We start from the raw sequence: 48162 nt of genomic DNA on the forward strand, positions 1-48162 counted from the left end.
AAAGTGGCCGGAGATCCTCATTGGCGGTGGTACTAAAAACCGGAGGGACTACAGAGCCATTGGGATGAACAAGCAAGTGCATACCAAAACCATCTGTAAGCTTGTATTCCTTATCCAGGGGCTTAGCATTCTTTACTTTGGTATCAGTGAGGGACATAGGTTCTCTTTCCTTTTTGTTGGTATAAGGAAAATCTAACCAGAGCTACCAACAAATCTACCATCAAAATAGGTGGATGTGGGTACTTTTCAGTGGACGTTAGTAGACAAGAAAAGAGGGGCAGATAATTGATATCAAAGGAAAATGCAGACGCCCGTAGACGTCTACATCCTTTAAAATGGCTCCTCTGACTGGGATCGCCTTTGCCAGTAACTGGCTAATAATTAAGCTAAACCTGAATTCTCTTTCTGTCAAGACCACCAGAATGACCACCAATTTAGCTCGGACTGAACATACAACGAGTTAGCTTTTTAATCTTTACTAACTACCCTATATATTTCTTTGCAAAACTAGCTAACTCTTTCGCTCTAACGGGTTCCCAGCCGTTATTGACTGCGAACTGTCTGATCTCTTCTTCTGTTGTTCTGAATCCTTGCTCTTTTAGTAAAGCTTTTACTGCTAGCTCGCCGAGAAATGTTGCAATATCAGAGTGAGAAAATGTTCCTTTTGCAGGGAACAACAATGTGATTCGCTGCAGTCCTGCATCTTTGCATAGATGATAGGTTTTGCTTATGGCGAGCTTTATATTGTTCTGATTTGAACCGTTGTTCTCTATCAAAATTCTGGATACTGACATAATAACTCCTTTTACTAAATGTTAAGGGAGATCACAACGTTTTGGGCTAGAGCGTAATATGCTTGCTTAATTGGCATGAATACTAGAAATGTGTCATCTTAAACATCGTCACCGTCTTTTTCTGGCTCATCTTCAATTACTGGTAGGGCCTCAAGTTGTGATTTGAGTTGTTCGTCTAACTGAGTGGCCAATGAAAGAAATGCGGCAAGATTTTTTTGTCGTTTTTCCAGAACTCGCCGTTGCGCCCTGCTGGGATGAGTTGTGTTTGCTGGGTTACCACGTAATTGAAAAATACGAAATTCAATTAGATCAATGTCGTCGTCTAATCCAGCTTTTTGTGCCAGTTCCACCCATTCTTGAGATTTATCAATAGAATTTTCTGCGGCTAAAGAAAGGCAATAATCAATCAGGATTTTTGAAGACGAATCGATATATTCGGCCACTTTTAACCATTTCTGAGTTTCCGTAGATTCCTTTTCTCTATTCGTGAGCCCTAGGTTGGGAAAAAAATATCTCGGCTGTTGGTTTTCAGGATCAAGACTTTCTAAAGCCCTTAGGATGGGTTCTAGCTCTTTAAATGGTTTATTGCCAAATGATAATTCGTAGCGCTTAGCCCAGAAGGCCCAAACAGAGTCCCTGATCTCCAGCTGTTTCGCGATGCGCATAGTTTCATTCTTGGTATTTTCTGCGTCGTAAATCAGTTCTGCAATATGGTGAGCCATCCAACGGCCTAACGTATCAACAGAATTGTTTAACTCAAGTTCTTCAACCAGCTTTTTCCCCAGTTGTATAATTGCCGTGTAGCGTTCGGAAGGTTCCGTCATGTTTAACGAGGAAGATTCTGGTACTTGAGGGGATATTCTCGAGCTCATTTTCATTACTCCGCCCATATCTGTCACTCCGCGAGTAGCGATTTACATCAACCTCTATAATGAGATCCATGTTTAATGTAGTTAGCACGTTTTTGATAAAATCTACAGAGGCGCAAAGTTTATGACCATTTGGTTTTTCGTCTTCATTTTTTTCTGCTAGGTTACCCCAGATACTGGAGATCATTTCTGGTTCGGTGCTATGAGTGGTATGCCATACTCGCTGGTCTTTATCCGTAGTTAATTTCATGGCTTCAACGATAAACGGCGCTGGCTTAGGTAACGGGAATGTCACATCACCAGCCCATGGGTCGTGTTTATCAATGCCTTTATATTCACTGATGTCTTTAATCCATCCCTTTAATTGATAGGACATATGATCAATTTCCATATCCTCACCAGCACTGGGAATTTTATAGTCATATACATTTTCGGCAGTTTGTAGTGCCCGGAGTAAAGAGAATGATCTTTCAGGTGAAACTAAGGCCGTATAAACGGAAACTGATTCTCTTCGATCAGTACGATTCTCTGACCAGTGCCCCCATACGGTCAGCAATCCAGCTGCGGGACTTAATGCTTTGTCAAAAATGTTTTCTGAAATAGATCCCAGCCATTCATTGAGATTACCAGAAGTATCATTAATCCAGCTTGGTCTGATCTCGGGTTGCGGATCTCGCCGATCAACGAGCCAACGGCCATCGCGGCGTGAAATATCATGTCTTTTGAGCCAGTCCTGAAAAACATCTTCTACTTCGTCGTAACGACTATCAACCAGAGGTTTGGTCGCTAGTAGCTTTCCAGCGCACATGAACATTGCATGATAGGAGAGATAAAAATGGTAATCATCAACACGTGGATAGGAACCATGGCTGTGATGATTATCTCTGTCTTGATAGTAGCGTCGTTTACTACGCTCATCTTCTTTCCAGTTACGGCTTCCTTTGAAACCAAAGTCATTGCGAATAATACGTAACATTTCAGGTTCAAGCTTTTTTTGAGATACTCCAAAACAGCGGCCTAAAGGTTCCAGCCAATATGGGCCAAAATCGATACCAAAAGTGTACGAATCTTCGCCTATTAGGCTTTCAGATTGGCCCACTGTAGAGTCATATGTTGACTGGTTTATGTTGCAAAGTTTGTCCCTTTCTTGATTGGTTATAGATATCAACTTGGCTTCACTAAGTGCGAGCAGGGTTCTGGCGGCAAAAAGACGTATTAATACATGTGGCTGTTCACTTTTGGCGTAGCGATAAAAATAATCGGTATAGGGTATCAATGCTTTTCCGTCATCTTGTGCGGCACGTGCAACAGCAATTAATAACCATAATTGAGCGTGAAGGGTATAGAAAGGAAGATTGCGATCGCAAAAAGGCTGCGTCGAGCAATTTTCTGCATGTTGAAATATTCCTTGAAGCACTTCGGAACGTTCTAGTCTACAAAGCATAAGAACTGCATGAGCGGCTTCCCAGCGAACGGTTGATTCTGGCGACGCTAGCCTGGCCCATATATACCCCGCAAGAGAATCCTCTATCTGAGTTGGGGGAATTAATGTAGGTCCCCATGGGCCATCACCATCTTCCTCTTTCAATACTTCATTGAATAAGTCCAGTCCATAAGACAGAACATTTAATGCTTCTTCTGGGGTCAATCTATCAACCAATAGCCCGACAAGGCCAAACAACTGTCGTGAATCTGATGGTTCTGGTGATTGAGATGTCGCATTTAGAACAATACTGATTAACTCTTCTTCATTGAGTCCGGATAGTTCGCTGGCAAGCTTGAAAGGGAATACTTCGTAGTAGCGATACTTTCTGATAAGCATACCGAACCGCTGGCAGTAACTCTTGGCTACTGAAGCAATAGCTGTTTTTATGCTTAACCGGGATGTCCATTCCATAGGGATGGATTCAAGAAAAGTAGTGAAACTATAAAGGCTGATCTCAGATAAGTTACCAAAAGCGATAATAAAGTCTTTTTCTTTGCCAAAATTAATACGAGTTATTGCCTCTTGAATGAACAACATCGTTGAATATAAGTCAGGTTCACAACTGAAATTCTGGTATGCGATAGAAATCCCTTGGGATGTAGATAAATCACACATACTGAAAACTCTATCCCATGCTGCTTTAGATTTTTCGTCAATTTCGGTGGCGTGGTCGCTTGTTGATTCCAAATCTGATCTGGACTGATCTTCAGCTGAAATGTATATGTTAAGAGCAGTAGGATCTATTCCGATGTATAAAGCAATGGTTTTAATTCGTGCTAATTTTTCTGAACGAGGTGAGGTGAATTTGATGTAATTATAAACCCATTGAAAAATCGTTTGTTTGTCCTGATTATTTTTACATAAAGGTAAAGCAGCTATCAACAACTTATCTTCGTCCCACGCTTCCCGGAAAGGGATTAATGCTGTTGCATCAAGTGGATTGATTTTATTTTTCTTTACTAGTTGTTCTATCGTTAGCGCCAGTATATTTCGGTGATCGCCAAACGTACGATCTCGCCAACGGCTAATGATGGTCAGAGTGGAAGATGGGCACAATTCAGACAACGCTTTGATCGTATCATTCCATGCAAAATGTTTATCACGATCAACATATTCTCGAGTTACTTCGGCACAGCGTGAAAATTTATAGGCAATTTCTGGTGATGCTATGTTTTTGTCGGCAATGTATTCCGCCAGATCAAGTAATGCTCCCCATCGTTCCAGATTTTCATCACCGAGTTTATTGGTGACCTCAATAGCGAGGTTAAAATATTCTTGAGCTTCGGACTTATCGAGTAAAATAAGCGATCTAGCTATATCGATATAGTTCTCAGCTTTGGTTTGTGCGTCAGTGTGGTTATCCTTCCACAAAGATAGTGCATGTTGCGCGAAGATAAATGAAAATTTTTCAAGCCCAGTTATCTGCGAGCAAAGACGGGAAAATCTGTGCAATGTCGGTGTAAAGACCCGATTGTCTTTATGTTGATACCATGCAATGATTTCTTCGATATCAGCACAGCTAATATCTCCGACTTCAGATAAAATATCGAACCAGATATTAGCTATTTCATCACTACTAGAGGAATGTTCCGAGTATGAATACCCTTTTATTTCCGCTGATAACTTTTTTGCATCAGCGAGTTGATTATCTAACTCAGCCTTGGATACTTTCCCTAAAAGAGCTTTAGCCCATAAGTTATACCAAGGAATTAACACACCACTATATTTCTTTAGTTCGCGAAGCCCCTGTGATTCACTATGCTTTCTTTGAGCGTTTATCTCTTCAATGACTTTTTCAGATGCAATATCACTCAAACTTAATGGTGAATTAGTTAATGTGGCGCGTAGCGCATACATTCGTATATATTGCACACGTTCTTTACTGTGTTCAGAGGACAGGGAATTCGGAGCGAATTGGGGTAAGTAGCGGTTTAAAAGTGTTATGGCTTCGTTGTCATTACAGACATTAAGCTGTAGCGCCATTTCAATGATGCTGGTTATTGCTGCTATTGTCTGATTATCAAATGAGTATCTGATTTTTATTTTCAGATGAGAGCTAGCTAATAAACGGTAGCCTCTCTTTATAGATTGTTCAGGTAATTGGTAATGGAATTTTCTGGAAATCAATATAATAGCCAAAATTAATCCAAGATCATTTCCTGCCGCAATAGCTAACTGGTTCAGCTCTGTATAACGGCCATGATCCAGTAGTTGTTTGGCAATGATTATGCCGGCATCGAAAGATAATTCCCGAGGTCGCCATTGGCGAAGGCTTCTTGCCGCTTCATCTGCACCATGAATATTGAGATAGGCGATAGCCATAACAGCTATATCCTGAGCGGTTACGTTTTCTCTGCTGCGTTCATCATCGTTTAATAAACTCCAGTTATCTAACCATTCCAGAGCAATACGCAGTCGGCTACGGGCGTCACCAGAGAGCTCAGGAAATTCCGATAAAAGTGCAGAGTTGTAGACGTTTTGTGATCCAACCCAACCAGTATCAGAAAAGGCACGACGTGAGATAAGCTCCTGGACACTGTGGTTGTCCATAAATTTTGCAGTCAGATCAAGATTATCCTGCAATAATTTTCGCTGTCTGCTGTCGCCAGCACTTTCTCCACCTGCTTTAAGCGCAAGTATTGCAGCATCCTGATACTTCTCAAGGCGTAAGGCTGCTTTCAGGGCAAATTGCAGTCTTTGAAATTCAACATCACGACGTTCGATAGGACTCGTTTCTGGCAACCCTTGTGATGTCATTGCCAGAGTGACGAGTTCCGAAAATTGCCCAGCCTCAAGCATTAACGGTGGTAATACTGACGCAGCGTAGGCACTGTTTTTTGTTAAGGGCGTCAGACGGGCAATAAACTGACGAAGCTCTTTTTCTTTAGGGCGATATCGTTCCTGAAACCAAGTTTCAGCGGGTTCATCAAAGAACTGGATAGTATCCCCATTGACGATTAACGGCCGCCCAAGATCCAACACAAAACTTTTTATTGCGGATTCATCAATTTCGGCGATGGCAGACAAAATAGCGATGGGAATGAGTGGGCGAAGTACAGCCAGTGCTGCACAAATAAAATCGATCTGCGTACGTTCTGTATGCCCAGTAGCATCTTTCAACTGGCCGATGGCGGCTTCGAGTACTTCTCCGATAGTATCTTCCACCGTTTTGGGATTAGGACCTAATAATCTCAATGTTTCTGGCAGTGATAAACGTCGCGAAAGTGACAATGCCTGAACTCTGGGGTTATGAGAGCTTAGCCTATGGAATTCATCCACATCCTGCTCATTTGCATCCGGGAATATTCCACGCAGGTGTGCGGCAGTTTCGTTACGGTCGAAAGGTTGTAACGTCAGGCTGGGTGTGCCGGGGCGTGGATCAAGCAGGCTCTGCCTATGTGGTCTGCATAGTGCAACAATACAAACTCCTGCGGGAATATTCTCTCTGAGTAAATCTCTTATAAATGAACGTGACTCGTTGATTTCGTCTGCAGCCATTTGTGCATTATCTGCGGCATCAACAATAATGCACAATATAGCCTCAGGGTGTGACGCTCGAAGCGTGGAAATTCCCTGAGAAATACGATGCATAAATGCACGCATATAGTGAGAAATGTCAGTATTGGTGTTCGGAATTAAAGGATGACATAGGCCATGTGAGGCTATCTCATTGGCAATCTGCACTAATGCGGTTCGGTGGTGATGACGATAGGCCGAAGCATTACGATATTGTCCATTACCAAAGCAGTCATACAGAATACTGACTGACCCCTCAGGCAAGTGTTGATGAATGCGGGTTGAGAAAATTGATTTGCCGACACCTGCGTCGGCATGAACGATGATAGGTGAGTCCATAGACTCAACAATATTTTTGACGAGTGAAATCTCTTGTATTCGAGGTATCACATTTTCAATTTTCTCTATCAGGCAAGGTGCGGGGAATAGATCTGTTTCGTCTACCCCTAACGCACGTAAAACATCCATTCTGGTAATCGCTGGATCTGATGCACTTTCTGATAACGCCTTCCGGGTAATAAGTTCTTTTAGATTCAGCGGGGCTTGGGTGTCAAGATCAGGGAGATATCCGTTAGATTCTCTCAGGAGAATATTTCGCTGTTCCCAGTAACCATCCTGTCGTTCTTCAATGCGAAGCATTTGGCAAAAGGACACCAACTCTTGATCTTCCAGACCTGTGAATTTTTTAAGTTTAGCAAGATCGTCTGGATGGCGAGGAAGGTGTTGATTTGCCATATCTGTAATCGCTTCACTGAAACTAGTACTGACTGGGCGGTTAGTGACAAACCATAATTCCAGCTTAGTATGAAAGGATTCAGTAGGAAATCGCTGCAAAAGTTCTTTATAGCGTTTAGCGAATCCTTCTATCGTTTTCTGTAATCCGCTAGGGGGCCATGCTGTTTCAGCATGTAATGTTGAATGCTTCAATTGCATATATCTGACAGTAGTCGCTTGCTCGAACTCATTACTGCCATAGTATTCGGCAATATCAATGATCTCTTCGCCTTCCTCCACCGACGGTTGTGATCCCATTTCCGCTGTCGAAGCGCCTTCAATGGTAATTGCAGTTAAAGACGCTTTAGGGTCTAACAATCGGAGGGCTCGGCGGGCAGCCCAAAGATAGTGAAATTGATCTCCATCCCTACTGGCTCGAACAAGCAAGCTGTCTGACATTGAAATTTATCCTTAGATTCAGATAGGCTTTTGGGATTATAACCCCTGACATTTTAAGTGACTATCTGCACGATGGAGTTGATGCGAAATAGACCTTAGCGGCGTAAACGCTCCCGTCTTAATCGGCACTGATGACCATTTATCTACGTTTATCACGAAGAACTAAAATCATTCGCCCAAACCCCAAACCCAAACCCAAACCCAAACCCATTTCACCGCTGTGGCCTAAGGGGCGCTACGCCCGACTATGCAGTGTCAGTTTTTTCTCCGTGTGACTTCCGTTCTCGTATCAGCTTCCGGCTAATCGTTTCCCAACACAACCCGTCCAGCAAGGGTAAATGGCACGCATTCTGCGCCCTTGCAGTACAGAACGATGCCGGGAAAGCGAACCGTCAGGCGATACGAAGACGAAAATCACACCACTGACGGAGAAAAAACCATGACCATTTCCCTGCATACCCAAACTAGCGCCCCTAACACCTCAGCGGCGACCAGCGTATCCCCGCTGGACCCGTCAGGCTCCTCAAAAACGAAATTTTCTAAAACCAAAACAGATATTTATCAGACAGTCACCGACAGCATCATCACCGCGCTGGAAGCTGGCGTGAAGCCCTGGACGTGTCCGTGGCAGCGAGTGCCGGGCATGTCTGGTTTACCTTCCAACTTTGCAACCGGTATTGCGTATAGCGGAATGAATATCATGCTGTTGTGGTGCAGTGCGTCAGAACAGGGCTTCGGTGATCCACGCTGGATGACCTACAAACAGGCGCAGGCAGTAGGCGGGCAGGTTCGCAAAGGCGAACACGGCACAACAGCCATTTTCTATACAACCTTAGAGAAGGAAAACAAAGACGGCGAAATCGACCAGATCCCGATGCTGAAAACTTTCAACGTGTTCAATGTTGAACAAATTGACGGCTTGTCTCTGACAACTGAAACAGTCAGCCCGGAAGCAACCTTTGACCCGTTGCCGGAGGCTGAAAATCTGTTCCAGAAGAGCGGCGCAAACATCATTGAGAAAGGACAAAACGCCTTTTTCCGCCCCTCAACTGATGAAGTCTGGCTACCGGAGCGCCATCTGTTTTCAGATGCAGCTAATTTCTACGCTACTGGCTTGCATGAGCTGGTTCACTGGAGCGGTGGTAAAAAACGACTTAACCGTGAAATGAAAGGGAAATTTGGCAGTGCAGATTATGCGGAGGAAGAATTAGTGGCTGAGCTGGGAAGTGCTTTTCTGATGGCGGATTTGGGGATTATTGGAGAGGTGCAGCATGAAAGCTATATTGCCTCATGGCTCCAGGCGCTGAAAAACGATAAGCGCTATGTTTTCAAAGCGGCCAGCGCTGCCTCAAAAGCGCATCGTTATCTGATGGATAAGATTTGAGTCGGAGATGATAAGCCGCAAAGGAGTGCGGCTTTAAGCTTATTGCGGGGCAGGGAAGGTGAGAGATGTTTAAATTTCCCTGCGAATTTTCTGGACATAATATGCCCGGAAAATTCGCAGGCTGCGGGTGCGGGCGGCAAAGAGTCCGCGCATCCCGTAAACGACGTTTGTACATCGGTGATTGCTGTAAACGACGGCTCAGGTATGACGACTGACTGTGAAGTTTGCAGGACTGCAACGGTAGCAGAACCTGTTTTTGGTGTTATGGTAAGTGTATTATGCCGTGTAATGTGCACGTATTTCATACGGAAGAGAAACCATGACCGCGAAACAGCGCAATACGCAGAGCGTGACCATGACGGTGGAGCGTGCCTTACTGGTCCGGGCGTGTGAAGCGGGGATTAACCTGAGTGCTACTCTGTCAACCGCCTTGGATGCGGAGCTTCGCCGTCATGAAGCGAAAAAATGGCAGGAAGAGAACAGGGAGGCTATCGACGCATTAAATCGTTTTCATGATGAAAACGGCTGTTTCAGTGATGAATACAGGACGTTTTAACCATGCAATTCACCGTATACGGTAATACTGGGAAAAGCGTCGTTTACCCGCTGTTGCTCGATGTCACGAGCGATATTATTGGGCAATTGAATCGTCGGATAGTGATCCCATTGCTCCCTATTGAAAAGTATCCGGCAGGCCGCCGACCGGATCGCCTTGTCCCCGTCGTCAGGCTGATGGACGGCAAAGAATACGCCGTAATGACCCACGAGCTGGCAAGTATCCCTGTCCAGGCCCTGGGGGCGGCGTTTTGTGATGCTTCGCAGTACCGTTCTCAGGTAAAGGCTGCATAGACTTCCTCATCGACGGGTTCTGACGTTTCTTTCTATGCTGTTAAACAGGCATGCCTTTAATCGTGGCTGACGGGAGCCTGTTCAAGTTCGTCGATAGTGCGGAACAGAAACATCTGGCCTTAAATGGAACCGGAATACCGTTCCTTGCCACCGTTCTGATTCTGTCAAACAGCCTAACCAGACCGTTGCTGTTAGCATTCAGAAAATTAGCCCACCATTGCAGCATCAGACGACGCTGTTCAAGGTGCTTGGTGGCTTTACTATCTGTCCGCTCCGTGCCAAGAGCGGACGTTGCTGACCTCAGCCTGTATTAATCAATTGATAACAGGTCCGTTACGCAGTGAACGAAATGGATTGATAGCCATCTATCTGCGGTTGTGATAATTATTAATACCATGATTCTTGCATGGGCATGGCGGAAACACGAAAGGCAGTTGCCTTTGTAAGCATGCCCAATACGGATGTGATAGTTTGGATGTTTTACCACTGTGAAACCAGCAGAAATGCCCTTGCCGTACCCTATGCGCTCTGAGCGTGAAAATTTCCCCTAGCTAGTGGAATGCGAATTATTGATCTCTGACAAATCCTTGCCCGGAAACATCCGTCACTTAAGTTCTTGGGGTTTGCACCTGATGGAGAAGAGGCCCGTTTTTAACGACGCCATCCAGTGTACGACCAATCTGGATGATGATTTAAGACTGATTCGGATCGGTCATATCGGTGCTCAGATGACATGCTATGACCTATAGATTAAAATGATGTTCCAGCCATCCTGAATGGCAACCCAACCGCATAAGTGCCGTGAATGTGGAGCACCAGTGAAATAATAATGAACAAAACACCTTCATACGAAGATTACCGGAACCATACTGGACTCCATTACCATAGACTATGGAAAGCAACGGGAGACGACTGGAGTTGCCCTGGGTGTGGACGAAGCAAATTTCAGATCATGAGATGGACCCTCAGATTCCCGAACACACAGGACGCTTTTATGGACTGGGTTGCAGCGTTACACAAACACCACGACCATTCTGTTGACTACATGAGTCTAGGAGTGCCTCGGTTTCCTGAGACACTCATCTGTGATCAGTGTAATTCCGCGGATGGCACAGTAAAGAGGATGCTTAAATTGCCGAAAAATTTCTCGTTTTCTCCACAGGAGATGCGGGAATTCATCGAGGCGACACCGCACGGAAAACATAAAATTGATTATGAACGAGCACTTGAGCTCTTCACGATACTAATGAACAGCAATGATCGTGGATCAAGATTATTTTTTAAAATATAAAATTTAATAACAGAGTTAACTGGCTGAAAATAAATGGCGCATATGGAAAACACTATTTTTTTTGGTAATGGAATAAACAGACTTTCTGAAAATAACGTCACTTGGAGTGATTTGCTGGATAATATAAAAGGTATCAACAAATTCGAGAGTGGGCAACTGCCAAACACTATGGTGTATGAACGAATATTTCTGGAAAAACATGCACCAGATACAAGCGAAAAAAATGATGAGTTTGAAATAAAAAATGTTATAGCTAACGGACTGCGCAAGCAGGGATCAAATGAGGTTCTTAAGGCGTTAGCATCATTGCCCATTGAGCATTATCTTACTACTAATTACGACTACTCCCTCGAAAAGGCGCTTAACATCTCACCAGTTAAACTTAGTTCTGAGGATATCTACAGCCTGCGAAGAAAGAGGATGTACGAGTCAGAGAACGATACAAAGTTTCTCTGGAATATACACGGTGAAATAGATAACCCTAGATCCATCATGCTTGGGTTGGATCATTACTGTGGTTCAGTGAGCAAAATCGATGCATATGTTAAAGGTAAGTACTCACATAAGATTAATGGTGCTGACGTTACTGTTAAGTCCATGCTAGACAAAATTAGTGACTCTTCGTTTTGCCACACTTCCTGGGTTGATCTCTTTTTCTCAAGCAATGTCCACATTATCGGTTTTTCATTAGACTACAGCGAAACTGACATTTGGTGGTTGCTAAACAAACGCGCTCGTTTTTCATCTGAGGCAACAATAAATAACAAAATATATTTTTACACCCATGATATTAGCGATGAGAAAAAAGGGTTACTTGAAGCATTTAATGTCGAAGTCATTATAATTAAATTAATGGATAATAGCTTCGAGAATATGTATTGGTCTGCCATCAAGAATATAAATACTAATATCAATCAGGGTATGGTAGCCTAACTTAACTCATTACGACTAGAGGAAATAAAATGAACATGATTTCGTATTGGAAAAATATTAAATCATTCCATGAAGACGATGGGATGGTATTAATATATGGTCACTATGACCATAAGAACGAATACAACGGCGGCACTAAAGAACTCGGCGTTCACTGGGATGGATATCCGCAGTCGCGTGGAATACTCAGCCCCTGCGTCATACCGGCTAACACACGTAATGCTATGCTTTCTGGCCTTTTGCATCAGGCGGTGATAAGCAGATGATGTATAACATTGCAGAAGCAATTGAGTTCTTTAGTATCTGATATATGCTCTTTCCCTGCGTTCGATGGCAAAACTTATCCTGAGAGAAAACTTATGACCTGCTCCCCGTTGATTAAGGCACCGGAATTTAAGTGATGCCTTCATCGGTTGTGAGAACAACTGCCAACTTCCGCATCTCGCTCGTCGCAGACATTGCAGTGTGTCAGGTGGTCCGTTTCGTACCAGAAGCGGACTCCACACTCATCTTAATGAATAAATACACATGCTATATTGAACGTTCATCATACATTTCATAAACATTACAAGCTAATTATATAGAGGTTAAAATAATGCGTTCTCCCATTTGTCATCTTTCCTCAGCAATTAATTCGTCTCCATTCAATATTGCACCAGAGAAAAAACATGACCTTAATAAACTCATCGGTGATAATAATATTATAATTTCCTTTGTAAACGAACCTAACTTTAACATCCGAGTCACAAAAATCGAGGGAGATGTACATCACAAGATAGTTCTACCAGTAGCATCCCTTGAATATCTTTGGGCTTTTTCCCATTTTTTTTGGGTTTTTACGCAAGAATACTCTAAGACTCAGAAAAATAATGATGAAAACTTTGACTTAGCAGGAAATGATAGACTTAGATGCTCTAATGAACTGCTCGCTTGGGCAAAAATAAACCTGCAAACAACAGGCTTAGAAACATGGCCTGAAAAAGAGCCCAAGCCAGAAGCACATTCTCAAGGAAGCGAAGACTCGAAAGTTGCTACCGAAATTTTTCTTTGCGCAATTGCTTGGATTATTCATCATGAAATAGCTCATGTTGTTTTGCAACATCCTCTAGTAACTACAGCCTTCTCGATTCAAGAAGAGCGTCAAGCAGATTTGCATGCTACTGATTGGATATTAGACGGCATCCCTCACTCTTCTCCTGAGTTAAAGAAACGCACACTTGGAATTGTTGCGGCTGTGCTTTGTATACAAAGTTTGGAAGTTAACACTAAGGACTCTTCACAAAACACTCACCCAAATGCATATGAGCGCATTCATTATAATACTGAACGTTACCCCGTCGGAAATGATCAGTTAATTGAAGCTCTTTGCACAGTGACGCTTCAATATATTTTCAATGATAAAAATATCAATGTGAATGTGGATGGAGAGTCCTTTTCATCGATTCTAGGTGATCTCCTCTATGATATATCACGTCTAACCACTAGCTGACATTGTTGTCCGCTCCTCGCTCTTTGCAGACCTAACGGATCGTCAGCCTGTCGGCGTCTTACCCAAGCTGTGTGAAAACGTTTTGATTGCCGAAACGACCAAAAACAGAGCTGAAATCGTGTTGCTACATGAATTTTGACTCTGGCTAACCAGCCAACTGATTTCAGATTCTACGCAGACGCCCATACTTCAGTTTTTTGGTCAGGGTTTTCACACGGCCTGTGCCAGAAGCAGATGTTGGTAACTTCATCAACGGGTGGTAGGTCAAGAAAGTTCTATCTGCTTAGTGAGTCAGCAATTTATACTAGTCACAATGAGTAAATCTTCCCCTCTGGGGTTTAAAACAAACGGAAAACAGACATGATATATCACTATACAGATTTGATAGCGGCTAAATCCATCGCTGAGAATGGCACAGTCTGGTTCACCGAGTGTCGTTATCTTAATGATAAGCAAGAATTCATTACTGGATTGGAATTCTTACGTAAGGCTGTTGAATTACACGAAGAATATCCGCCTGAATGCCCCATCGATTTTATTGAGAACTTTAATAAGACTAAAAACTATATTCGCCTAGCTGATTTTAAATCTCCATTAGCTGTTGAAAATTTATTTGTTGCATCTTTCAGTGATACGCCTGATTCATTAAGCCAATGGCGTAGTTATGGCATGTTCATGCTAGCATTTGAACAGGATTTCATTTCATCGAATCTAAGCGAAGACGATTTTTATCGTCTAAAATGCCATTACACCCGAAATACCAATGAGGCTCTCCAATGCGCAATGTCTATTGTTAAAGAGAATATAATTCCTGAGCTTTTAAAGAAATGGAAGGGAGAAAACATGAATCTTATGTCTCTATGGCTTATGGAGTTAATAGAAATTTATGCGCTTTCATTTAAGAATGTTGCTTTTGATAGCGAAAGTGAAACCAGATTGGTTATTGCATGCAAAAATAGTGACCCAGCCATAAAATTCAGAGTCAAGGGCGATTTATTAATTCCATATATAGCACTTGATATAAACTCTTCTTCACTTATGTCCATCACCGTTGGCCCTATTGCAAATCAAGATCTATCAGTAGCTTCACTCAAATTGTTCGCAGATATCACTACCCGAAAAGTGCGAAAATGCCAGAATGAACAAAACTACTGCCTCTATATAAATAGTTCCGAAGTTCCATACCGAAAACTGTAAGAAATTTTAAATATCACAAAAAACACATCATCTACTTTTAGATGATTTCTGGCACATGATTTAGATTACATTTAAAGCAACCACCGCGAGTGATCGATCTCTTTGTTGTAGCAAATTGATATTTCTCCGGTGACCCACTCCTCCTTGATTAACACACTGCAATGTTTGTAATGCTTCCTGCAACAGTGAACTTCCGCTCTTCGCTCACAGCGGACCTCGGCTTGGTTAGCTTGTCCGCTGCGTGCCAGGAGCGGACATTGCTGATATCACGATGTATTAATCAACGAGTAGCAGGATACCTATCATAGTTTGTTATTTTTTAGGGATACAACTCCATCCGAAAACGAGGTTGAACAAACCTGACCTGCTTATGCCCCTCGCCTGAGGGGCTGTTTCTGGTTATAACTTCGTTCTATTTTGTCGACGCATGTTTTCTACAGCCAATACAAAGTCTGCATTGGTAACGTTCTCCTGCCAACGAGACCAAAAATCTATTGTTGCACTTAACGGTTTTTCTGTTGGAGGGTCAACTTTAATTCTGCTTGGTAGAAGTACTGAGTCACCGACAACCATAGCTTCCCCGACATCCATGATGGGTAATGCCTCCAATAGGCTCTCTAAGCTTTCTGGCAGTAATTTTCGTACAGTTGCCTGGTCATCCGCATTTGTTAAACGCAGTGAAATAATGTTGTTACACTGACTCAGAATAGTGGTACTTACATCTGAAGGTCTTTGGCTTACAATCATTAATGCAACGCCATATTTCCGGCCCTCTTTAGCGATTTTTTCAAATGCTTCAACGGCTCTGCGTTCAACTGGATTGCCTTCTTTTCTTGGCAAGTATAGGTGAGCTTCATCACAGACAAATGCAATTGGTCTGCGATCTGTCGGATCAGTCCAGAATTGAACTTGATAAATGATACGGGCAACCAACCCAATGATTACTGGTAGTATATCGGCCGGAACTTCTGAGAAGTCGATTACTTTAATACTCTTTTTTTGAATACCAAAACCCATCAGCTTTTCTGCAATCATACTCAACGAACTGTACTGATTGTATTTTTCCGGACTATTGAAAAGAAATCCATAACGTCGATCTTGCAAGCGACTAGCCATACGGACTAGCAATCTAGAAAACTCACCGTTAAAAGGGCCATTTTTTTCCTTTCCAGCTTGCGCCCCCGGAACCCTTTCTTCATTTAAAAACCTTAACTTTTCAATGACATTATCGAGAGAAAAGGGAATTGGACTGTCAAGTGTAAAAGACTGCAACAGATCGGTTCGTTCATTCGCTAGTAGGAAAGATTTCTTTTGCTCTGTAATCGCATCTTGCACAACCACAACTTGGTTATGTGCACTGAACTCACTTCGGTCAACGAATAATGACTGAATCTCTTCCGAATTGAGCAACCAATAAGGTAGGAAGAGGAGTGAGTCATCATCTGTATCAACCTCATCCGGCCCTGGTATTCTCATTTGTTTGGCATAGGAAAGTTCTTTGTACTCACCGTGCAAGTCGAATACAACGAGGTTTGAAGATGGCAGTTTCGAGCTCCTTTCCAGAATCGAAGCAACCGTCCATGATTTACCAGCTCCCGTACTACCAAGTAGAGCGGCATGCCGCTGGAACAATTTATTGCCATCAACATAAGCGCGTGCATTTTCATTGAGCTTATAAGAGCCCAGTTCCAGTGAGTGCTCTCCATCGCCACATTCAGAAATCACACGCATGAATTCTTCGAGGTGGGCGTCTTTAAGTACGTAACAGGTTGAGTCGATTTCCGGGACGTGATCTAGAGACCTTGAAAACTTATACTTTTGCTCAATTGCGTCCCATCGGGTCCCGCCCATTAACGTAATCTTGACTGTGTTGATAACACTATCTTCAAATGCGTCTATCTCGTCCGCATCATCTTCTTGCACTTCCTGGGTAAGGGGCTGAGCAACTACTGCTTTGATTACTTTATCAATCATGCCAATGAGCCAACATTCTGTTGCTCCGCTTAGTTGCACTGTTACAAGTTGTCCAACTCTGGCCTTACGCAGATCCTTGTCACTATTTACAAGTATGGTTACTTTTCTGGTGTCTACCTCACGAATATTGCCAAGTATGTAGCTGTCGTCATTTAAAGTAAAAAGAGCCATATTACCCCCCTAAAAACTCGTTAGCGAAAGCGTCAAAACGCCATAATTCCTTGTCATCTAAATGCAGCCAGTTTTCAAACTTTGAATTGTAGATTCTGCTTTTATCTGAATTTGTCTGTTTGCAGATAAGCCACATATTTGGGCATTTATCTAACCATTCCTCGACTCTTGAGTTTGAATCCCGAGTAATAACCAACGCACGGCACTGATCTTGTTCGAGTTTTTGTCTAAATGCGTTATTTACAAGTTGGGAATCGTTAAAGCCAAATCCTAAAAACAGAAAACAGGTATGGTTTCCAACAGCATTATCATATTCAGCCAACTGGGCCCTGTCTTTATGCAATCGCTGATATTTGGCTGTGCCAGGAGTGATCATCGCTCGCACAACGCCTTCAGGTTTGTTGAGAATCCAGCTATTACACTCAATAAGGTGATTTTCCCATTCAAACGTATTTAATGAACCATGTGGTTTGTGTAGTCGAACATGTTTACATTCAACGATTCTTGATGGTTGTCTCGGCTTGCCTAAGCCTTTATGAATAGATTGAACTGCTTTTTTTGCTTCACTCCAGTCATAACGTTGAAGAAAGCCGCCATAAAACCCCGTAATATATGGAATCTTATGTCGAATAAAGGCGTACTCAGCTAATAAATCGTAATTAGGCGTTGCGACGTGAAGTTGTTTATCGGCCTGTGGCAGAGTCTCAACGAGCTTTTTCAGTAGTGAACCAGCAGGCCAATCGCGTAATCCTGAAATAATTTGATGGGCGTGAATGTTATCATGATGCGCAACAAAGCTTGCAGTTAGCTCGACTATTCGAGTGGTCAGAGCCTCATCCTTGATGAAGTCCATAGCAGATTCAAAATCATGGCTACCCCCATCAAGTGCAGAGATAACTTGCTGCCATTGTTGTTCCTGGGTATCCGTCATACCACTGGTCAACTCGGCTCGAAGGTGGCGCTCTAATGCTGGCATCCCAAAATTTAGATCAAGTGCACATGAAGTTCCTGTGCCAAATAAAACAAACGGCTTCTCAGTAAAAAACTCTGCAATCGCTTGATATGCAGATTCCTTTGTCAACTCCATGTCCCCCCCCCACTTAAAACATCAAATTTCAGTGCTTACCACCTAACTTCTGCAGCATTAGTACTTTATTCTCTTGCTTTAATGCTTCAAGTTTTTATTGCGGAGCAATAATCTAGAACACTCATTTGTAGAGCTATATCAAGTTTCTGCCAATCGTAGGTTTCGCTCCGCGTAAAACATCTTTTAGATCGTCATTGAGGCAAATGGATGTTATGGCAGCAAGAATGTCCCCCTGTATTAATGTTTGGCCCACAGTCAAACCTACTCCCACTAATGAACACATCGTAATGTTAGTAATGCTTCCGTTAGTTGTGGGGAGCATTGTCGATGTCCGCAGTTCGCTCATTAGGGACAACCATACTCAAATCTCCCACATTGCAGGAGATTTGAGTATGAACACGTCACCGTGGAACAAAGACCGTATCATCGGCCAAAAAAGACCACTTCAGATATCTCATATCTGGGGGATACGAATCCGACTTGAACTAGAAGGTAAAACGCGCGATTTAGCTCTGTTCAATATGGCCTTGGACAGTAAGCTACGAGGCTGTGATCTGGTCAAACTCAAAGTATCTGATGTTGCATATGGTAGCTCTGTTTCAAGCAGAGCTACGGTGTTGCAACAGAAAACCGGTAGCCCTGTGCAATTTGAGATAACCAAAGGGACAAGAGAAGCTGTTGCTGCATTGATAAAGCTTGGCAATTTGCATAGTAAAGACTTCTTGTTTCGGTCTCGAGTCGGAACTAACCAGCCCATATCAACCCGGCAATACAACCGAATTTTTCATGGATGGGTAGAAAAGCTTGGTCTCGAAGATTCGCTTTACAGCACACATTCCATGAGAAGAACAAAACCTTACCTAATCTACAAGAAAACCAAGAATCTCCGGGTGATCCAACTTCTGTTGGGCCATAAGAAACTGGAAAGCACAGTCCGTTATCTGGGCATTGAAGTCGATGATGCATTAGAGATCTCTGAATCGATCGAAGTCTAAGGTTGTCAGGGCTGCAACAGCAGCCCTGTGCCAAAAGCGGTAGTAGCTAGGTAGAATCCGCCAAATCAAACAAGGTATGATACAAGAGTTGCTTACGGGTAAGACACGATTAATAAAAGGGGAAGCACATGGTTGATTATCAAGAAACCGAGCTTGATGAAGAATTGGTTGCGCCAGGTACGGAAGATGAAGAGCCGGAACTGCTTGATGAGGTGATGCACCCGTTCAACCCGACCGATATTGATATCGTCGTTGAACCGAAGTCGTTGGATGCCTTGATTAAGCGAATTCAGCACAATGAGATCGACATGAATACCGATTTTCAGCGTCATGCGGAGTTATGGGATAACCGCAAGATGAGCCGGTTAATCGAATCCATTTTGATTCGGTTCCCGTTACCGGCTTTCTACTTTGATGCGTCCGATGAAAATAATTGGCTAATTGTGGATGGTTTACAGCGGTTATCTACGATTCGCAAGTTTGTGTTAGATAAAAAGCTTCGTCTCAATGGGCTGGAATTCTTAACAGACCTCAATGGTAAAACCTTCGATAAATTGCATCGTCAATATCAGCGCCGTATTGAAGAATGCCCTGTTACTGTGTACATGATTAAGCCGGGTACGCCTGAGGATGTTAAGTATTCGGTGTTTCGCCGGATCAATACAGGCGGCTTAACTCTAAATAATCAAGAGATCCGTAATGCGCTCGCTAAGCCACGAGACAGAGAATTGCTCGAAGAGTTAGCCAATTCAGCATGCTCGAAAGCCATGCTAGGTGACCTTTCCAAACGTATGAAGGATCAGGAACTGGTATTGCGATTCTGGGCATTCCATCGCTTTGATTATTTAGACCCTAAAAACAAAAAGGAAATTTCCTCGTTTTTAGATAAAGCCATGGAAGACATCAAAAAAGGCGATGATGTCTACCGTGCAGAGTTTAAAGCTAGGTATTCAACTGCAATAGAGCGTTGTTACCAGCTGTTAGGAGAAAAGGGGTTTGAAAAAAATCCTGCATCAAGAAGACGGTCAAAAAATGCAACACTATTTGAAGTCTGGATGGTTATGTTGGTGAAATTAACTGAAAACGAGTTTAGCCGCTTGGTTTATAATCAACCCAAGTTTCAAGAAAAGGTACAGACGTTATTGGAAGATGCCGAGTTTATTAATGTTATTAGCTATTCCACTCAGCGAAAAGAGCATGTGGAAATACGCTACGAAAAAATCAACGCGTTGATTAAAGAGATGCTTAATGATTGAGTTTATTAATATCCAAAACTTTAAAACCTTGTTAAATGCTAGTTTTCCACTGGGTAATCTGAATCTATTCTCAGGCCTTAATGGCATGGGAAAATCAACGCTTGTGCAAAGCTTATTGCTTTTAAGGCAGTCTTATGAACGCAATACCCTTAAAACCAAGGGTTTGCTGTTAAATGGTGATTATGTCAATATCGGTACGGGTAAAGACGCGCTCTCTAGTTTTAGTGAACAAGAAGAGATTATTTTTACCATTAAATGGCTCGAGAAAGAACAGCCAACACGGTTTGAGTTTGATTATCAACATGACTCAGATCTGCTGCCGCTGCGTAAATCGGGTATTGAGGGTGATCCAGAATCGCTAAGCTTATTTAACTCTAATTTTCAGTATTTATGTGCCGATAGGTTAGGTCCGCAAAGTCATCACCAGTTGTCTGAGTTTCATATTCGTGATTTAAAATCGCTTGGCCATCATGGTGAATTTGCGGTTCATTTTATCGCGGTTAATGGCGCTAAAGACTTGGAAATAGAAGCGTTACGCCATCAAAAGGCTGTTTCAGGGACTTTGCTTTCTAATATTGAAGCATGGATGTCGGATATTACGCCCGGGTTAAAAATCAAAGCAGTGGCGCAGCCTCAGTTTAATTCGGTGAGCCTTAGTTACTCTTTTAACCAAGGGAAAGACACAACCGAAGACTTTAAACCACAGAATGTGGGGTTTGGATTAAGTTATGTGTTACCTGTCGTAACCAGTATACTAAGTGCGGCAAAAGGTGATTTGCTGATTATTGAAAACCCAGAATCACACTTGCACCCCGCTGGGCAATCCTTGATGGGTAAATTGTGTTCTATTGCTGCCAATAATGGCGTGCAATTAATCGTTGAATCTCATTCTGATCATTTTCTCAACGGTATACGGGTTGCGGTGAAGCAGAAAGTGGTTGCAGCTGACGATGTCAAAGTCTTTTTCTTGCAGCGAGATGTTCATAACTCCATTCACGCCTCAGAAGTCATGTACCCCAATATTGATGATGAGGGACGAATAGACTGCTGGCCGGAAGGCTTCTTTGACCAATGGGATAAGGAGTTGGATCATCTGTTATGAATAATGGAATTGTGTTGAACCATCACTCTTTGCCATTTGCCAGCAAAGAGGATGCAGATGAAGGACTATTGGCTTTCTTTACTGTTCTTAAGGTTTGCCGAACTGCTGGGCTGAAAATTTTGCTAGTCGATGAAGATCAAGACAAGTCGCTAATGGGGCTGGAGCTGGCTAACGGATACTTTGTGCGCAATTGGCTTGCCTCTGCAAGCAAAGTAGCAGAACTTGCGGATTGGTGCCGATTTCTAAAGTCTCTTGAAACGAAACAGCCTCTCTTTGAAACCGTGGATATTGAACGTTTTGGTGATGTATTAGAAGTTGGCTTGCCAGGGGAAGATTCAGGTAAACCGGTGCTATTAGCAGCGTTTTATTTTGAAACTTTTCTTGCCAGTTTTACGGCTTTGGCTGCTTGGACAAATAGCCATTTTAAAGTATGGGTTTTCGAGCTTGATGCAATACCAGATCAAAGGGATGAAACGATTTTAAATCTGAGTGATTCTGCGAGCTTGGGTGTGCATGGTGATGAACTCAAACAACGTCGTAATGCGTTGTTAAGTTCCGCTAAGGATATCTGGCTGAAAAGAGCAGATTTGTTTCCTCATCTCACTTTATTGTCAAATCAAATTGGTACAAGTCTACAAGGTTGGTCTGCTAGGCAAGATGTCTTGTTCAAGGCGCGAGATGCGCTAAATGTGCTGGAGTCGTTTAGTGAGAAATGGCTTTCAGGTGAGTATGTAGAGTACCGTCATGAGTATTTAAGAGATTTGGGTTTGGCAGCTGAAGTTAGCGGTGAATCGGACAGTGTAAATAATGCTCCCAAAAAGAAGAAAGAGCGCATATTTTGGTTAGATGATGGACGGCAGGTCTATTGCGAGAATCATGTAAAACTACCTGACGGTTACCGCCTACATTTTTATGCTGACGCAGTAAATCAGCGGATATATGTGGCGTATTTAGGGCCGCATTTAACTTTGTGAATTTAAGGAGATTAATGAATAACTTAGCTCCATTCTGTATGGCAAAGCCTTGCGCACTTGGAAAACGCTATACCCGTTATGACCAGCCCCTATTAGTTCACTCAAAAGGTTGTTAGCAATGTCCGCAGATCGCTCTTAGCCGACCATGAGATTTGGCAACGCCAGATCCAGCTTATGAATATTGCCTCGGCTCCAGTTGTCGCAGCTCGTCGAGAGTATAAATACGGAAAACATTGCGGTGACGTGCTTCCAGAGGGATAGGTTGATGATTAACGATGACGTGTTTGATGCTGCCAAACAGCAGTTCAAGCGCCCGTTTTTTCTGTAGGTCCGGTACGATATAAAAGACGTAAATCCAGTGTTTCTGCGTCCGGGCCAGTAAGTGGCTGGCGATAATCGACTGGTAGCGGGCTTTGGTTTTCAGGCGGCGCTCGGTTTCTACTGCGATGGCCTGTCCGTCAGGGAGTGTGATGAGTCCATCTGGGCGGTGTTTGACCTGATACTGGCTGAGGAACGTTGTTCGATCGCCGTTTATCCATCCGGATGCACCTTTTTTCTCCAGAATCAGCCGAGCCACCTGATTATCAAGGTGGTGCTCCAGCGTCCAGCCAGTGATTTTTGACGGTTCAAAGCGTGCCGGGAAAATGTCATCGTCCGGCGTTAAAACGATAGCCAGTCCGTCGCTGGTTATGCCCCACAACGACATTTTCATCGTCCGTGATTCAAACACATGCTTTTGTATTAACCCCATTCGTTTAGTTTTTGTCAGCAGCGTATATAGCGATTTGTGATCCCTGAAGCCAAACAACAGCATCAGCGTTTTAAAGTCGCTGTAGGTTTCTTCCTTCAGGAAATTCAGCAGCTTTTTTATCTTTTCGCTGTTGCGGGCGGTGCGCTCGCTATGTGTTGCGATAAGCATTATGCCTCCTAAAAATTGAGCAAGGACGGTGTTTCGTCATCATCAGATCTCGGTTTTGCTGATTTACTTTCCCCTTCAAAGAAAAGATCGGGCCGGGTTGCCGCGACATTGGTCGTTGAAGCGGATGTCGCTCCTTCCTCATCGAAGTCCAGCGCGATTCTTGCCGGTGCTGCCGACGCGGCAATATCCGGAGAAACGGAATAGATCTCCAGCTCGTGTTTTTGTACCTTGATGGGGGAAATCAGTGAGGCAGAGGGAAGCGTTCTCGTCGTAAAGATAAAGCTGACAAAATCGGGCAGGTTCAGGATCATATTGCTGTCGATAAAGAAACGCTCTGCCTGTCTGATAGTACGTTCACCGTCGATGGTTTCCGTCAGTACGGCATCAGTTTTGGCTTTGCGGATTTCATCATCCACTAAGATGGTGCCAGACATTCTCGCTACCCATTCCGCTGTATCCGGGTCCATAACGCGGTATACCAGCTTGAATTTAGCGTTTTCAACGACTGCACCGACAACTGCATCGCCTTTTAAATCCGCTGGGCAGTCTTTCAGATCGGCGACGGACTGATGGGCCATGATGATATGTACGCCTTTATCCCGTGCTGCACCTAACCCCTCCAACGCCGGTTTTGACAGATGGTATTTCAATTCGTCCAGAAAGATGGCTATGGAGCGGGGCGTTTCTTTTACCCGGTCGCGCCTTTCTGCTAATTGGTAAAGTCGCACCAGCAGCATTCGCTGGGCGGTGATAATCTTGCCATTGCGCATTGAGCCGATGACATAGCAGCAGCCACCTTCATCAAAAACCGATTGGAGTGAAAATCCTGTCGGCGCGTTGATGGCATTGAGCAAAGCCAGCTCTTCAATCTTGCCGAAAAAGGCTTTGATATCCTCCGCGATACCTTGAACATATTCGCCGTTATAAATATCGCGGATAGTAGAAGAGGGATGACTGCTGACAAATTGTGCCGCCATACGTGCCGCTTTTCGGTCGTCGATACGATAAAAATCGGATTCCTGACCTTTTTCCGCCAAGCTGAATCCCGCAACAAACAATTCCTCTAGTTCGTCAGGCGTAATATTTTCAATCAGATTTAATTGGTATTGCGGTTTTCGCAGGTCAATTAAGGCAAAGGGTTTGCCTGCATCCTCGCAGGCCTTGCGATAAAGATGCGTCGCCCATTCATCATCCTTTGGGTCCATAATAAATACACCTTCACCCGCCAGGATACTTTGGTAAAGCAATATACCGGCTGCTACACCTTTACCGGCTCCGGTGGTGCCGATAATATCCGCATGTTGTCTTTGCCAGTCTTTTAATGGGAGATACATCGGTTTTTCATCACGGTCTATCCCGATAAAAATACCCTTATTTAGGTTGATATAATCCAGTGGGTTATAATGCAGCGTTTCCGGCAGCAGGGATTTTACCGTGCGTACATCGGTGCGTAATTCCCGTTCAAGACTGGTCTTTTTGATGAGTCGTTTTTTTATTTTATCCAGTTCAGGCGTTAATATCCGGCGTAGACTAATATGGAGAATAAGCCCTGCCATGGTAAATATAATTAATATTGACCAGTCCAGAATGGGAGTGCGGGTAAGTATCCGATCGTTATAAAGCCACCTAAAAACGCTAATAAGTAAGGGGCCCACTGTGCCAAACAGGAAACACAGCAGGGAAAAAGTGATAATCAGCTTTTTCCATAATGGGGCTTTCTGCCGATCATCGATTTTCATTGAAGCGAAAAACGGCAGGGTCAGTCCCGATAATAGCGCCAGCATCAATTGATGCTGTTGCATAACATCAATAAAGGACAGCACACCATTTACTATCGGCGACAGTGAAATGGCAAGCTTATTTAACATCATGGTGCCTCCTTTGTCGGCGACTCGCCCCAACGTATCGCCCCATCAATTCGCCCCACGGTGTTGGGCGAAAAGGCGGGGCGAACGTCTGGGGCTAAGAAGGTGACCGCTCTGCGGCCATGTGTCGGAAAGCATGCTTCCCAGCACGAAACAGCGTGCGCCAGTTCATGCGGGCTGGACGCCCTTATTGCCAGGCGCATGGGGGTAATGTCGCAACTGGACGCCGCGCCAAAACCCCCAAGGTCAAAGGCGGCACACCGTCGCCCGCTACGCGCGACCACCCCCTTTGAGACGCCGTTTTTCGCCTATTTTTTCTTTTGTCCGTTCCGGCCAAGCGAAAAAATGGGAAAACGCCTTCAAAGCGGGTGGTCGCGCCACGCTACCGGCTTTTGGCCGGAGACTTAGCTGCGACGGTGTGCGGGGCTATGCCCCCCAAATAAACCGCTATCGTGGGCGATAGCTTTTCGCTCGCTGGGGCGGCGAAATTTATTCGGCTCCCCCCGGCCTGCAAAATCCGCGTGGGCGCGGCTGTTTGCAGATGGGTTCGGCGACGCAAATTAGCAATTTCTACGAAATAGAATTTACTCGCCTTACGCCACTTTTAAATTTCTGCTATTCGCATAAATTTAAAAGCCTAAAACCGTCACGACCGGTGCCGAGTTTGCCATCTCGATTTGACAGGGGAATGGAAATAATCCGGATATTGTTATTACCGTTTTTTTAATTCAATTACGAACGCGGCCAAATTTATTAATTATCTGGTCGATAATTTTCGGCTCGGCTGATTTGCATTCGAACAATAAGTTTCTTCGGGCGTCGGCGGTACGGCTAGGTTGAAATCCGTGTCTGTTCTTTTTCACAATATTAAAGAAGGAACGTTCAGCAGACTGACATTCATTCCCTCCACTGTTACCGGTTGTTTTACCGTACAGACATAAAATAATCTCGCAGGCATCAGCGGCCATTACGGAAGAGGGTAGTAGTAAACTCATGCAGAAAAGACAGGTGGTGAATAGGATCGTTTTCATACTGAATACCTTTATTGAGAATGAGCGGGCTTTAACTGTTCGTCTATCTGAATGATTTCTTCATTTGATGAAGGTGTATCGGTTTGAAATAAATATCCCCCATCCGACGAATATCACCGTGAATATCTACGCTGACGATGATATCCACGCATTTAAGCACCTTGCGTAACAGCACATCGAACGGGATATTTTTGCAATCTGGATTTTCATAACAGCGGTCAATGATCCCTTCAATACATTCCTCCGGGCTGCCTGCGTGCAAGGAGGTGATAAGGCCCTCATGCCCGGAACCGATAATTTTCAGCGCGTCCCATGCCTCCCTCCCACGAATTTCTGCCAATAGAATTCGATCCGGATTCATTCGATAATTCGCCCGGATAAGTCTGCTGGGGGTGATAATCGCCTCGTCTCCGGCATCTGCCGGATAAAACAGATGGACATAATTAGCGTGGTGGTAAAACCGGATTTCAGGATTATCTTCAATCGTGGTGAGCCTGAGATGTAGCGGAATATAGTGCAGCAATGTCTTCATATAGGTGGTTTTACCGGAGCCGGTTTCACCAACAATAAAGAGGGTTTTGCCATACTCGACGGCCTTTTCGATAAAGTGGGGAATATCACCATTGTTATAGCAGCGGGTCAGTTCATCATCTTTGCTTTCGTTTCTCTCCTTACCCGCTATCCGGTTATAAAACCCGGCATCAATCCAGGACTGATGCGTTTTCTGCGCAAATGACGGGTTTCGCAGCGTAATAGATACGGTATTCCGCTCGCAGGCTGGGGGAATAATGGTCTGGACACGTTCACCTGATCCTAATGTAGCAGAAAGGATAGGGGAGGTATCATCGATATTGTCCTCATTCCATGAGGCCAGTGCTTTGGCAAACGCATGGCACTGACGCAACGTAACCGGAGAATCATGTTTCTGCCATCGACCGTTTATTTTGGTGTGGATCTCTCCGGGGCGGTTAATGGCGATTTCTGTCAGACCTGCCAGTGGCAGAAATTCACCAAATAACTGGTGTTTCATAAAATCCAGCGACAGATTTTCAGCGCTCATACCACCTCTTTTTTAGATGTAGTTGATAAACGGAAGAGAAATCGATATCCGTACCAGTCATGATGCCGATCACATCGCCCTGATTGAGGTACATCGTGGGCGGGATATTGATACTGTTTTCCAGTGCGGTTTTTGCCATTTCTGATGCAGCGGCGCGGGTGTTTTCGGTGTAATCGGTATTGCGGTCTTTCCCCGGTGCTGAATCTGATGCGGCGGCAGCCACGTCCTGTACGGTGCTCAACATCAGCGCATTGCCGAACCGTTCCCAGAAATGGGTATCAATCCAGCCGCTAATCCCAGCCTCACCCAACGGGCCGGTGGCTTCGGTATCAACCAGCGGAATTTGCAGGCTACCGGGTTCCGGTGTGCGTAATTCCGTCCAGATGACAAACATCCGGCTCCGGCCATGTTGCAGCGCCCCGGTGCGGTAGATGCCTCTGGCGACGGTTCCGGCAGGGAGCAACTTCACGTAATGGTTAGCGCTGTAGACGTCTTCGCCGATAAGGCAGGAAATACGACCGCCCACGTCAGAGACAAAACGCCGCATCATTGAGCATGGAATATAACGATCAACCGGAAGGTAAAGATTGGGATCGAGACCCAGTTGCCTAACGCTGGTCACTTTTGCAATACCGGGATTGGTGTCGTTAGCCTCTGTGCCAGACGTGGTTTCTGGTGTGCCTTTGTTCTGATAGCTCTGTGTGTCGGAAGGGGCAGTTTGTGAAGCCTGAGTATTACCGCGTTGTGTGGATTCAGCGGCACTGCTTGACCCATCGACTAGTGCCGCCGCCTTATTTAAAGCAGGTGGCTCTGACGGTGATGCAGTCTGTATTGGGGGATTATCTGTTGCGGTTTCCTGTTTGTCCTGACCGAACAGGCCGAACGGATTATTGTCCATACCGAGGTTTTTACGCTCATGTTGCCCTGTACTGGCTGATGGCGGTGCTGGGGTTTCAATCGACTTATTATCGCTTTGCTTTAATGCGACAAGGAAGCGATCTCCACCCAATGCCAGTGCAATCAGTGCGCCTAGACTTAGCAGGCTGACCAGCAGCGTCCGGCGGCTGGAGGCTTTTTTGAAGCGGGTCACTTCAGGTTGGCCGGGAGGTGTGTTTTGCTCTGGTGCCTGACTCGCCATCGCTGAACGGGCGCGTTCACGGGCTTCAGCCTCCAGCTCCGCCACGGTTTTTTCCGTTGTCTCTGGGTCTGCTTTATCAGTCATCTGGCCTCCAGTGTGACGACAGGTGAAACGGTGTCACCGCTGCCAGTAGTGGCGTTGCCGAATGACGTATTCTCAATCCCGACTACCGCGCTGCCGTAGCGCAATACCAACTGTGGCGACATTGCCCGCACGACGACCACGGTGTAGTTTCCGTGTTTGGTTATGCGGGGTGTTACGGTCTGTTCCTGCCCGTTAACGACCCGGAAGATCGACGGAAGGGTTTTGACGGGAGAAAAACCGAGATAGATAAAGCGGCCATTATCGTAAGTAAAATCTGGTGCAATGGAGGCTGAACCCGCTGCGACTCGCTTGGTATAGAGCCAGTTGCGTGGCGTGGTAGCCTGCTCAAATGCTGTCGCTATCTGCTGCTTTTCCTGTGTTTGACGCAGGAGTTTCAGACGCGCTGCGCTGGCTGCCTCTGATCGTCTGCGCTCGTCATCCGGATAGCGAAAACGGATAATAAAGGCCTGTGAAGGCGAGTCATTCTCCAGTACGTTCAGTTCCAGACTGTAGTCGCGCTTTGATGTCACGACAAAGAGATTGGTTCTCCACTCGCTCGCCGTTGGCAGAAACACTTTATTGACGTTGTTGCCGTTATCATCGGTTACCGGTTGGGTTATGGGATTTGGGCTGACACCGACCCGGTTATCGCTTTTAGTGACTTTCCAGCCCTTCGGAAACCCTGCCTGCGCGTCGATGACTTCTTCATCGTCATCAAACAGGAGTGTGGTGAGGTAGCCGGGGCGGGTGTTGACGATGGTCGCATTTTGACTGTTATAGGTGACATTCTGCATTCGGCTGTCATACGTGCTGCTGCGCGGTATCGCCGCGCCCCAGGCTGTGGATGACATCAGAAGGAACCATAAGATCACGGTTGTTTTCAGCATCATTCACCCCTCAGTTCTTTATCGCGTTGGTAGCTGGTCACGATGAACCCCAGAGGATTCACTTCTCGCTGGCTGTCTGTCAGTTGTTTTCGTGGGAGGTAGCGATAAGTCAGGCGGATGTTCCAGACCTCTGTTTTAACCGAGTTATCGACAATGCGGCGGATAGTCCGTTTAATGCGTAGGGTTGCCAGATGGTCAGGCGCTGTAGCGGTCGCGTGAACGTTGGAAATAATGTCGATAGACACGACATATTCCGCTTTATTGAAAATGACATCGGGTGCCTGATTGCTGTTAAACCCGTCGAGATAATCCCTGTTAACGCTGTCGCTATTGAATAACTGTACATCGTCATAATCGCGCTGGAGAGCAAAATAGTTATAGCCCTCGCGGAGCCTGACATAATGCGCCGCTAACGCCTGAGCCAGTGCTTTCTCTGAGGAAATACTCTGCTCTTTAATCCGGGTCATATATTCATAACGTCCGGTCTGTTTATCCACCGACCATAATTCGATTTCGGTGGTTTTCAGCGGTAGCAGAATAATCAGTGCGGTGATCGCCATTGCGGCCAGAGCAAACCCTATGGCCGCTATTCGCCACGCCATCTTTTTTTCCCGTTCATCCTTTTCCAGCAGGACAGATTCAAAGGCGCGAGATGACGCAATGATGTTTTCTGTTTCAGACATGCTTTGTCAGCTCCTGAATAATTGCGGGAGAATTAACTGGTTGAGGATCGCCAGATACCGGCGGGAGGTCGTGCCGATGCTGAGCACAGCCCGTGAGGACGCACAGCATCAGAAAGACGAGGCTGGATTTCATATCGATACCTATGTTTGTCGAAGACAGAAATGCCGTACCGGCGGCGGTTGCCACGGCTCGCGGTGGAGAGACTGCGTTAGGAAGGGATTAGCGGTTACGCTGTTGGTTGAAACGCTTCATGCTATCGATAGACGCCGCACGTTTTTGCCATGCGGATAGGGCTTTGCTGGTGCCTGCGGTGATAAGTGAACCTGTTGCAGTAGCGGCGCTGACGCCCGCTTTTGTCGCAAGTCGCGCACCTGTCGCACCGGCTTTCATGACCGGTTTCGCTGCGTCAGAAGATGGTTTCGCCAGCCCACGTAGGCCGCCCATAGCGGCACCCTGTAGTGCTGCTTGAACGGCAACGCCACCTAATGCGTTCGCGATTTTGGCTGAAAACCAGATAATGACGCCGGAAATAACACCCGCAACGCAGCACTGAACACCTAGTGTGATGATATTGGCGCTATCTGCAAAGTTAACCGCTTTATCTAATAAGCCATTGAGATAATTAATGACAATCCTGATGGATAACGCGGAAAACATAATCGTCAGGATCACCGTGAAGATAATTTTCAGCCAGTTGTTAAACATTGGAATAAGGAATCCATACAGCAGGCAGAAAATAAATAACGGAGCAGTGGTGGTCATTAATACAATGATAATTCCGGCTAATAGGTTAACCGCCGAACCAAAGAGCAGGGTAACGATAGCACCTCCCCAGACCAGAAGTTGGGCAATACCACCGTTGAGTTTTACATAGGTGGAATCATCCTGTTGATAAAGCTTTTGTCCTATCGTTTGCGCTTTCGCCCAAACGGTATCCAGTAACACCCAGACATTGTCATCACCGCTGACGCCGTCGGTTAATCCCTTAATGGCAGAAATGGCTAAATCTAGCCAGCCATCGAGATTTAAAACGAATGTCATGATTAATAGCATTCGCCCGACATCCCATATGACATCTTCTACAGGCGTTTGGAGTTTTCCAGCCAGAGTTTGATAACCCCGATAAGTGACAAATAACGTGAAGGAGCTGACGGCGATAATGCTTACCATATCGCCGTACACGGAGGTTTGTCCCCGTAGTACGGCATGTAAACCGTCAGTGATCGTGTTGTTCATTCCAACAAACATACCACCAGACATAGATGACCCCTTTAATTCAAATCGGGAACCTTGGCATTTTCCTGACGTAGTTCAAATCGCGCTTCTCGTGCATTTTTGCAATCTTGGGAGTCATCACCGGATGATTCACACGCTTTATATCGCTGGTTCATTTCATCCGGATGATCTTTGTACCACTGCGTTGATTTCGGGTTGTCACACCCCGCCAGAAATAATGAGCTTAAAATAATCGGAAAAATGCAAAGTGACTTTTTCATTCTTACCCTCTTAATAATTAAAGTCAGGAATCGGAGCGGCGAGTTGTTGTTCATTGAATACTTTTTGCCGCTGTTGAGTCAACATCGCGGCTCGCTGTTCAGCCTGCTTGACTGACATTTCCCATTGACTGGTTAATGCGTTCAATTGTACGCTTTTGGCTGCCACCGCGTTAGCTAGGTCCTGTGACTCTTTCGAGTCTTTGGCGTTGGCAATACGGTCGGATAAGTCTGATATATCGTTTAATGTGCTATTAATCTTGTTTTGAACATCGCTGGTATTCTCAATCGAGACCGCCTGATTGAGAACAAGTTGTTTGCAACTTTCCAGATAACGTTGCGATGAACTGGACTGATTACAAATATCGAAAGATTGATATTTGTTATATAGGCGCTGAAGGTCAGAAGAATAATAACCGTTTGAGTTGGTCAACAGGTCATCCAGTGAAGTACCATTTTTACGGAGGTGTTCGATATCGTTTTTTAGGTTTTTAGCATCGTGGAGAAATCCCTGAATATCCCGTATGCCTGTTGCGGTCGCTAATTGCTGCTTATAGGCGTCAAGCTCGCTTTTATAGTGAGTGACCGTTTCCTGCCATTGCTGGAGTTTCTGAATCCATTGGTTAATCGACTCGGTATTACTGGCGGCATCAAATACCGGGATCCCAGCGCTGAGTGCGGGTGTGGAAACCAATAGCGATAACGCCAGAAACATCTTTCTGGTTTGCATGGTGATAACCTCCGAGGTGAATATCAGATAGCGTGGTTAAGGAACGTTTCTTTCCAGTCGCTGGGTGACATGCCTTCCTGATAAATGGCATCAAATATTTTCAGGTTGTCTTCACTGCCGCTCAGGATTTTGGTGATGTTCCCGAGGCCCGATAAATCCATCCTTGCCATGGCGACAAACGGGCGAGTTTCACCGGCACGTAGTGGTGTTTTCAGGACAACCATATAGTGCTCGCTCGGATCAAGACTGCGAACAATGTCGTAAACGCTTTCAGGGACTTTCATTTTCTCCACGTAATCTGCACGGCTGGCTTTGGGGTTAGCGAGAAAGATTTGAGTGCTGCACTGCTCAATAATCGCCGGAGCGATGGGATGCCTGACGATTTCATCGGGCGACTGGGTAGCGGGGATAAAAATGCCGTTCAGCTTGCGGATCACCTTGAGCATATTGAGGGAGAATTTAGAAAACTCGACATCCGCCAGCCATTTCCAGAATTCATCCATGAACATTACCAGTCGGCGACCATCCAACAGACTGGTGACGCGATAGAGCAGGTAGAAGGTGATCGGCCCACGTATGTCGTCATCATCCAGGAATTCCGTACCGTCGATACCAAAGTTATCAATATTGCTGATGTTGAATGTGTCCTCCTCGTTATCGAACACCCAGCCGAATTCACCGCCCTGCGCCCACTGTTTCAGGCGTATACGCAGACCGTTGGTCCGTGCCTCTTTGGTCGGTGGTTCGGGCAACACTTCCAACAGTCTGGTAATACCATAACGGCGATATTCCGGCGGGTAGTCCAGCATAATGGTGTCAACCGCAGTGCTGATACGCTCTTCATCGCGGGGATCGAGTGGCTTACCGTCACGACGGCACAGCATCCGAATCAGTCGCTTGATAAAGCTGATATTCCGTCGAGTGGGGGCAAGTGAAAACGGGTTAAATCCGGTAGGGATACCGGTTCGGATACGGAAGTAGCGACCGCCCATCTGGCGGATCGACATCTCTGCTGCTCTGTCTTTATCAAAGTAAACGGTGGTCAGCCGTTTGAGAGTGGCAGAGGCGGAAAATGTCGCCGGATTACGGTACTTCTGCATCAACTGTTTCATGATCGTCATCAGCAGGGTCTTTCCTGAACCTGTTTTACCTATGATGGCGGTATTCCCCGGCGTTTTCTCATTGAAGTCATTCCGTCCTGCCTGACTGTCATGCACGTTCAGATAGTAACCGCCGCCACCGGGGGATTTCAGGATGGCGATAGCCTCACCCCACGGATTGCCGTGGCGTTTATGGGGATGGAAGTTATGCAGACTGCCCATATCCGCGTAATTCTGGCTACTGACCACCACCAGACGGGGTCGCAGTGAATAGACGCCGGGAAGTTGAGCCAGATAGGCGGCAGGTAGCGACAGCGTGGACAGGGATGTCATGATACCGAGATCGTTAAAAGGCTGGGCCAGCGCATTAGTCTCCTTTATCACTTGCTCGGCGCTTGCGGACGAGACCAGAAGGGAAAAGTGATACTTGCCGCAAGATATATGCCCGGACTGGAGCAGGTCGCGTAAGACGATTAATTCCTCACGCTGTGAAATGGCGTCGTCGTCGGTTGAGTTCAGTCGTTTTTCCGCCAGTCGAATATGGTTTTGCGCTTCATCCCGCGCCATACAGGTGAAAGACTGCGTCAGCACATATTCGCTTTCGGCATACAAGAGCGCATCCAGCAGCCCGGTATAGGTCTCCGGTGAATAGTCTTTAATTTCCAGACTGCGGAAAAAACGGGAGCCACCGACCGTCTGACATTCGGCGGTATCGGTAGTGAAGAACACATCCGGCGTGCTGAGTGTTTGATAAAACGGTGTGCGCGTCACTGCCATGTTCTGCCATTTGCCGGTAATCAGGCGATGGTAGAAAGCCAGTTGCGAAGAGTAAACCCGACCTTTTTCCTCATAGAGGCCCAATGGCTTTGCCACGTAACGTGACAGGGCGGTGTGGATGGCTTCATGGTGTTCCAGCATCCCTTTCAGGGCATCATCCAGCGTCGCTTTCTTTTTTCCGGCTGGCTGCGTCTTCATGACTTTTTTCTCCAGCGTGGAGAACGGGGCATAACAGATGGTGAAAAACAGCCGATGTCGCCAGAGTGGTTTCTCTTTTAGTGGCTGGTAATAGCGTTCCGTGACTTCATCCGAAAAGGGGATGCCCGAACTGGCGTCAAAGCCATCCTGATATTTCTCCCGTATGCGGTGAATATAGAAGGTGATCGGTAGCCCTTCATACGAGCGGATCAGGTTGTTAAGGTGGCTTGTCAGCAATGTCAGATGATGTTCATCCTCACATTCAAAAACAGTACCGTCCAATTCCCAGCTAGCGACTAAATCACCGGCGCGATTTCTTATGATGTGAGGGTGAATGTGCGAAGAGTAAGGAATGTATTTATCCAGCGTGATGCGCTCGTTTAATTTCATCTTAACGGTAAACTCCGAAACATCGACGGCGTCATAGTGGCTTGCCAGCACGGCACGGGCACCGAAGTGGCGATCCGTGGCAAATCGCCCACGGGTTTTAAAGGCCAGCCACAGCAGTCCGAAATAATGAATATCCGTTCGGGCCTTTGCCTTCATTTCCAGCCAGGCAGGAATCAATAACAAGGCAAGATAATAGCTGGTGTAAACCGACAGCAGGACAATAGCCCCGCTGACGATCACGAACGGGACGAGAGGGATGCCCATAATGGCGGCTGGGCGGGTCAGTGCTTTGTTCAAGGTGGTCATCGGTTCCCCCTAGGATGCCCAATAAGCACCAAAGCCCGATGCGCCGACAATCAGGATGGCTCCGATAATGACGTTGCGCATGTCATGCAGGCTTTTACCGTCAAACAGTACCTTGTAACCCACCCACATGGTTGCCAGAGTGATCGTGACGGCGGCCAAGCCAAGCAAGCCGGTGGATGTATTACTCAGCGTATCGTTGGCTTTATTAAATCCGCTCCCGGCTGCCAGCGTTTGGGTTGAGATCAATAGGGAAGAAAACGCAGGCCAATATTTACGTGTTTGCATCGTCATTTCTCCTCATTAATTACAGGTAGGGATACATCGCCGCGAATGATGGCGTCGGGATAGTGCAGGGAGGTTAAAACCGGTATGGCTTTATCGGTAAGTTCACCGCGTAGGACGGTGGTCGGGTAATGAATCTCTGGGGTGGATTGGCTGGTGGTACTACGCTTGAGATCTTCCCGCGTTGATGGGACAGCATAGCCAATACGTTGGATATAACTGGTTTGGTTAAAGGCAGATTCTGGCTGCTGACCCGTATCGAAATTACCGGAATAGTAACAACTGAGTGCTCTTTTCAGCGTGCCGCCTCGCTGGTAGCAATCGGTGAGGATACGCTCAAAAACGGACAGATTAGTACACGGATCTAACAAGTCATAGGCCGTCACATTGTAATGGCGGAAGTTGGTACTGGTGATTTGCATCAGCCCGACCGAATAGCGGCGACCTTTTTCCTTTACCCGGTTGATGATGTTGACGGCAACTTGCCTGCTGGTGGGCTGATGAGAAATGACGCCTACGCTATCGGGCGTTCTTTCTTCCTTCGGCACAATCTCAGCGACGGCGTATGGATTAAAGCTGGATTCCACTTTAGCTACATCAAATGCGGTGTATGGGTGAATTGTGGCGGCACACTGCATGACCGCCGCCAGAAAAGCAGTGGATGAAAGCATGGTTGCCTCGGTAACAAATCTAGCCACACGCAGCCATCAGATAGTCGATGGCAAGCGCAAAGGAGGGGGAATTGAGCGTTAATCGTGCTGGGGTGCCTGCGGCGTATCGCTATCATCCTTGGGTTCAAGGAGCACTAGCTTACCGGAGACAGCAATACCGGGTATCAGTACGATGTTCAATCCAGGCTTGCCGTTATGAGCGAACGCTACGCCGACCTTTGTCCAGTAGGTGTTTTTCTCTCCGTTAGAATTGGGCTGGTTTTCCTGCGTGACAAACACGTGATAGGTAGGTTTTCTCATACTATTTCCTTTCATAAAAAGTCATGGTGAATTAACTCAATCGATCACATCCCGATTCTGCATTCCGGTTTCAACGGGTCAGCGAGAACATTCAGCGGCACCCTGAATTGTGGTTGTGTGATAGCCCGACTCATATTGTTAAAGAGCAATACTCGCCCCGGACGAATAAACGTCCATAAAGCTCGCCAGTGGAAGGTGGCGTGATAAGCGTGCGATATTGGCGTCAGGATGAAAATGAGAAAATCAAAAAGGGAATGAGAGAGAAAATATATAGTTTGATAATTATTATGAAAGGATGAATTAGATTAGATTTGAACTGGTGCTTTGTAGCCCATGGGAATACCTAATCTGGCAGACAGATTTGTGCCAGAAGCGGACGAGGTACACCATCTGTTCAGATGGCTAAATTCAATTAGTAACAACCCGCCTTCAAACAGTATTTCTCGGTGAGTAGCCTCGCCTCCAATTTTGCGATATCGTTCTTTTCTCTGATACACTTTCATCAATAAATGTCCCTCCATCCGGAAAGTACAAAAGCACAACATAAAAGCCGCACAACACGGGCGAAAGGCACTGCAGCAAACGAACACACTTTCTACTGACAGGAATAATATGCTTAAAAGGATTCTGGGCAGCGCACGTTACAGAACGGATAAGGTGATCAGAGATACCCTTCGCACCCATGACGCATTTCGGGAAGCCCGCTGGAACCTCCTGGAAAAAGTCATACTCTTTTGTTCGACGCATTATTTAAAATCTATCGGACTTTTGTTTTCAGGGTTTGCTGTGCTTTTCACCTTACTTTATTTTTTTAAACCCTGTATCAAGCCACTGGCGGAGCAATACGCCCCAGCATGGAAAACGCTTTTTGACTGGCAAACAAGCTTGCTGGGTGGTCAGCTCACCATTATTGGTATTGTTTACCCGCTAGTTGTGGGGCTGGTCAGCGTTATTTTTCAGAAAAAATCGACACGAAAGATTGTTCAGGCTGCCTATCAGCGCTATTCCGGATTCATGTTTGCGGGGCTCAGCGGCCTGTCCCTGTCAGCCTTCATTCTTGCTGGCAGCCTTATCCGCCCATTTAGCAGCAATTACAGCTACGCCATCCTGTGTGGGATTGCCATTCTCTGGATGCTGCTTAACATCGGACTCTCGATCTGGTTTTTCATACAAAGCATCAGTGTGCTCCATGATGCCCGCCGGGAGCGGATGGTGTTTCGGTATCTGGTTTCTGATGCCTTCATGCCCGCTATCCGAGATATCATTCTTCAGGGTTTTCTTCGCCAGCCAGTTCGTCACCGCATGCTGAACGTCGGGGCATTTCAGGCCATCAGGTTGCACGATAATGATTCTGAACACGGTTATCAGACCATAACCAAAAAGTACGAGGCCTCATCTGACCTCCTTGATATCTGGTATCGTCCTTTAACGCTGATCCTGAAGCATCTGGATGCCCGACTGGCTGGCAAAAATCAGCAGGTCAGTCTTGCGTTCTCCCCCCGACACGTTGCAGTTTCCGGCAATGACAGGCAACCGATTTTTAAAATTAAAGGGGGAGACATCAGAGAGGTATATCTGAAGCTCTTGATAGCCTGTTTTAGGGGTGGAGAAAGAAAATCCCTTCCGGTCAACCAAGAAGCGCTGGTCAAGGGGATAAGCGGTGATATTTATGATGCCCTTAGTGAGGGGGATATTAATGCTTTTGAAGAAGCAGTACATAACATGTGCAGCACCTTCTCCGGTATGCTCAATGTTTTTCAGTACTCTTCGCCGCAGGGGAGCCAAAACCTGCTGCTGATAAAAGACGGGGTCTATGACGACAGTTTTGTCGAAAAATTTTACACAGAACTCTATTTACTCTTCAGACAGGCGATGCTGAAAACTGAGGTCAGTGACCGTTTTTTTGCCCGGTGTATGCGCATTCCCCTGATGATCTACGGGATGAGAGACAGGGTAACCTTACGGGAAAATCAACTGGGACTCATGTATACCGGCTATGCCTGGGAAACGCTGATGGACTGGGGACACACAAATCACCTCAGAATGACGCTCAGCCAGCGTCAAGTTTATGAAGGATTAGTCACGAAGTTCGTTGAGCTGTGGGAAGGCTGGCTCGATGTGATCGCGAATAAAAATACCTGTGTTCCCGATGACCGTATCTTTCATGATGCCCTGCGAAAACATCTCCTGACCCTGCCGCACATTGTCGTTTCCGCCATCCGCTCCGGTGAAACGTTTGCGGCAGATTGGGCACTGGATCTGCTGCACCGGTGGGCCCATAAGTTGCGTCTGGACGATGACGATGACGTTGATGTCGCGAAGTACTTCTTCACAACACCTGCGTCTATCCCCTCAAAGCCGTTCACTGGTCAGGCGTACCGTAATGGCCTAGTCGATATCCGGTTGTGTACGGCGGCATTTCTTATCCACCAGGTAGTGGAAGAACCCACGCTTAACGTTGAAAGTGCTGTCCATTCCCTATTAGCAGGTTCTCTGACTGAAAAAACAGGGGTCTTTGACAACGGCTCCCCGGCCATTACCTCCGGGCAGCAAATCATTGATATTTATCTGCGCACCTATTTATGGGGAGGACGCAATTTCGGGTCAGAACCTGGCTGGCTTGAGGGACTAATCGGGGAACTTTCAGCAGCGCATGGGAAGCCGATGATTAGCGGCCGTGTATATATGGGGAATCGGCTCACTGATGTAGGTGATCTCATCACCGCTTTCGTTCAACTGGGGATTATGATGTCGAGCTCGGTTTTCCAAGTCTCACAAGCGGTTAAACAATCTCTCGAAGGGAATATGTTCGATTACCGCGGAAAAGAGAAAGTTGCCTGTATTCTGAACGCCATCCGGGAACATACTGATCAACAAACTCAATTTGCGCTCCCCCATCAGGACGATTTCGGAGCCTGCAAGGATCGGTTTCAACAGACGCTTGCTGCATATTGCGATGCTGTGGTACAGAGCCAGCGTCAGGATATTGAGAAAGCCGAAATTGATGAGGATCGTCTTGTCATTCTTGGTCATAACGTCTCGACCTTGCTCCGAGAAAAACTCGAAACACACCCTTTGATGACATTTTTCAGTAGTACACAGTTCAGTAAAAAAACAGACGACTTCGAAGAGAAGACATTTATCTCAATCTCCGATAAAGAATATTATGCCAGAGGGATAAAAACCTCACAAATACTCAATGAAGTCAGTGAATGGGTATGCACCGCGCTGAAAGACATGTGGAACGACGTTCTTTCAAAGCAGCTGCGTCGCGACGCAGAATGCAATATGCAGGTAGCTCATTTTGCAGATATCCTCGCTTTCGTGTGTGAAAGTGAGACTGTCGACAATGGCAGTAAACTGGTAGTTTCTGGTAGAGCGTTCTTCGATGAGTATCAAGTTTGGCGCTGGGAGAATTCAGCGGTGGCAGATGCTATGTTGAACTCTGATAAGTCTGGTAATAAATACCTGAAAACGAGTAAAGGCCTCTGTCGGCTGATTTTCGCTCCTTGGCTAGATCTGCATTGCGCTATTCTGACGGACGACACCTATTTTGACCATCTTTCGATAGCGGAGAGTACCACGGGGGATATTATCACCCTAAGTGGCAGGCCGGTGCCGGATAACCCTTACCGCATTGAGTTACATATGGCTTATTCGATCCAAGAGCGTTATCACGGCAACATCCGCATGCGCTTTCAGCGAAACGAAAACTGAGCGGACCACCTTAAGGCCATACAGGAAATGAGAAAACCAAGGGATGAAATAGGTTTGAACTGATCCCCGTTGATTATTACGCACCAATGTTAGTCCTGCATCCCGACGGTCATGAAAATGCGAACTTCCGCTTCTCGCTCATTGCTGACTGTCAGGTTTAATCGTGTTCTAACACAGAACCTTGCCAAATCAAGGCTGAGGCAATACAAATAAGTAATAATGGTAGTGATTTTCTATTCAGCCTTTCGATGCTATAAAATATTTATAGTGATTGATTCAGATAATAAAAAACGCGCAGAGAAGATAGCTTCTCTGCGCGAATGTCATCCTGTTATCAGCGCTGGTGGCGCTCAAGTATGGTTTGGCATTCCGTACAGGTTGTCACGCCCGGCAGGGTTTGCCGTCGCTGCTCGGGAATGGATTCACCGCATAAACGGCAGTAATGTAATGAAGGCGTGGTTGCTGGCTTGAAACGGTTCTGTTCAATCATTTCTTCCAGGCGTTGCTCATTAAATTCCTGATCGCGATCGATCTCATCTGGCATGCGATGTCCTCCTGTTCAGTGCTTCTTTCTCACAAAGGGTGATACGGTTCCAGACGGCGGTCAGGGAAGGCCCTTTTTCCCTGGAAGATAAGGATTCAGTAACCAGCATCATTGCTTCCAGTGCGTCAGGAGTATCAAGGCTTTCAGTGCGTTTCTTTTTCCATGACAGCCAGATTTCGGCATCAACGGTTTCATCTGGAATAGGCGTTCGTCCATAAGGGGTGGTGACACCCAGCAACCGGCGGCGCGTGCAGACCTCATTTGAGGTGAGACCAAAAAAATGATTCAGGAGTGCAATAGACCCTCCCAATCTGATGGCCCGATTAATCTGCTGCTGGCGTAGCGCTTCCCGATGGGACAGCGTTAGGATCTGTTGTAGAACGTCGTGACGGACAGTGATCGACATAAACTGTGCGGATGCCCGGCTGACGATAAACAGTTCGTCGAGGGATAGCTGATTGAGGGCATTCAATTCGTCGAATGTGAATCCTAACGTTTCACAATAACGAAAATTACCTTCCTTGAGTGCGGCAAGGGCGTTTGTTAATACCGCGTAATTCAGTGAGGGGAACATAATGCTATATCTCCCTTCAGCGCGTTAAGCGGTTAGATAATTTGAAGTTAATCCATTCGTCAATTTCAGATTCAAGCCAAGCCACACTGGCAGGTCCAATCTTTATTGAGGAGGGAAAGGCACCTTCTTTCATGTACAGGTAGATTTGCGAGCGTTTCAGGCCGGTTTTTACTTCCACTTGTTTCAGACGTAATAACTGATGCGATGTCATAAATACCTCCAGTGCAGAAATGGGATATGCCCGGAGATGACAAAAAAACACAGTGAGGAAAGGAGTGAAAGTTGAAGAGCCCGTATTACGGACACCACAATCCTTAATACGGGTTTTTAGATTGAAGCGTGTAATGTCATTTTAATTGGGGGCCTAAGCGGACGTAGGTGAACCACGTTCAAGCGCCGTTTTTAACGTATCGCCGCTGAATCGGTCGGTCATGCCTTCGTCTGATGCCCATTGTTCAAAGATGGACAGAAGCTTATATGGTTGCCTGATTAATGGGCTGATAGACTCATTGTTTTTACAGGCAAGCCAGAACAGTCTGGATAATGGAGTGGATATACGTGTCGAGGAGGGGGGAGAGGTATCGTTTTTGGTTGGCATGTTAATTAATTTTTCAAGTTCGGCATGTTTGATGACAAAACATGCATCCTTTGGCAAATCATGAATCGGAAAATATTCTCTATGGCTATACTGCTTTGTTTTCTGGTATGGGATTTTTTCAGTAATATGTGATGCGATATTTTTAGGGAGTCTCATGATTTGCTGTTTTATCCTTTCGCGATACCTGATTTTCTCAAATATTTGAAAATGATCGTCGCCGATATTGACAGTAAGACCATAGTTAACGTGATTTTCTCCGATTACGGGTTGTGGAATACCCAGAGATCTCGCTAATAAACGTTGAACCAGAACGTATTCATAACCGATGAGCGTTGTATCAATCACTTGTTGAGTGGGGTAAGTATATTTACCCTCGGTGGTGACGATTAAGTTTCTGTTATTGATGAAACAGTTTTTTTCGAGAATGCATAGCTGGTTAATCAAATGATTGCCTATAGGCTTAAGCTTTGCCTTAGCATTTGATGTTTTGATTTTTCGTAAGATGACTGGAGATTGGAAGTAGAGCGAAAGATTGATATCTCCGTATAAGGTATGGCGATAAATATCAGCTTCTGTTAACGGTGAGTTTCTTATCTGAGTCGCTATCGCAATAGCTTCTGGTATCGTAATCCAGTTAAATGCATCACTTTTGGTATTGAACATCCTATTTTTCATTATCATGATTCATCTCCTTTATATGAAAATGATATATTGCATAGGTGGCTAACGTTTCCTTATGCAGCCATGACGTATAGATAGGATTCTGAAAATGAGGAATAGGATTAGTGAGGGGTTGTTGGGATAACGATGATGTTATTGATCGCTTTTCGCTGGCCGTCACAAAAAATGTCTAAATTAGGAAGCCATCACCAAACTAGCTATCTCGCTCATGTCGATTGTTACTCCACGCGTTACAGATTTTATTCAGATCAACACAGTCAAAGCTCTGTATCAAAAAAGAAGGGACATACCCTGAATCAGGCATATCAATTGGTTCGAGGTAATTAACGAACCAATTGATGATGCGGAATGGTTGAATCGAGTGGAGACCAGAATGTTATTCCCTGATGGTTGGCGATTAAGCCCAGCAAGTGATCTAATTGTTTTTATGACGAATTTCTCGCGGAATGCGTTGCCCTTGTGAATCGAAATAACGATTCGGCCAGATTTCACTCGCTGGAATGCCCAGTGCATCGGCGATCAGTCGTTCACCTTTCGGCCAGGGTCGGTTTAGTGCATTTGCAAGCGTTGATGAACTAAGACCCGCCTCACGTGATACGGCTGCTAACGTCGTCTTTCGTTTGCGCAGGGCTGCAATGATATCGGCAGGGTGCCAGTCCATTCGTTGTTTTTGTTGTTCAATGTTCATACTTCCCCCTCTTGGATTGAAACTTTACTTCTTCCAGTAAACTATATCTTTATTTTGGTGCAAAAAACAATCAAAAATAAAGATAAAATTTATTTAGGAAAGAAATGCTTTAAGAAGGGCTTACCGAGAGAAGCGATAATCAGTCTATGTTGATCAGGACCGTGGATAACACCGTGATTGGTAAGCGATTAAGACTAGCCCGAGTGAACAAGGGATTAAAGCAGGCAGAGCTCGGTTGCCTAGCTGGTCTGGATGAGGAAACGGCAAGCTCTCGTGTGAGTCAATATGAAAGAGAAGTCAGTGCGCCAGATTTTGGGTTGGTTTCTCGGTTTGCTACAGTGCTGGATGTTCCTGAAGCGTATTTCTATGCTGTCGATGACGATCTCGCCACCTTGATCTTACAGTATCACCGTTTCAAGAAAGCCAACCCAAACTCCACGCTGCTCATCACACCTCAGTAAGGTTGGTGCCTAATGCGTCTGGTGTTCAATTCCTGTGCATTTACCCTCCTAAATTTAATTATTCCTACTCTCAATAAATTAAACCTTCATTTTTGATCTTAAAACAACCAAAAATAAATTTTAAATTTACTGGGTAAAGAACCACTTCAAGAGAGGCATGGCGGGAACGGCGATAATCGACTTATGTTAATCTGCGAAGCAGGTAATGTCGTGATTGGTAAACGATTAAGATTGGCCCGAGTGAATGCAGGATTAAAACAGGTCGAGCTCGGTTGTCTCGCTGGACTGGATGAAGAGACGTCGAGTTCCCGCGTAAGCCAATATGAAAGGGAAGTTAGTTCACCGGATTTTGGTCTGGTTTGTCGGTTTGCGGCGGTGCTGGATGTGCCGGAAGCCTATTTCTATGCTGTCGATGAGGATCTCGCAACGCTAATCTTGCAGTACCATCGTTACAAGAAAAGTAACCCTAATTCTACGTTGTTGATTACCCCGCAATAGACATTTATTCCCATATCCAGTCTGAGTAATCTCCTGACATTTCTCGATTTTTTTGAAAGGTTGAGGCTAGGTTTTTTCGCAGTCTGAAAAGCAGATCCTGTTATCAGGATCTGCTCTTAGGAGCGTTATCGATCAGGCAGCTCCAGCCGTCTTATGTTGTTGCGCATAAATGTATGGCGCAATATATCCTTCTCGGTTGGTATCCAGATAATCCGACCACCATTGCATCATCGCTTTACGGGCATCGAGATATTCTGCTTTATGGATGTAAGCCGCTCGAACGCTATTGCGTTCCTGGTGGCTCATCTGCCGTTCAACGGCATCCTGCGCCCACAGTCCAGATTCCATCAGCGCACTACAGGCCATTGCCCGGAATCCATGACCGCAGATTTCATCTTTCGTGTCATACCCCATCAAGCGTAGCGCCTTGTTAATTGTGTTTTCGCACATTGGCTTATACGGGTTATGGTCACCGGGGAATATCAGCTCCTGATGCCCGGATATTTCCCGTATCTGTTTCAGAATAGTGATGGACTGACGGGAGAGGGGAACGATATGCGGCGTGCGCATTTTCGCCCCACGCCCAGAGTAGCGGACACCGGGGATGGCTTCGCGGGTGGCTGGAATGGTCCAGATTTTGTTTCTGAAATCGATCTCAGACCAGCGGGCAAAACGCAGTTCGCTGGAACGGATGAACAGGTGCAGGGTGAGTGAGACTGCCAAGCGGGTTAATTCACGTCCTTGCTTGTAGTCCTCAATGCTAGCCAACAGCTCTGGCAGTCGTTCCAGTGGAAGGGCAGGGTAGTGGCGTTTAACGGGAGGGGCGATAATGCCATTCAAATTTGCCGCCGGGTTGTGCTCTATCAACTCCTGATGCACGGCATGACGCATGATGTTGCACATATGCTGCCGGGTTCGTGCCGCCACTTCCAGCAAACCTTTTTTCTCAATCCCTTTCAGCAGATCGATGAAGTGGCGAGTTTTCAACTCTGTGACTGGCAAGTGTCCAATTATCGGGAAGATATGGTTGTTCATGCTGGAAAGCAGACGGGCGGCATGATTTTCTGACCAAGTTCTGTTGCTTTTATGCCAGCTCAATGCCACGGTCTTGAAACTCTTTGCAGGAGAACGAGCCGCCTTCTCAGCTGCACGTTGCTGTGCCGGGTTGATATTTTGCACCAGCAGTTTGCGGAGTTCATCACGTTTCTGGCGTGCTTCTGACAGACTGATTAACGGATAAGCGCCCAACGCTATGCGGGTCTCTTTGCCACAAAAATAATATCTGAAGTACCAGAGACGCGAGCCAGTAGGTTTAACGTGAAGATATAGGCCGTGTGAATCGGATAGCTTTATGGGGGTAACAGGTGGTTTTAAGTTGCGGATTTTAGTGTCATTAAGGGACATATGCGGGTCACTCCATTATCGAACCGGAAAGACCCCAAATCTGACCACCAAATTCTCCCGATGCGGAGGGAAAACTGAAAATGCATCGGGAAGACTTTTCACGCTAACCTATTGAATCTACATCGTATAAGGATTCGCAAAGCGGCATGAAAACAAGAATTTGGCTCCTCTGACTGGACTCGAACCAGTGACATACGGATTAACAGTCCGCCGTTCTACCGACTGAACTACAGAGGAATTGTGTGAACGGGGCGCATGATATCTGGCACCTGCTATGCTGTCAACGGCAAAATCGGCGTTATCGTTTGACTGTTTAGGCTATATACAATTCCGTGCTTATTTTGAACGATATCCCAGTCATTTTTCAGGTTGCAAGCGCATGAGCTTTCTTGCGTCACTTCCTGAAACGCCAGCGTCCACGTTGTTCAAAATGATCACGTTCTGTGTGGTAATTCAATGTGTTACTGAGTAAAGGTCATCGGTAAGTTGTAGTTTGTACTATCTTGCCAGGTTTTAAGTCGTCCTAAAGGATCTTGAGCATAGAACCCCATAAAACACTGATATAGCATTGGGAAGCGTTCTGATAATAATTCAGGTGCGCTGAAAAAATATTCAGAAAGTACAGCAAAGCACTCTGCGGGATCTTGAGCGGCATAAGGATCCATACTGGCGGCATCCTCTCCCACGAGGTCAATTTCTTCCTGCAAGGCGTCCATTGCCGAATGTAAATGTTGTTCCCATGCTGCAACATCGCGCAGGGCAATAGCCGGCACGCCGGTGGCATCGCCACCACTACGGACATCTAATTTATGAGCAACTTCATGAATAACAAGATTGAAGCCGGAAAGATCAAACGAATCCTGAACTTCCTGCCAATTGAGAATAATAGGACCTTGATCCCAACTTTGTCCTGATTGCACTATTTTACCGGTATGCACTAACCCGATATCGTCTTGCCATTCGTCATCGACAATAAAAGGGCCGGGATAAATGAGTATTTCGTGGAAACCATCCAGATACTCGATGCCAAGTTCTAGAACCGGTAATGAAAAGAGTAATGCAATACGCTGTTGCATCAGTTCGGTTAGTACTAATCCTTGTAACGGCATTAGGCGTTTTAATTTTAGAACCTGTTCAGCAATCGCGATTAGCTTCTTCCGCTCTATATCGGTTAAGGGCGCAAAAATAGGAATCGACATTGCTGATTGCCAGTGTTCCAACATCTCAATGGGACGCTCGTTTTTTTTCCACGGCCATTTAATCATCGTTATTGCTCGCTAAGTCATCACTTGAGTTTAGAGGCGAGGGCTGATGCTGTTAAAATGCCGCAAAAGAGGGCATCATAGCAACCAGTTAAACGGAGAGATGCCGGAGCGGCTGAACGGACCGGTCTCGAAAACCGGAGTAGGGGCAACTCTACCGGGGGTTCAAATCCCCCTCTCTCCGCCAATCAATGGATGAAATCAATAAATTAAAATTGGTTTTTGATTTTGTCCTGCATAAATTCCTGTCTTAAAATTTTTTCTCTCTGCTGTTTTGTGCCGCTAACGCTGCCATTTTTATCATGTTGCCTCTTGTTGGGCATCCACTTTTACTCTCTCTAGCTCACACTCTTAAAACAAATTATTTTTGGATCTTTGTTGGTATGTGAAATTTGCTCTGGCTGGTGGATTTTATAGCTATTATCAGTACTTGCTCTCCTATCTTGTGATGAAAGTCCGGCAGGACTCGAAAAACGGGGGAAGTTGCCAACCTGTTGAGTCGATAAGCTTAAAATGTTTATTAAAAGGTAGGCGAACACTTTGGATATGGGTACACTGTGCCTTCGTTAAGGGAGTAATCGTGTGTTTTGTGGCACGTTATTTTGTGTTTATATCTGCCATACTTCAAGTCGTGCGTTTTTTCCCTACAGCTCGAATTATTTAGAGTATATGAGATGTACTGCATGTCAGGTACAAAGAATTCACTTCTACGTTTCTTTCACCTTATATCTCATTACAATATTTATTATTGCATTTCTCATGGAGAGAAGAATGAATTTTATTAAATATTTCGGAATTGGATTAATATTCCTGTTAGCTGGTTGTCAGTCAGAAGAAGATACCCACCAATTTTTACTCGCTTGCAAATACGATTCTGTTGCCGATATTGAAACGATGCTGAATAACGGCATTGATGTCGATAGTAAAAATAAGGATGGCATCAGCGGATTAATGATTGCAGCAGCAGAGAATCGTAAAGATGTGGTCGAGTTACTACTCAAACATAAGGCCGATCCTGATATACAAACTCGCACAGGAGTATCAGCGCTAATGTTTGCTGCATCCAGAGGAAGTGATATGATGATTATCAGTGCGCTGATTAATGCGAAGAGTGATATAAATCTGACGACGAATGATCATTCCAATGCGTTAATGCATGCCGTTTCAAACGGTGCCGAAATAAATGATAATTATCAACTTATTTCCAGTTTGAAAAAACCAGGTAAGCCTGAGCCTGAGCCTGAGCCTGAGCCTGAGCCTGAGCCTGAGCCTGAGCCTGA

General features: G+C 45.5%; 39 protein-coding genes, 2 tRNA genes and 5 pseudogenes. 16 read left to right on the top strand and 30 right to left on the bottom strand.

What is annotated here, in order from left to right:
• Positions 1–52 precede the first annotated feature (52 nt).
• The 4 genes and pseudogenes from ACKPVM_RS19160 to avs3a all read right to left on the bottom strand — a co-directional run.
• Positions 53–157, bottom strand: a pseudogene (locus tag ACKPVM_RS19160) (Arm DNA-binding domain-containing protein); the annotation flags it as partial.
• A 325-nt stretch (positions 158–482) separates the two neighbouring features.
• Complete coding sequence (locus ACKPVM_RS19165) at positions 483–794, bottom strand: hypothetical protein (protein WP_040043031.1); 312 nt, start codon at positions 792–794, stop codon at positions 483–485.
• Positions 795–892: 98 nt separating this feature from the next.
• Positions 893–1618 carry an AVAST type 3 anti-phage protein Avs3b gene (gene avs3b, locus ACKPVM_RS19170; protein ID WP_080768444.1) on the bottom strand — a complete coding sequence of 242 codons (726 nt, stop codon included), beginning with the start codon at positions 1616–1618 and terminating at the stop codon, positions 893–895.
• Positions 1560–7838, bottom strand: a complete 6279-nt coding sequence (gene avs3a / locus ACKPVM_RS19175; RefSeq protein ID WP_052439301.1) for an AVAST type 3 anti-phage nuclease/ATPase Avs3a — start codon at positions 7836–7838, stop codon at positions 1560–1562. Before avs3a ends, avs3b begins: the two co-directional genes overlap by 59 nt.
• A gap of 439 nt (positions 7839–8277) precedes the next feature.
• Here avs3a and ACKPVM_RS19180 point away from each other — a divergent pair, with 439 nt between their 5' ends.
• From ACKPVM_RS19180 to ACKPVM_RS19190, 3 genes and pseudogenes are all read left to right on the top strand, one after another.
• A complete protein-coding gene (locus ACKPVM_RS19180; RefSeq protein WP_040043032.1) occupies positions 8278–9222 on the top strand; it encodes an ArdC family protein in 945 nt (314 codons plus the stop codon).
• Positions 9223–9541: 319 nt separating this feature from the next.
• On the top strand, positions 9542–9778 hold the full coding sequence (locus ACKPVM_RS19185) for a type II toxin-antitoxin system CcdA family antitoxin (RefSeq protein ID WP_040043033.1): 237 nt from the start codon (positions 9542–9544) through the stop codon (positions 9776–9778).
• Positions 9779–9780: 2 nt separating this feature from the next.
• A pseudogene (locus tag ACKPVM_RS19190) lies at positions 9781–10094 on the top strand (CcdB family protein).
• Between the two features lie 33 nt (positions 10095–10127).
• Here ACKPVM_RS19190 and ACKPVM_RS19195 read toward each other — a convergent pair.
• Positions 10128–10252 (bottom strand): annotated as a pseudogene (locus ACKPVM_RS19195) (mobilization protein mobC); the annotation flags it as partial.
• Positions 10235–10321 (bottom strand): annotated as a pseudogene (locus ACKPVM_RS19200) (mobilization protein mobC); the annotation flags it as partial. The pseudogenes ACKPVM_RS19200 and ACKPVM_RS19195, both read right to left, overlap by 18 nt.
• A 1083-nt stretch (positions 10322–11404) precedes the next feature.
• On the opposite strand from ACKPVM_RS19200, the gene ACKPVM_RS19205 reads away from it, so the two are divergent.
• The 4 genes from ACKPVM_RS19205 to ACKPVM_RS19220 all read left to right on the top strand — a co-directional run bounded on the left by ACKPVM_RS19205 (position 11405) and on the right by ACKPVM_RS19220 (position 14981).
• Positions 11405–12295, top strand: a complete 891-nt coding sequence (locus ACKPVM_RS19205; protein ID WP_165576471.1) for an SIR2 family protein — start codon at positions 11405–11407, stop codon at positions 12293–12295.
• A 29-nt stretch (positions 12296–12324) separates the two neighbouring features.
• Positions 12325–12561, top strand: a complete 237-nt coding sequence (locus ACKPVM_RS19210; RefSeq protein WP_205620432.1) for a hypothetical protein — start codon at positions 12325–12327, stop codon at positions 12559–12561.
• Between the two features lie 329 nt (positions 12562–12890).
• On the top strand, positions 12891–13784 hold the full coding sequence (locus ACKPVM_RS19215) for a phage exclusion protein Lit family protein (protein ID WP_040043035.1): 894 nt from the start codon (positions 12891–12893) through the stop codon (positions 13782–13784).
• 360 nt (positions 13785–14144) lie between these two features.
• Positions 14145–14981, top strand: a complete 837-nt coding sequence (locus ACKPVM_RS19220) for a hypothetical protein (protein ID WP_040043036.1) — start codon at positions 14145–14147, stop codon at positions 14979–14981.
• Between the two features lie 399 nt (positions 14982–15380).
• On the opposite strand, the gene ACKPVM_RS19225 is transcribed toward ACKPVM_RS19220, so the two are convergent.
• Entirely contained in the window at positions 15381–17126 is a 1746-nt protein-coding gene (locus ACKPVM_RS19225; protein WP_040043037.1) for an ATP-binding protein, read from the bottom strand.
• Between the two features lies 1 nt (position 17127).
• Positions 17128–18213 carry an SIR2 family protein gene (locus tag ACKPVM_RS19230; RefSeq protein WP_039557644.1) on the bottom strand — a complete coding sequence of 362 codons (1086 nt, stop codon included), beginning with the start codon at positions 18211–18213 and terminating at the stop codon, positions 17128–17130.
• A 392-nt stretch (positions 18214–18605) separates the two neighbouring features.
• Between ACKPVM_RS19230 and ACKPVM_RS19235 the strand changes: the two genes are divergently transcribed.
• The 4 genes from ACKPVM_RS19235 (at position 18606) to ACKPVM_RS19250 (ending at position 22540) form a co-directional block, all read left to right on the top strand.
• The gene (locus tag ACKPVM_RS19235; protein WP_039316117.1) at positions 18606–19208 is read left to right on the top strand and encodes a site-specific integrase; all 603 of its coding nucleotides are present in this window, start codon (positions 18606–18608) and stop codon (positions 19206–19208) included.
• 128 nt (positions 19209–19336) lie between these two features.
• Positions 19337–20464, top strand: a complete 1128-nt coding sequence (locus ACKPVM_RS19240; protein ID WP_040043038.1) for a DUF262 domain-containing protein — start codon at positions 19337–19339, stop codon at positions 20462–20464.
• Positions 20457–21566: an AAA family ATPase gene (locus tag ACKPVM_RS19245; protein WP_040043039.1), complete on the top strand. Its 1110-nt coding sequence runs from the start codon at positions 20457–20459 to the stop codon at positions 21564–21566. Before ACKPVM_RS19240 ends, ACKPVM_RS19245 begins: the two co-directional genes overlap by 8 nt.
• Entirely contained in the window at positions 21563–22540 is a 978-nt protein-coding gene (locus ACKPVM_RS19250) for a hypothetical protein (protein WP_040043040.1), read from the top strand. Before ACKPVM_RS19245 ends, ACKPVM_RS19250 begins: the two co-directional genes overlap by 4 nt.
• A gap of 172 nt (positions 22541–22712) precedes the next feature.
• On the opposite strand, the gene mobC is transcribed toward ACKPVM_RS19250, so the two are convergent.
• The 14 genes from mobC to ACKPVM_RS19320 form a co-directional block, all read right to left on the bottom strand.
• Positions 22713–23459, bottom strand: a complete 747-nt coding sequence (gene mobC, locus ACKPVM_RS19255) for a MobC family replication-relaxation protein (protein WP_040043041.1) — start codon at positions 23457–23459, stop codon at positions 22713–22715.
• 8 nt (positions 23460–23467) lie between these two features.
• Positions 23468–25330 (bottom strand): type IV secretory system conjugative DNA transfer family protein, encoded by a 1863-nt coding sequence (locus ACKPVM_RS19260; RefSeq protein ID WP_040043042.1) that lies wholly within the window; start codon positions 25328–25330, stop codon positions 23468–23470.
• A gap of 722 nt (positions 25331–26052) precedes the next feature.
• Positions 26053–26355, bottom strand: a complete 303-nt coding sequence (locus ACKPVM_RS19265) for a TrbM/KikA/MpfK family conjugal transfer protein (protein ID WP_040043043.1) — start codon at positions 26353–26355, stop codon at positions 26053–26055.
• A gap of 43 nt (positions 26356–26398) precedes the next feature.
• A complete protein-coding gene (gene virB11, locus ACKPVM_RS19270; RefSeq protein ID WP_040043044.1) occupies positions 26399–27415 on the bottom strand; it encodes a P-type DNA transfer ATPase VirB11 in 1017 nt (338 codons plus the stop codon).
• Entirely contained in the window at positions 27405–28637 is a 1233-nt protein-coding gene (gene virB10, locus ACKPVM_RS19275; protein ID WP_040043045.1) for a VirB10/TraB/TrbI family type IV secretion system protein, read from the bottom strand. Before virB10 ends, virB11 begins: the two co-directional genes overlap by 11 nt.
• Positions 28634–29527, bottom strand: a complete 894-nt coding sequence (virB9, locus tag ACKPVM_RS19280; protein ID WP_205620433.1) for a P-type conjugative transfer protein VirB9 — start codon at positions 29525–29527, stop codon at positions 28634–28636. Before virB9 ends, virB10 begins: the two co-directional genes overlap by 4 nt.
• Complete coding sequence (locus ACKPVM_RS19285) at positions 29524–30207, bottom strand: VirB8 family type IV secretion system protein (protein WP_040043047.1); 684 nt, start codon at positions 30205–30207, stop codon at positions 29524–29526. The genes virB9 and ACKPVM_RS19285 overlap by 4 nt, the downstream gene beginning before the upstream one ends.
• A 220-nt stretch (positions 30208–30427) precedes the next feature.
• Positions 30428–31468: a TrbL/VirB6 family protein gene (locus ACKPVM_RS19290; RefSeq protein WP_040043048.1), complete on the bottom strand. Its 1041-nt coding sequence runs from the start codon at positions 31466–31468 to the stop codon at positions 30428–30430.
• An 11-nt stretch (positions 31469–31479) separates the two neighbouring features.
• Positions 31480–31704, bottom strand: coding sequence for an EexN family lipoprotein (locus tag ACKPVM_RS19295; RefSeq protein ID WP_039285683.1), 225 nt, complete (start codon positions 31702–31704; stop codon positions 31480–31482).
• A gap of 10 nt (positions 31705–31714) precedes the next feature.
• Positions 31715–32431, bottom strand: coding sequence for a TrbJ/VirB5 family protein (locus ACKPVM_RS19300; protein ID WP_040043049.1), 717 nt, complete (start codon positions 32429–32431; stop codon positions 31715–31717).
• Between the two features lie 23 nt (positions 32432–32454).
• On the bottom strand, positions 32455–35202 hold the full coding sequence (locus tag ACKPVM_RS19305) for a VirB4 family type IV secretion/conjugal transfer ATPase (RefSeq protein WP_040043050.1): 2748 nt from the start codon (positions 35200–35202) through the stop codon (positions 32455–32457).
• 9 nt (positions 35203–35211) lie between these two features.
• A complete protein-coding gene (locus ACKPVM_RS19310) occupies positions 35212–35493 on the bottom strand; it encodes a TrbC/VirB2 family protein (protein WP_106389085.1) in 282 nt (93 codons plus the stop codon).
• Complete coding sequence (locus ACKPVM_RS19315) at positions 35490–36155, bottom strand: lytic transglycosylase domain-containing protein (protein WP_040043051.1); 666 nt, start codon at positions 36153–36155, stop codon at positions 35490–35492. The genes ACKPVM_RS19310 and ACKPVM_RS19315 overlap by 4 nt, the downstream gene beginning before the upstream one ends.
• A gap of 78 nt (positions 36156–36233) precedes the next feature.
• Positions 36234–36455, bottom strand: a complete 222-nt coding sequence (locus ACKPVM_RS19320; RefSeq protein ID WP_040043052.1) for a hypothetical protein — start codon at positions 36453–36455, stop codon at positions 36234–36236.
• Positions 36456–37067: 612 nt separating this feature from the next.
• On the opposite strand from ACKPVM_RS19320, the gene ACKPVM_RS19325 reads away from it, so the two are divergent.
• On the top strand, positions 37068–40172 hold the full coding sequence (locus tag ACKPVM_RS19325) for a hypothetical protein (protein ID WP_040043053.1): 3105 nt from the start codon (positions 37068–37070) through the stop codon (positions 40170–40172).
• A gap of 334 nt (positions 40173–40506) precedes the next feature.
• Here the strand turns inward: ACKPVM_RS19325 and ACKPVM_RS19330 are convergent, their stop codons facing one another.
• The 5 genes from ACKPVM_RS19330 to ACKPVM_RS19350 form a co-directional block, all read right to left on the bottom strand.
• Complete coding sequence (locus tag ACKPVM_RS19330; RefSeq protein ID WP_040043054.1) at positions 40507–40716, bottom strand: TraR/DksA family transcriptional regulator; 210 nt, start codon at positions 40714–40716, stop codon at positions 40507–40509.
• Positions 40706–41290, bottom strand: a complete 585-nt coding sequence (locus ACKPVM_RS19335) for a DUF2857 domain-containing protein (protein WP_040043055.1) — start codon at positions 41288–41290, stop codon at positions 40706–40708. Before ACKPVM_RS19335 ends, ACKPVM_RS19330 begins: the two co-directional genes overlap by 11 nt.
• A 16-nt stretch (positions 41291–41306) precedes the next feature.
• Positions 41307–41501 (bottom strand): AlpA family transcriptional regulator, encoded by a 195-nt coding sequence (locus ACKPVM_RS19340; RefSeq protein WP_025918863.1) that lies wholly within the window; start codon positions 41499–41501, stop codon positions 41307–41309.
• Positions 41502–41654: 153 nt separating this feature from the next.
• Positions 41655–42569 (bottom strand): hypothetical protein, encoded by a 915-nt coding sequence (locus ACKPVM_RS19345; protein WP_052439303.1) that lies wholly within the window; start codon positions 42567–42569, stop codon positions 41655–41657.
• A 415-nt stretch (positions 42570–42984) separates the two neighbouring features.
• Positions 42985–43257: a helix-turn-helix domain-containing protein gene (locus tag ACKPVM_RS19350; protein ID WP_039468625.1), complete on the bottom strand. Its 273-nt coding sequence runs from the start codon at positions 43255–43257 to the stop codon at positions 42985–42987.
• Positions 43258–43403: 146 nt separating this feature from the next.
• Between ACKPVM_RS19350 and ACKPVM_RS19355 the strand changes: the two genes are divergently transcribed.
• Together ACKPVM_RS19355 and ACKPVM_RS19360 are read left to right on the top strand one after the other, a co-directional pair.
• Entirely contained in the window at positions 43404–43718 is a 315-nt protein-coding gene (locus tag ACKPVM_RS19355; protein WP_038667684.1) for a helix-turn-helix domain-containing protein, read from the top strand.
• A 183-nt stretch (positions 43719–43901) separates the two neighbouring features.
• The gene (locus ACKPVM_RS19360) at positions 43902–44216 is read left to right on the top strand and encodes a helix-turn-helix domain-containing protein (RefSeq protein WP_014699385.1); all 315 of its coding nucleotides are present in this window, start codon (positions 43902–43904) and stop codon (positions 44214–44216) included.
• A gap of 132 nt (positions 44217–44348) precedes the next feature.
• Here the strand turns inward: ACKPVM_RS19360 and ACKPVM_RS19365 are convergent, their stop codons facing one another.
• The 3 genes from ACKPVM_RS19365 to mtfA form a co-directional block, all read right to left on the bottom strand.
• Positions 44349–45620 (bottom strand): tyrosine-type recombinase/integrase, encoded by a 1272-nt coding sequence (locus ACKPVM_RS19365; protein WP_040043056.1) that lies wholly within the window; start codon positions 45618–45620, stop codon positions 44349–44351.
• A gap of 161 nt (positions 45621–45781) precedes the next feature.
• A tRNA-Asn gene (locus ACKPVM_RS19370) sits at positions 45782–45857 on the bottom strand.
• Between the two features lie 224 nt (positions 45858–46081).
• Positions 46082–46885: a DgsA anti-repressor MtfA gene (gene mtfA / locus ACKPVM_RS19375; protein ID WP_409311394.1), complete on the bottom strand. Its 804-nt coding sequence runs from the start codon at positions 46883–46885 to the stop codon at positions 46082–46084.
• 94 nt (positions 46886–46979) lie between these two features.
• On the opposite strand from mtfA, the gene ACKPVM_RS19380 reads away from it, so the two are divergent.
• Positions 46980–47069: transfer RNA gene (locus tag ACKPVM_RS19380), tRNA-Ser, on the top strand.
• A gap of 707 nt (positions 47070–47776) precedes the next feature.
• Positions 47777–47998: pseudogene (locus tag ACKPVM_RS19385) on the top strand (ankyrin repeat domain-containing protein); the annotation flags it as partial.
• Between the last annotated feature and the right edge of the window lie 164 nt (positions 47999–48162).

Source organism: Pectobacterium hainanensis (genome assembly GCF_046237015.1).
GTDB lineage: Bacteria > Pseudomonadota > Gammaproteobacteria > Enterobacterales > Enterobacteriaceae > JBJYIN01.

Excerpts from the sequence above, each read along its gene's own strand:
- ACKPVM_RS19165 (WP_040043031.1), bottom strand. The coding sequence starts at position 794 with ATGTCAGTATCCAGAATTTTGATAGAGAACAACGGTTCAAATCAGAAC.
- ACKPVM_RS19265 (WP_040043043.1), bottom strand. The coding sequence starts at position 26,355 with ATGAAAACGATCCTATTCACCACCTGTCTTTTCTGCATGAGTTTACTA.
- virB11 (WP_040043044.1), bottom strand. The coding sequence starts at position 27,415 with ATGAGCGCTGAAAATCTGTCGCTGGATTTTATGAAACACCAGTTATTT.
- virB10 (WP_040043045.1), bottom strand. The coding sequence starts at position 28,637 with ATGACTGATAAAGCAGACCCAGAGACAACGGAAAAAACCGTGGCGGAG.
- ACKPVM_RS19245 (WP_040043039.1), top strand. The coding sequence starts at position 20,457 with ATGATTGAGTTTATTAATATCCAAAACTTTAAAACCTTGTTAAATGCT.
- ACKPVM_RS19235 (WP_039316117.1), top strand. The coding sequence starts at position 18,606 with ATGAACACGTCACCGTGGAACAAAGACCGTATCATCGGCCAAAAAAGA.
- ACKPVM_RS19300 (WP_040043049.1), bottom strand. The coding sequence starts at position 32,431 with ATGCAAACCAGAAAGATGTTTCTGGCGTTATCGCTATTGGTTTCCACA.
- ACKPVM_RS19305 (WP_040043050.1), bottom strand. The coding sequence starts at position 35,202 with ATGACCACCTTGAACAAAGCACTGACCCGCCCAGCCGCCATTATGGGC.
- ACKPVM_RS19225 (WP_040043037.1), bottom strand. The coding sequence starts at position 17,126 with ATGGCTCTTTTTACTTTAAATGACGACAGCTACATACTTGGCAATATT.
- ACKPVM_RS19220 (WP_040043036.1), top strand. The coding sequence starts at position 14,145 with ATGATATATCACTATACAGATTTGATAGCGGCTAAATCCATCGCTGAG.
- ACKPVM_RS19260 (WP_040043042.1), bottom strand. The coding sequence starts at position 25,330 with ATGATGTTAAATAAGCTTGCCATTTCACTGTCGCCGATAGTAAATGGT.
- ACKPVM_RS19230 (WP_039557644.1), bottom strand. The coding sequence starts at position 18,213 with ATGGAGTTGACAAAGGAATCTGCATATCAAGCGATTGCAGAGTTTTTT.
- ACKPVM_RS19250 (WP_040043040.1), top strand. The coding sequence starts at position 21,563 with ATGAATAATGGAATTGTGTTGAACCATCACTCTTTGCCATTTGCCAGC.
- ACKPVM_RS19340 (WP_025918863.1), bottom strand. The coding sequence starts at position 41,501 with ATGACATCGCATCAGTTATTACGTCTGAAACAAGTGGAAGTAAAAACC.
- ACKPVM_RS19290 (WP_040043048.1), bottom strand. The coding sequence starts at position 31,468 with ATGTCTGGTGGTATGTTTGTTGGAATGAACAACACGATCACTGACGGT.
- ACKPVM_RS19310 (WP_106389085.1), bottom strand. The coding sequence starts at position 35,493 with ATGACGATGCAAACACGTAAATATTGGCCTGCGTTTTCTTCCCTATTG.
- ACKPVM_RS19185 (WP_040043033.1), top strand. The coding sequence starts at position 9,542 with ATGACCGCGAAACAGCGCAATACGCAGAGCGTGACCATGACGGTGGAG.
- ACKPVM_RS19325 (WP_040043053.1), top strand. The coding sequence starts at position 37,068 with ATGCTTAAAAGGATTCTGGGCAGCGCACGTTACAGAACGGATAAGGTG.
- ACKPVM_RS19320 (WP_040043052.1), bottom strand. The coding sequence starts at position 36,455 with ATGAGAAAACCTACCTATCACGTGTTTGTCACGCAGGAAAACCAGCCC.
- ACKPVM_RS19365 (WP_040043056.1), bottom strand. The coding sequence starts at position 45,620 with ATGTCCCTTAATGACACTAAAATCCGCAACTTAAAACCACCTGTTACC.
- ACKPVM_RS19350 (WP_039468625.1), bottom strand. The coding sequence starts at position 43,257 with ATGAACATTGAACAACAAAAACAACGAATGGACTGGCACCCTGCCGAT.
- ACKPVM_RS19335 (WP_040043055.1), bottom strand. The coding sequence starts at position 41,290 with ATGTTCCCCTCACTGAATTACGCGGTATTAACAAACGCCCTTGCCGCA.
- ACKPVM_RS19285 (WP_040043047.1), bottom strand. The coding sequence starts at position 30,207 with ATGTCTGAAACAGAAAACATCATTGCGTCATCTCGCGCCTTTGAATCT.
- ACKPVM_RS19345 (WP_052439303.1), bottom strand. The coding sequence starts at position 42,569 with ATGATAATGAAAAATAGGATGTTCAATACCAAAAGTGATGCATTTAAC.
- avs3b (WP_080768444.1), bottom strand. The coding sequence starts at position 1,618 with ATGACGGAACCTTCCGAACGCTACACGGCAATTATACAACTGGGGAAA.
- avs3a (WP_052439301.1), bottom strand. The coding sequence starts at position 7,838 with ATGTCAGACAGCTTGCTTGTTCGAGCCAGTAGGGATGGAGATCAATTT.
- ACKPVM_RS19240 (WP_040043038.1), top strand. The coding sequence starts at position 19,337 with ATGGTTGATTATCAAGAAACCGAGCTTGATGAAGAATTGGTTGCGCCA.
- ACKPVM_RS19295 (WP_039285683.1), bottom strand. The coding sequence starts at position 31,704 with ATGAAAAAGTCACTTTGCATTTTTCCGATTATTTTAAGCTCATTATTT.
- ACKPVM_RS19180 (WP_040043032.1), top strand. The coding sequence starts at position 8,278 with ATGACCATTTCCCTGCATACCCAAACTAGCGCCCCTAACACCTCAGCG.
- ACKPVM_RS19215 (WP_040043035.1), top strand. The coding sequence starts at position 12,891 with ATGCGTTCTCCCATTTGTCATCTTTCCTCAGCAATTAATTCGTCTCCA.
- ACKPVM_RS19210 (WP_205620432.1), top strand. The coding sequence starts at position 12,325 with ATGAACATGATTTCGTATTGGAAAAATATTAAATCATTCCATGAAGAC.
- ACKPVM_RS19360 (WP_014699385.1), top strand. The coding sequence starts at position 43,902 with ATGTTAATCTGCGAAGCAGGTAATGTCGTGATTGGTAAACGATTAAGA.
- mobC (WP_040043041.1), bottom strand. The coding sequence starts at position 23,459 with ATGCTTATCGCAACACATAGCGAGCGCACCGCCCGCAACAGCGAAAAG.
- mtfA (WP_409311394.1), bottom strand. The coding sequence starts at position 46,885 with ATGATTAAATGGCCGTGGAAAAAAAACGAGCGTCCCATTGAGATGTTG.
- ACKPVM_RS19205 (WP_165576471.1), top strand. The coding sequence starts at position 11,405 with ATGGAAAACACTATTTTTTTTGGTAATGGAATAAACAGACTTTCTGAA.
- virB9 (WP_205620433.1), bottom strand. The coding sequence starts at position 29,527 with ATGATGCTGAAAACAACCGTGATCTTATGGTTCCTTCTGATGTCATCC.
- ACKPVM_RS19315 (WP_040043051.1), bottom strand. The coding sequence starts at position 36,155 with ATGCTTTCATCCACTGCTTTTCTGGCGGCGGTCATGCAGTGTGCCGCC.
- ACKPVM_RS19330 (WP_040043054.1), bottom strand. The coding sequence starts at position 40,716 with ATGCCAGATGAGATCGATCGCGATCAGGAATTTAATGAGCAACGCCTG.
- ACKPVM_RS19355 (WP_038667684.1), top strand. The coding sequence starts at position 43,404 with ATGTTGATCAGGACCGTGGATAACACCGTGATTGGTAAGCGATTAAGA.